Source organism: Variovorax sp. 22077 (assembly GCF_052044195.1).
Lineage (GTDB): Bacteria > Pseudomonadota > Gammaproteobacteria > Burkholderiales > Burkholderiaceae_C > Variovorax > Variovorax atrisoli.
The window spans coordinates 26,323-80,201 of sequence record NZ_JBQEQC010000018.1 but is presented as its reverse complement, the minus strand read 5'-3'; the positions used below and the strand labels follow the sequence as shown (position 1 = coordinate 80,201).

The following is a 53,879-nucleotide window of genomic DNA, read 5'->3' as shown; positions in this document are numbered from 1 at the left end:
TCCCGGCTCGGCGGGTCGGGGATTGGCGGACTCTTCGGCGGGCTGGGCCGGCCCGCCCGGCATCACCGGCGGAATCACGGCCGGTGCCTGTGCCGCCGGGAAGAACTCCGACCCCGCCAGCCGCACCATCTGCCATGTCACCACCGCCACGATCAGCAGCAGCATCGCTGCGTCGGCCGTGGCGGAAGGGCCCGACAGCTGTCCGCGCGGGGAGGCCAGTCGCACCACCAGCATCCCGATGCTGTAGCCGACGCCTGTCACTACGATGAACACGCGCAGCCGGCGCCGGCCTTCCACCAGATCGGCCCGCGACTGCGAAGCCGCGGCCATCGCCGCAAGCACCGCGAACACCAGCGGCACGGCGCGCTGGATACCCATGGTGATCGGCGCGACCACCGAGGCGCTGCCCGCGACCATCGCGCAGTTGAACGCCGCCAGTACCGCCACTGCCAGCCATGAAGCGATGTGAAGCGGCCGCAGCGCGAAGTCGTCGTCGAAGAGTGCTCGCACGAACACCCAGAACAGCACCGCGTTGCTGACCGAGATCGCGACGAAGGGCGATTGCCACGCCCGAGGCACCGTCGCTTCGAACTGCGGCGTGGAGCCGATCACCTGGATGCACAGGCCGAGGGCGAGCAGCAGACCCGCCCGAGCCGCCGGCAGGCGAGGACGGTCGCGGCCGAGGACCAGCACGAGCACGAGCAACAGGGCAAGCAGCATGCCGCGCAGCGCGGCGTCGAGCAGGGTGGTCGGGGCGGGTGTCATGGTCGGGCCCGATTCTCACCCCGGCTCCGCGGCCGCCGGTGGGCGAGCGATTGCACAAGACCCTGCACCGTGCCATGTCAAACACATGCAACTCATAATGTTGCATGAAACGCGACAGCAAGCTTTCCGCCGTCCTCCACGTGCTGCTGCACATGGCCGAGATGAAGGCGCCCGTCACCTCCGAGTCGCTCGCGGTGGCGATGCAGACCAATCCGGTGGTCGTGCGCCGGCTCATGGCCGGCCTTCGGCAGGCGGGGTTCGTGAGTTCGGCCAAGGGGCATGGCGGCGGCTGGGTGCTTTCTTGCACCTTGTCGGCGGTGACGCTGGGCGACATCCACAACGCGGTGGGCGCGCCCGCGCTGCTGGCCATGGGCAACCGCACCGAGAGCCCCGGCTGCATCGTCGAGCAGGCGGTGAACGCGGCGCTCGACGGCGTGTGCGACGAGGCCGAGGCGCTGCTGCTCAGGCGCTTCAACAGCATCACGCTGGCCGATCTCTCCAGGGACTTTCATCGCCGCATGACAGGCGGCGGCTTCACATCGAAGGACATCGAACATGCGCCATGACGCTCTGATCGTGGGCGGCAGCTTTGCCGGCCTTTCCGCTGCCATGCAGCTTGCCCGGGCGAGACGCAAGGTCTGCGTCGTCGACACCGGAGCGCCGCGCAACCGCTTCGCCGCCGCGTCGCACGGCTTCTTCGGACAGGACGGCGTGCCGCCGTTGAAGATGATCGGGGACGCGCGCGAGAAGCTGCTCGCGTACCCGACAGTCGAATTCGTCGAGGCCGCGGTCGTCGATGCGGGCGCTGACGAGGCAGGTGGTTTCACTGTGTCGCTGAGCAGCGGCGATCGCCGCTCGGCCGACAGGCTGCTGCTGTCCCACGGCGTGCAGGACGGCCTGCCGGAGATTCCGGGCCTGGGCGAACGCTGGGGTGCGAGCGTGCTGCACTGTCCTTATTGCCACGGCTACGAGTTCGGCGGGCGCCGGCTGGGCGTGCTTTATCACCACGGGGTGCAGCCGCAGGACCATGCGCTCCTGATCGCCGAATGGGGCCCGACCACGCTCTTCCTCAACGGCGGCGAAGGGCCGGATGCCGAGGCGCGCGCGAGGCTGCAGGCGCGCGGCGTCGTCATCGAGCCCGGCCGCGTCGCCGGCCTGGAAGGCGATGCGGCCGACCTCGCCGGGGTGCGCATCGACGACGGCAGGCTGGTGCCCGTCGAGGCGCTCTACGTGACGCCGCGCACACGTCCCGCCAGCCCTCTGGCCGAACGGCTGGGCTGCGCCTTCGACGACGGCCCGCTGGGCAAGGTTCTGCGCGTCGATGCGATGAAGATGACGACCGTGCCCGGCGTCTATGGCGCGGGCGATCTCGCGATGATGTTCTCCAACGCCACGCTGGCGTCCGCGGACGGGCTGATGGCCGGCGTGTCGATGCACCGCTCGATGGTGTTCGACGCCTGATGACCTCTTGCCCCGGCTCTCCGCGCCCTCGCCAGGAAGAAAAATGAACTTTTTTCAGGGATTCGGAAAAAACCGCCCGATTCCACCCTATAATCTGAGGCTCACGCGGGAATAGCTCAGTTGGTAGAGCGCAACCTTGCCAAGGTTGAGGTCGAGAGTTCGAGACTCTTTTCCCGCTCCAAATCGCAGAAAAAGGCCACCTCATCAGGTGGCCTTTTTCATTTGTGCTCCAACTCAGCGGTCCGAGTGCTTCAGCAGGTAGCTGTTCGAGATTGCCTTGAACGACAGCCCGCCGTCCAGCCGCTTGAACACGAGTCCTTCGCGAGAAGTCTCCCGATTCAGCGACGGCCCCTCGGCATACGCCAGCACCTCGGCGATCGATCCGCCGAAGCGGTCGAGCGCGGTCACTTCGAGCAAAGGCACGGTGCGCACGGAGGCTCCCAGCGCGCGCAGCGAGTCGACGACGGCGCCACGCTCCTCCATTCCGCAATAGCCGCCGCGATCGATGTCGAACACATCGAAGACGTGGAATTGCTGGCCGCGCAGCTTCTCCGGGTTGCCCTGGATGCCTTCGCCGATGATTTCCCCCTGGAGCGCCACGTTGCGGCCCAGTGCCGCGAGAGCTTCCAGCAGGCGATCTTCCCGGGCCACGCGCCAAAGGCTGTTGCCCGGGCTTTCACGCAGCTGCCAGTTGCGCCCGCAGACGCCGACGGCTCCCGCGTTGTGGAAGGCGGTCATGCTCGATCCGTCGAGTTTGACCGTGACCTCGAACGCGTGTCCGTCGTTCCCCGCCAGAACCTCCGGGAGGTTCTGGATGCGCTCCTGGTCGGTCTTGGCAATGAACGAAGGGAATGCACCCTCCACCTCGCCCGACAGGCAGGCCGGAACCACCGGCTCCCACTTGTCGATGCCGAGCAGCTGCGCCCAGTCACGCTGGCGCAGCGCCGGATCAGCCAGCGCGAGCGCGTCGATTTCCGAGAACTGCGACAGTGGCAGGATCAGCCCCTGCGAAATCTGGCCGCGCAGCTTCATCGTGCGAAGCCGCACGCCGCGCTGTTCGTTCCAGGTGATCGCGGCCTTCTCCAGGAAGGTAAAGCGCGGATCGTCGAGCGGCAGGAATGAATCGATCTCGAAGAAGACGCAGCGGTCGCCGACGGCGAACTCGCCCTTCTTGATCACGACGGTCCAGCCTTCGACGATGGCGCATTCGATGGCATCCGCTCCCGGGATGGGGCGGATCGCATCGACAGTGCGGACGGTGACCAGTTTGCGCATGGTTGTTTTCTCCCTGTGGTTGATGATGGTGACGCAAAAAGAAAGGAGGCCCGGAACCATTCGGTGTCCGGGCCTCCTTGAAAAGAGTGCTGAAGAGGTGCGCGCTACGCGCCGGCTTCGCCCGGTGAAGCCTCGTTGGGCGTTTGCGGCTGGCCCATCTCATGGGCCATGCCGTGTTCGAACGCGCGCACCGATGTCGGACTCGCGTTGTCGCAGACGTTCTTGGCAATGACCGGCGTGGTGTTCACGAAATGACTCGGTGTGAGAGTGGAGTGCTCGTCGCGTTGTCGAGAATCTTTGCGGCTCATCCGCAAAAGGAGTCGGACTGTAAATAGTGTTTACTAGAACGTCAACCCCTTGCCGCCAGCACCGTCCCCCGGCTCTCCCCGAACCCGATGCGCGCATGCCCCGGCTTCTCGCACCAGCCGCGCAGCAGCACCGCGTCGCCGTCTTCCAGGAAGCCGCGCTGCTCGCCGTTGGCCAGCGCCACCGGGCTTTGACCAGCGCGCGTCAGCTCGATGATCGCGCCGGCCTCGCCCTCGCCTGGGCCGGAGATCGTGCCGCTGCCGAACAGGTCGCCGGGGTTCAGGCTGCACCCGCCCATGGTGTGGTGCGTCACCATCTGCGCGACGGTCCAGTACTGGTGCCTGAAGCTGGTCGATGAAAGCCGTGACGGTCCGGTCTTTTCCTTGCGGGCCTTCTCGCTTTCGAGCCACACCTCCAGCCGGATGTCGATCGCGCCGCCGTCGCGGTTGGCCGCATGCTCCAGGTAGGCCAGCGGCTGGGGCTCGTCCGATGGGCGCGTCCATGCCTGCCGGTAGGGTGCGAGCGCTTCCATGGTCACGATCCACGGCGAGATGGTGGTAGCGAAGTTCTTTGCGAGGAAAGGCCCGAGCGGCGCCATCTCCCAGAACTGGATGTCGCGCGCCGACCAGTCGTTGAGCAGGCAGATGCCGAAGATGTGTTCCTCCGCACGTTCGAGCGGAATCGCATCGCCCTGCGCGTTGCCCTTGCCGATCCACACGCCGAGCTCCAGCTCGTAGTCGAGCCGCGCGCAGGCCTGGTAGGTGGGCGCCTTCGCGCCCGGGGCCATGGCCTGTCCCATCGGGCGGTGGAAGCGCTGGCCGCTCACGCCGATGGTCGACACGCGCCCGTGGTACGCGATCGGAATCCAGCGGAAGTTGGGCGTCACGTCGCCATCGGGGTTCATCAGGCGGCTGATGTTCAGCGCGTGGTCGATCGAGGTGTAGAAGTCGGTGTAGTCGCCGATGCGTGCGGGCACGGTGTACTCGACGTCGGCCTGCGGCACGAGGCATTCGCGCACGGCCTGCACCGCCGCGACGGGCGAGTCGTTCTTCAGCAGGTCGAAGAGCGCGTGGCGCAGCGCCTGCCATGCGCCGTGGCCGAGTGCGAAGAAGTCGTTGAGCGCCGGCAGCGCGGCTGCGTTCGCGGCGTCGAGCGCAAGGCCGTCGAGCTGCTGCTTCGTGGCCAGCGCGGCCAGGTCCAGCACCTGGTCGCCGATCGCGACACCGCCGCGGAATGCCTCGGCGCTCCCGGCGCGGCGGAACACCGCATGGGGCAGGTTCTGGATCGGGAAGTCGCTGTCCGGCGCATTGGCCGATTCGACCCAGCTGCGCGCGTGAGCGTCGTGCGTGTGGTTGAGTGCGATGCTCATGAAGCCGCCCTCACGCCGAGGCCATCAGCGCGTCGTCGAAGATCGCGACCGCGCGCGTCCAGCCGGCCGACGCGCCGCGGATCTTGTGCGGGAAGCAGCTGATGTAGAAGCCCGTGGGCGGCAGGGACTCCAGATTGTGCAGCTTCTCGATGTGGCAGTAGCCGATGTCCCGGCCGGCCTTGTGGCCTTCCCAGATCAGCGAGGCGTCATGCGTCTCGCCGTACTTCTTCGCGGTGTGCACGAAGGGTGCGTCCCAGCTCCATGCGTCGGTGCCCGTGAGGCGCACGCCGCGCTCCAGCAGGTACATCGTTGCCTCGTAGCCCATGCCCGCGCCGGCCGAGACGTAGTCGGGGTTGCCGTAGCGGGAGCCGGCGCGCGTGTTGACCACCACGATCTCCAGCGGGCTCAGCGTGTGGCCGATGCGCTTGAGCTCGGCCTCGACGTCCGCGGCGGTCACCACGTAGCCGTCGGCGAAGTGGCGGAAGTCGAGCTTCACCCCGGGCTGGAAGCACCACTCGAGCGGCACGTCGTGGATGGCGATGGCGGGTTTCTTCTCGCCCAGCGCCTTGTCCATGGTCGAGTGGAAGTGATAGGGCGCGTCGAGGTGGGTGCCGTTGTGCGTCGACAGCTGCACCAGTTCCACCGCCCAGCCCTCGCCGTCGGGCAGGTCTTCCTTCTTCAGGCCGGGAAAGAAGGGCTCGATCTGCTCGTAGGTCTGCTCGTGCGTGAAGTACTGGATCTTCGGCGCGAAGGCGGGCGGGTCGGAGAGCACGTCGTTTTCGAGAAAGATCGAGAGGTCGACGAATTTGCGTGGCATGGGGGCTCCTTTTGTGGGTGTGTGAATGCCGGGGCAGGACGCAGGGGGGGCGCGAAGGTTTCGCGAAGAGCGCAAAAAAATCCGAAAGAAAAATTCAAAGGGGATCCCGGTCTTCCTTTCGCGCCCTCCGCGTCCGGAAGTCCTGGGTTCCCGCTCCTAAGGCCGCTGCCACCGCAGCAACCGCCGTTCTGCAAAGGCCAGCAGCGCATTGCTGGCGAAGCCGATCAGCCCCAGCAGCACGATGCCGGCGAACAGGTCGCTCGCACGGAAGGCGCGCGCGGCCAGCAGGATGGCCTGGCCCAGGCCGCTTTGCGAGGCGATCATCTCGCCCACCACCGCGACGATCAGCGCGATGGTCAGCGCGAGCCGCATGCCCGCGAGGATGTCTGGCATCGCGTTGGGCAGGCCCATCTTCCAGATGTACGCCGCGCGCGACATCTGCAGGCAGCGCGCCACTTCCGAAAGGCGTGGCTCCACCGCCGCGAAGCCATGCACCGTGGCCAGCAGCACCGGCCACATCGCACCGAAGGCGACCACGAAAAGCACCATGCCCGGGTTCAGCCCGAAGATTGAGATGGCCAGCGGCAGCAGGGCGGAGGCGGGCAGGGGGCGGACGAACTCGAGCGTGGGCTGCACCCATGCGCGCACCGACGGCGACACGCCGATGGCCGCGCCGAGCAGCACGCCGAAGAGCGAGGCCAGCAGCCAGCCTTCGATCATCCGGCCCACCGTGGCCCGCGTGAAGCCGAGCAGCTCGCCGCCGCCATTGCCGCTACCCGAGAGATTCAGCCCTTCGAGCAGGCTCGCGAAGGTGGCCTGCGGGGTCGGCAGGAACACGCGGCTCACCCAGCCGGCGTTGCTCGCGATCCACCACAGCGCGACGAGTGCGAGCAGCACGCCCAGCGAGCCGACCCTGTAGAGGCCGATGCGGCTGTCGTTCATGACGGCACCCCCATGCGCCGCGACACCGCGCGCTGAAGCATCAGCATGCCCGCGTTGACCGCGAAGCCCACGATGCCGATCCAGCCCAGCCAGGCCAGCATCAGCGCCGGGTCGAAGCTCTGCTGCGCGATCATCATCGCGTAGCCCATGCCGTTGGGGTTGGCCGCGATCTCCACCGTCACCGCCACCACCAGCGCGACCGCCACGCCCAGGCGCAGCGCGACGAACAGGCGCGGCACGATGGCCGGCAGCACGATCTTGAAGGCACGCTCGCGCGCCGAAAGCCCCAGCACGCGGCTGACCTCGAGCAGGCGCGGCTCCACCTGCTGCACCGCCGCCTGCACCAGCACCAGCAGCGGCCAGAAGGTGGCGAACGCGACGATGGCCAGCTCCATGCGCACGCCGAATCCGAAGCCCAGCATTGCCAGCGGAATCAGCGCGACCGAAGGCACGGGCCGAAGCACTTCGATGGAAACCGAGCCGAGCTGCGCCGCGCGGCGCGAGAGCCCGAGCACCACGCCCAGCGCGATGCCGAGCACTGCGCCCAGCAGCAGGCCGAGCGCGGCGGTGCCGAGCGTGAAGCCGGTGGCCGTCCAGAGCGAGCCGTCCATGGCGGCGCCGGCGAAAGCCTTCGCCGCGGCGGTGGGCGGCGCGAGCGCGTCGCTGCCGAGGGCTGCCGCGCGCCGCGCATACCACTCGAAGGCGCCGACGAGCACCACGGGAAACACCCACGGCCGCAGCCAGCGCAAGAGGCGGTTCTCAGTCATGGCCCTGCTCGATGAAAGCGAAGAGCTCGCGGCGCAGGTGCAGGTATTCCGGATGCTCCTTGGTCGAGAGTTGGTCGCGCGGGCGCGGAATCTTCACGTCGATCATCCGCGCGAGGCTGGGCCGGCCCGGCCCCGGGTTGGCCTGCAGCGCGATCACGCGGTCGCCGAGGTAGATGGCTTCCTCCAGGTCGTGCGTGACGAAGAGCACGGTGAGCCCGTCCTCGCGCACCAGCCGCGCGAGCTCGTCCTGCAGGCTCTGGCGCGTGAGCGCGTCGAGCGCGCCGAAGGGCTCGTCCATCATCATCAGCTCGGGCCTCTGCGCGAGGCAGCGGGCGATCTGCGCGCGCTGCTGCATGCCGCCCGACAGCTGCACCGGGAACTTGTGCGCGTGCTTCGCGAGGCCGACCTTGCCGAGCACGTCGGCGATGCGCGGTGCGCGCTGCGCGGCAGGCACGCCGGCCGCTTCCAGCGCAAGGCTCACGTTGCCTTCCACCGTGCGCCAGGGCAGCAGGGCGCGGCCGTAGTCCTGGAACACGAAGGCCACTTCGCGCGAGGGCTCGGTCATCTTCACGCCGTTGCGCCGCACCTCGCCCGCGCTGGCCGTGACCAGTCCGCTGGCCGCGCGCAGCAGCGTGGTCTTGCCGCAGCCGCTGGGGCCGACGATGCAGACGAACTCGCCGCGCGCCACGTCGAAGGATGTCGGCGAAAGGATCTCGCGCCCGCCGAGGCGGATGGTCACGCCGTCGAAGCGCAGGAAGGGCACGGCCTGCGCCGCGGTGCCGGCCGGCGCGTGGAAGGCGCCCGGCTGCAACGCAGCGCGCGCGGTTAGCGGGGCGGGCGTTGCGATCACTTCGCCACCAGCTTCGCGACGTCGATGTTCGTCTTGAGCATCTCCTGCTCCTTCATCAGCCCGGTCCAGTAGGAAAGCTGCTTGTCGGTCACCACGGGGCCGGGCGGCGAGACCTGCACCTTGGCGAGCACGTCGGGCGGCAGCTTGATGTACTTGCCGATGGATGCGCGCACCTTGGCGTCGTTCTTCGGCTGCTGCATGAACGCGGCGGCTTCCACCAGCGCCTCGCGGAAGGCGCGCGCCGCCGCCGGGTTCTTCGCCACCCACTCGCGCTTGGCAGCGTGCACGATCGTCTGGTTGTTCTCGGGCAGGAAGGTCGAGTAATACGAGGCCACGTAGCCGGCGCCACTCTCCGTGATGCGGCTCATGAACGGATCGGCCGACACCACCGCGTCGACCGAGCCGCCGCGCAGCAGGTCGGCATGCTGCGGGAACGCGGCCTCGACGAAGTTGACCTTGCGGTAGTCCACGCCGCTGTCCTTCAGCCATGCGCGGAAGGTCACGTGCAGGAAGGCGCCCAGGCCTGGCACGCCGATTTTCTTGCCCACGCAGTCCTGCGCGCTCTTGATGCCCGAGCCCGCGCGCGCCACCAGGCCGAAGCCGGTGATGGTCTTCGAGGTGAGGCCGCCGCCGGCCACGAGCACCAGGTCGAGGCCGCCGTCCACCGCCTGCAGGAACACCGAGGGCGTGGGCCCGCCGATCTGAAGCGAATCGGACTGCAGCGCCGCCGGGATGGTCGAGTTCAGCGGAATGAACTTCAGCTCCACGTCGAGGCTGCGCTTCTTGAAGTAGCCCTCCTCGGCGGCCACGAACACCGATGCGAAGTCGGTCACGGCCGTGTAGCCGAACACGATCTTCGTGGTGGACTGCGCGCGCGAAGGCAGCGCCGCGGCAGCCGACGCCGCGGCGAGCGCCGACAGCAGGGTGCGTCGTTTCATCATGTCTTCTGTCTCCTGGGTATGGTTTTCTTCTGCGACGGCCTGGCGGTCTTCGGGCGCGGCAGCGCGGCGCGCAGTCCGCCGACGATGAAGTTCACCAGCATCGGGGCCACCGCCGGGTCGGCGCGCGTGTTCTCGCCGCGCGAGAGCCGTTCGATGCGGCTGTCGTTCAGGTGGTGCAGCAGCGAGCCCAGCGCGAACTGGTAGCCCCAGGCGGCCTGGCTGCGCGTGGCGTGCGGCATCGCGAGGTGCAGCGCGTCGATGTAGGCCTCGGCCAGCGGGTCGAAGTAGGCGCGCAGCACGCGGTCGGCTTCCTCGGTGGCGTGGTAGAGCTCGCGCGCCACCAGCAGCGCGTAGTACTCGCCCTCGGCGCTCGCGCGCAGCGCCAGCACGGGCGCGGTGAAGGCGTCGATGATGCGCGGCAGCGTGCGCGCGTCGTCGGGGTCGATGTCCACCGCGGCCAGGCCCGCCAGCCGGGCCTCGATGGAGTGTCCCCAGTGCTCGAAGATCGCGTGGAAGAGTTCGTGCTTCTGGCCGTAGTAGTAGCCCACCAGCGCCAGCGGCACGCCGGCCTCCTCGGCGATCTGGCGGATCGTCACCACGTGGTAGCCGTGCTGCGAAAAGAGCTTCTCGGCCGCCAGCAGGATCGCCTGCTTGCGGTCGGGCCGTGCAGTCTCGATGGCGACTACGGCGGCGGCCTGTGCCGGTGCGCGCGAGACCTGGCGCTTTGCGGTGGGTGTGCGGGTGCTCATCGGGGGCGTATTGAACGCTTGTACAAAAACATTGAACACGCGTACAAACCCTGAGGTCAACCCTCATTGAGCACGGCCGTTCGCGGCGCTACGCTCGTGCAATGCCCGCTCCCAACATCCCCCAGATCCGCCTCTACCAGGACTGGCTGCGCGAGACGCGCGGCCTCGCATTCGACAGCTACGACGCCCTCTGGCGCTGGTCCGTCACCGAGCTCGACGCCTTCTGGCAGAGCATCTGGGACTACGCCCGCATCGAATCGCCCACGCCGCACACCGCGGTGCTCGCCGAATCGCGCATGCCCGGTGCACGCTGGTTCCCCGGCGCACAGGTCAACTACGCACGCGAGGTGCTGCGCCACGTCGATGCGGCCCATGCGGCAGGCATGCCCGCCATCGTGAGCGACAACGAACTGGGACAGGTGCGCGAGATGTCCTGGCCCGAGATGCGCCGGCAGGTGGCTTCGGTGGCGCTCACGCTGAAGTCGCTGGGCGTGAAGCGCGGCGACCGCGTCGCGGCCTACATGCCCAACGTGCCCGAGACCATGGTGGCCTTTCTCGCATGCTCCAGCATCGGCGCGATCTGGAGCGTGTGTGCGCCCGACATGGGCACGGCCGCCGTGGCCGACCGCTTCAGGCAGATCGAGCCGAAGGTGCTGATCGCCGTCGACGGCGTGCACTACGGCGGCAAGCCGCTGGATCGCAGCGCGGTGCTTCGGGAGCTGCGCGGCCAGCTGCCCAGCGTGCAGAAGCTGCTGCTCGTGAAGTCGCCCTATGCAGCCGATGCTGTGCCGCACGATGTCGAATGGACGCAGGCCATCGCGCGCGACGACGCCGAGGTCGCCGCCTTCGAGCCCGAGTGGCTGCCGTTCGACCACCCGATCTGGATCGTCTATTCGAGCGGTACCACCGGCCTGCCCAAGCCCATCGTGCACGGGCAGGGCGGCATCATCCTCACGATGCACGCCTGCGGGCTGCACAACGACGTGGGGGCGAGCTACGGCGCCAACAACTTCGGCGAGCGCTACCACTGGTTCAGCTCCACTGGCTGGGTCATGTGGAACTCGCAGCTCTCGGGCATGGCCTTCGGCGCCACCATCTGCATCTACGACGGCAATCCGGCGGGCAGCAAGGAGAAGCCTGACTGGGGCGTGCTGTGGCGCTTCGTGGCGCGCCACAAGGTCACCTTCTTCGGTGCGGGCGCGGCCTACTTCACCAACTGCATGAAGGCCGGCCTCGTCGCGAAGGAGTGCGGCGATCTCTCGCGCGTGCGTGCCCTGGGCAGCACCGGCTCGCCGCTGCCCGAGGAAGTGCAGCGCTGGGGCTCGAGGCAGATCCTCGATGCGGGCTCGAAGGAGGTGTGGTGGTGCAACATCTCCGGCGGCACCGATTTCTGCGGCGCCTTCGTCGGCGGCAATCGCGACCTGCCCGAGGTGCCCGGACAAATGCAGTGCCGCGAGCTTGGCCATTCGGTCGAGGCCTGGAACGAGCAGGGGCAGCCTGTGATCGGCGAGGTCGGCGAGCTGGTCTGCACCAAGGCCATTCCGTCGATGCCGCTGTATTTCTGGGGTGACGAGGGCAACGCGCGCTACGTGTCGAGCTACTTCGACACCTACCCCGGGGTCTGGCGCCACGGCGACTGGATCAGGATCGGCGAGGACGGGGGCTGCATCATCTACGGCCGCAGCGACGCCACCATCAACCGCCAGGGCCTGCGCATGGGCACCAGCGAGATATACAGCGCCGTCGAGGGCCTGCCCGAGGTGCTCGACTCGATGGTGGTCGACCTCGAATACCTGGGCCGCGACAGCTACATGCCGCTGTTCGTGGTGCTGCGCCCCGGCGTGGCGCTCGACGATGCCATGCGCGCGAAGATCAACAGCGCCATCAAGACATCGCTGTCGCCGCGCTTCGTGCCCAACGATATCTTCCAGGTGGCCGAGATACCGCGCACGCTCTCGGGCAAGAAGCAGGAGCTGCCGATCAAGAAGCTGCTGCTGGGCCAGCCGATCGAAAAGGTTGTCAACCGTGAAGCAATGGCGAACCCCGGGAGTCTCGATTGGTACGTGGCCTTCGCCGCGCAGCGTGCCTCCGCATAATGCGTCGGATGAAAAGACGCACCAGCCTCCTCATGTTCTCCGCCATCGCGGGCGCCTCGCTGCTGAGCGCCTGCGCAGTGCCCTCGTCGCCGGCAGCCGGCGGCACCGCGCAGCTGCGCGTGACCGGCACGGTCACCTACCGCGAACGCATCGCGCTCGACCCTGCAGCCGACATCGTGGTGCAGCTGCTCGACGTATCGCTCATGGATGCGCCTTCGAAGGTGCTCGCCGAGCAGCGCATCAAGGCGAATGGCAAACAGGTGCCCTTCGCCTACGAGCTGAAGGTGGACGCCGCGCGCATCGATCCGCGCATGCGCTATGCGGTGTCGGCGCGCATCACGCGCGGCGAGCAGCTCCTCTTCATCAACGACACGCAGTACCCGGTGCTCACGCAGGGCGGCGCCACCAGCGCCGACCTCGTGCTGGTGCGCGTCGCCCAGGCGCCGCGCTAGGCGCCTCAGGACATCACCAGCTCGTAGAGCACCATGCGCGTCTGCCGGCCGCGCAGCTCGATCTGCTCCTCGATGCGCCGCGTATGCAGCCGGCCTTCGAGGCCGGCGTAGGTGGTCTCGGACATCAGCGCCAGCGTGCCCAGCTGCTTGTTGATGCCCTCGATGCGGCTCGCCACGTTGATCGCATCGCCGAACGCGGTGTATGAGAGCCGGTCGTTCGAGCCCAGCACCCCGGCGATCACCGTGCCCGTGTGGATGCCCATGCGGGTGCGGAACTCGGGCAGGCCGCGTTCGGCCCACCTGCGGTTGAGCTCGTCCATCTCCACGTGCAGTTCGAGCGCGGCCAGGCAGGCCTTGTATTCCGCGTCCTTCAGGTCCGAAGGGGCGCCCCACAGCACCATGATGCCGTCGCCGATGAACTTGTCGACCACGCCGCCGTGCCGCGCGAACACGCCGGTCGCGAGGTTGAAGTATTCGGTGAGCATGCCCACCAGCACGTCGGCGTCCAGCGATTCCGAGATCGAGGTGAAGCCCTCCACGTCGGTGAACATCACCGTCACGCGCCGCGGCGAGCCCGAAGGACCGAGCGCGTGGCCTTCGTCGATCAGCTGATTGATGATGTCCACCGGCACGAACTTGCTGAAGGCCTTGAGGCTGCGCGCCGAGTCGTCGAGTGCCTGGTCGAGGTGCTGGATCTCGAGCACGCGGCTCGGCTCGCGCGGCAGATTGTCGAGCTCCAGCAGGCCGATTCGCCGTGCGATGTGCGAGAGGTTCTCCACCGGCGCGGTCACCAGCTTGGAGAGCTTCAGCGACATGAACAGCGCGACCGCGAGAAAGGCCACCGCCAGCCCCAGGCTCCACAGCACCGCGCGATGCAGGTCGCCGAGCAGCATGTCCTCGGGCACCCAGCTCACGAGCTGCCAGCCGGTGCTCGGAATGCGCGATGTCTGCACGAGGTAGCGGCGGCCTTCGTAGGTGAAGGAGAACGCGGTGTCGCTGCCGCCGCCCGCGGTGCCTGCCGTCACCATATACGCATGCAGTGCGCCGAGCACGCCGCTGGGCGGCTCCAGCTTGTGCAGCACGCCGGGCAGGTCGCTGCGCGCGAGCACGTTGAAGTCGGCGCTCAGCAGTGCGCTGTCGCCGTAGCCGTCGCTGCTGAACTGGCGCACGAACTCCGAGAGCCGCCCGAGCGACACGTCGCCCGCGACCACCAGCGCCTGCGGGCTGTTGTCCGGATAACGGCGCTGGCTCGGCAGCGCGTAGGTCACGCCGAGCTCCTGCGCCGCGGCGAACACGTAGGGCTGCGTCCAGACCGGCCCGCCCGCCTTGCGTGCTTGCAGGAACCAGCCGCGCTGCGTCGGGTTGTAGTCGGTGCGCCGGGAGGCGATGTGCTGCGTGGCGTAGCGCTGCTGGGCGTCGGCCTCGGCGTCCAGCGGCAGCTTGTATTGCCAGGTCTCGGTGGTGAAGCCGTCGCCGAGCTCGATGTGGCGCATGGCCGGCACCGGGTAGCGCAGGGCCATCAGCATCCGGCCCTTCTCGTTGCTCACGTAGATGCTGTCGAGCTCGGGCGACTGCTGCAGCAGCGTCCAGAGCAGCTCCGCCGTTCGTTCCGATTGCTCGCCCGCCGGCTGCAGGCTGGGGGCGGTGCCCACCGCATTGATGACCGACTCCGCCTTGTGCAGGAAGGCCAGTACCTTGTCTTCGGTGCGGTCGTGGTTGGACTTGTGCGCCGACACGCCGATGCGCGAGACCAGCCTCTGCGAGCCCCAGTAGCCCAGCGACACCAGCAGCAGCGACTGCGCCAGCGCCACTGCGCTCACGATGGTGCCCACGTCGACCCTGAAGCGCCGCGAGCGCCCCGCGGGTGTGACGAGCGCGGCCGCGGGCGGCGACGCGCCCCTGGCGGATTCGATCGACGGCTTTCCCGTCGCTTCCGGATTCCCGGACGAGTTCTTGTTCATACAGCTCCCTGGCGACCACTCGACGCACCCGCAGCACCGAGGCTGCGGGCCGGCTTCCGCCAGGCCCATGGCCCCGATCGTGGTGCCGGAGTCCGTGGCTGCGCGGAAACGGCCGTGATTTTCGCTCCACTTCGGCCTGACGTGCGGGACTGCCCAGTCCCAGGATGACACGGCCCTGTATAGACCGGTGCAGGAGAACTGCCGGGAAAGCTGCAGGAGGAGGGCGCGTCAGCGCGCGTCGTGGAAGATGATGCCCAGCGTGTGCCGGCGTCCCGACCGCACGCGGCTCACGCCGTGGCGCATCGTCACGCGATAGCTGCCGCGCGTGCCGGCCACGGGCCTCTGGTTGACCGCGAAGATCACCGCCTCGCCCTGCGTGAGCGACACAACCTCCGCGCGCGACTGCATGCGCGGGCGCTGCTCGGTCAGCACGAATTCGCCGCCGGCGAAGTCGCGCCCCGGCTCGCTCAGCAGCACCGTGAGCTGCAGCGGGAACTGCAGGTCGCCGTACAGGTCCTGGTGCAGGCAGTTGTAGTCGCCTTCGCCGTAGCGCAGCAGCAGCGGGGTGGGGCGCTCCTGGCCTGCCGCATGGCAGCGCGCGAGGTAGGCATCGTGCTGTGCGGGATAGTCGGCAGGCTGGCCCATCGCCGCCGCCCAGGCGTTGGCCAGCGGCGCGAGGCGCTCGTAAAGCGCGCTGCGCCAGGCTGCCAGCTTCGGCGGCAGCGGATAGGCGAAGTACTGGTACTCGCCCTGGCCGAAGCCGTGGCGCTGCATCACCACGCGGCTGCGGAAATGGCGGGGCCGGTCGTACATGGCCACGAGTGCCGCGCATTCGGTCGGGGTGAAGAGCGCGGTGCCGGTGGCGGCGCAGCCGCGCGCGGCGATGTCGGCTTCGATGCGGGGCCAGTCGAGCTGTTCGACCAGGGAGGCGGGAGTTGCTGTCATGCCTGCAGTGTTGCCGCTTCCGCGCATCACGGCTCGCCGTTTCCGGACGCCGCTTTTCGCACCGGCTGGCATCGCGGGCTTTGCAGGGCAGGGCGCAGGCAGGCGCAGGTTTTGAGCGATCATCCCTCCATGGCAAGACAAAAAACCGCTGCGCGCGACAGCTCTCCGGAGCAACTGGTGCAGGGCCGACCGGTGGCCGTGCTCGGGCGCGGCATGGCGCTGGTCAAGGTCGGCAAGACACCGCGTCCGCAGGTGCGGCCCGAGGACAACACCACCGTGCTCATGAAGAAGGCGGCCCGTGCGCTGGGCAAGCCTGGCATCGACAGGTCGGTGGTCTTCCGCGGGCCCAACGCGGCCAAGGTGTATGCGTACTCGGCCTATCCGCCCGACCCGAGCAAGATCGTGCGCGAGGCGGCCGACGGCACCAAGGTGATCGGCCGCATGGTCGACGGCAGGTTCCGCGCGAGCAAGGCGTGAGCAGCCGGCCGCCGAAGCTCGAGAAGCTGCTGGAGCAGACCCAGGGCCCGCGTCCGGTGGCCTTCGTGCTGGCCGGCCACAACGGCTCCGGCAAATCGACGCTCTGGTATTCGCGCCTGGCGCCCTCGCTGCGCCTGCCGCTGGTCAACGCCGACCGGATGATGATGTCCATCCTGCCCGACGCCGAACCTTCCACCGGACATATCCCGCCGTGGGCCCAGCGCCTGCGCGACGACGACGAGCGCTGGCAGATCCTCTCGCAGAAGGGCGTGCGCGCCTTCAAGAGCCTGGTGATGGACCAGCGCATGCCCTTCGCCTTCGAGACCGTGTTCTCGCACTGGAAGCCGCTGCCCGGCGGCGGCCACGAGTCGAAGGCCGACGACATCCGCGCGATGCAGGAGGCGGGCTACTTCGTCGTGCTGCTCTTCGTGGGGCTGGTGTCGGTGGACATGTCGGTCTTCCGCGTGAGCACGCGCAAGCAGCAGGGCGGCCACGACGTGGACCGCAGGAAGCTCATCGAGCGTTTTCCCCGCACGCAGGCGGCGGTCGGCCACGCTGCGCAGATCGCCAACATGACGCTGATGTTCGACAACAGCCGATCACAGAAGGACGCCTTCTCGCTGGTGCGCGCGCAGGCGAAGAAGTCGGTGCTGTTCGACGCGCGCGATCCGCAGTTCGACGTCGATCCGGAACTGCGTGCCGTCTGCGACCCATGGCTGGAGAAGGTCGCGGGGCCGTTCAGGCCGCAGCGCGTCTCGCAGCCGAAGAAGGCGTCGCCCCCGGCTGCCGCGCCTGCTCCAGCAGCCAGTCGCTGAAGAACTTCAAGAGCGGCCGCTGGTCGGCACGCTCGGGCGTCACGAGGTAGTAGTTGCGCTCGCCCGAGAGCGGCCGCGCGCAGGCCACCACCAGCTCGCCGCGCGCGAGTTCGTCGGCCACCAGCATCGTCGGCATCAGCGCCACGCCGAGCCCGTGCGAGGCTGCCGCGGCCAGGATGGAGAAGAGCTCGTAGCGCGGGCCGCCGCGCGCGTTGGGCGCGTCCACGCGCTGCGCATCGAACCACTGGCGCCAGCCGTCGGGGCGCGTGCTCTGCTGCAGCAGCGGCATCTTGGCGATGGCGGCAGGCGTCACGGCCTTGCCGCGCGGCAGCAGCGCGGGGCTGCACACCGGCACCACGTCCTCGTGCATCAGCAGCAGTGCGCGCGTGCCGGCCCAGTTCTCGACCTGCGCGGGCGTGCCGGCATAGAGCGCGGCGTCGAACTCCGCGTCGGCGAAGAGAAATGGGCGGGTGCGCGTCTCGATGTGCACCACCACGTCGGGCTGCAGCGCCGCGAAGCCTTTCAGGCGCGGCATCAGCCAGCGGGTGGCGAAGGTGGGCACGGCCGCCAGCGAGAGCGAGCCGCCTTCGCCCTGGTGCGCCATGGCGTCGAGCGTGTCGCGCTCCATCGCTTCGAGCCGCTTGCTGATCTGCCGCGCATAGGCCGCGCCGCTGGCCGTGAGCGCCACGCCGTGCCGCGTGCGACGAAAGAGCGCCACGCCCAGGAAGCCTTCGAGCGTGCCGATCTGGCGCGACACCGCGCTCTGTGTGAGGGCGAGTTCCTGCGCGGCGCGCGTGTAGCTCTCGTGGCGCGCGGCGGCGTCGAAGCACACCAGGGTCTGCAGGGGAGGGATCTTGCGGCGCATGTATGCCTCGGCTGTATGTATGGACTCGACGGCTCGTCAATGGAGGAGCCGCCCGAACATCTTGCAAGACATTCTACGAACGCATATCTGGGTGCGGAATCCTCGTTTGCGTCATGGCCGGTGCGTGGCTAGCATCGCCTGATTCCCCTCTTTTCCTTTTCCTCCCCCTTTTCCGGAGACAGCCACATGGCCGCCAAAGCGCAATTCCACTGGGACGACCCCCTTCTTCTCGACCAGCAGCTGACCGATGAAGAACGCATGATCCGCGACGCGGCCAATGCCTACTGCCAGGAGCGCCTGGCTCCCCGCGTGCTCGAAGGCTTCCGCACCGGCGAGACCGACCCCGCCATCTTCCGCGAGATGGGCGCCCTCGGCCTGCTGGGCCCGACCATCCCCGAGCAGTACGGCGGCCCCGGCCTCAACTACGTGGCCTACGGCCTGATCGCCCGCGAAGTCGAGCGCGTCGACTCGGGCTACCGTTCGATGGCCAGCGTGCAGAGCTCGCTGGTGATGGTGCCGATCTTCGAGTTCGGCTCCGAGGCGCAGAAGCAGAAGTTCCTGCCCAAGCTCGCCACCGGCGAATGGATCGGCTGCTTCGGCCTGACCGAGCCCGACCACGGCTCCGACCCCGGCAGCATGGCCACGCGCGCCAAGAAGGTGCCCGGCGGCTACTCGCTCACCGGCTCCAAGATGTGGATCAGCAACTCGCCCATCGCCGACGTGTTCGTGGTGTGGGCCAAGGAAGTCAGCGAGAGCGGTGCCGTCGGCCCGATCCGCGGCTTCGTGCTCGAGAAGGGCATGAAGGGCCTGAGCGCCCCCGCCATCCACGGCAAGGTCGGCCTGCGCGCCAGCATCACCGGCGAGATCGTGATGGACGGCGTGTTCTGCCCCGAGGAGAACGCCTTCCCCGAAGTGCAGGGCCTGAAGGGTCCCTTCACCTGCCTGAACAGCGCCCGCTACGGCATCTCGTGGGGCGCGCTCGGCGCCGCCGAAGACTGCTGGCACCGCGCCCGCCAGTACACGCTCGACCGCAAGCAGTTCGGCCGCCCGCTGGCCGCCAACCAGCTCATCCAGAAGAAGCTGGCCGACATGCAGACCGAGATCACCCTGGGCCTGCAGGGCAGCCTGCGCCTGGGCCGCATGAAGGACGAAGGCATCGCCGCGGTCGAGATCACCTCGATCATGAAGCGCAACAACTGCGGCAAGTCGCTCGACATCGCCCGCATGGCGCGCGACATGATGGGCGGCAACGGCATCAGCGACGAGTTCGGCGTGGCCCGTCACCTGGTGAACCTCGAAGTGGTCAATACCTACGAAGGCACGCACGACATCCACGCGCTCATCCTGGGCCGTGCCATCACCGGCATCGCAGCTTTCGCCAACTGAGCCGCATGACCAAGCCCGCAGCACTCGACGGCATCAAGGTCCTCGATCTGTCCCGCGTGCTCGCGGGCCCGTGGTGCACGCAGATCCTTGCGGACCTGGGCGCCGACGTCGTCAAGATCGAGCGCCCCGGCGTCGGCGACGACACGCGCACCTGGGGCCCGCCCTTCGTCAAGGACGCGAACGGTAACGACACCGACCAGGCCAGCTACTTCACCGCCTGCAACCGGAACAAGCGCTCCGTCACGGTCGACATGGCCACGCCCGACGGGCAGGCGCTTCTGAAGCAGATGGCGGCGCAGGCCGACATCGTGGTGGAGAACTTCAAGACCGGCGGCCTCAGGCAGTACGGCCTCGACCATGAAAGCCTGCGCGCGGCCAACCCTCGCCTCATCTACTGCAGCGTGACCGGCTTCGGCCACGACGGCCCGTACGCCGAGCGCGCCGGCTACGACCTGATGATCCAGGCCATGACCGGCATGATGAGCATCACCGGCCGCCCTGACGACGTGCCCGGCGGCGGCCCGCTGCGCGTGGGCGTGGCGCTGACCGACCTGTTCACCGGCGTCTACGCCAGCACCGCCATCCTGGCCGCGCTGCAGGTGCGCGAGCGCACCGGCGAGGGCCAGCACATCGACATGGCGCTGCTCGACGTGGGCATGGCCATCCTCGCCAACCAGGCGAGCGCCTTCCTCAACACCGGCAAGGCGCCCGGGCGCCAGGGCAACACGCACCCCAGCCTGGCGCCCTACCAGGACTTCCCGACGCAGGACGGCGCGATGCTGCTGGCCATCGGCAACAACGGCCAGTTCGCGCGCTTCTGCGAGGCCGGCGGCCACCCCGAGTGGGCGACCGACGCGCGCTTCGCCACCAACACGCTGCGCGTGAAGCACCGCGGCGTGCTGATCCCGATGATGGAAGAGCTCACGCGCACCCGCACCACCGCCGCGTGGGTCACGCTGCTCGAGGACAAGGCCGTGCCCTGCGGCCCGATCAACGACATCGCGCAGGCCTTCGACGACGCGCAGGTCAAGGCGCGGGGCCTCGCGGTCACGCTGCCGCGCGATGCGGGCGACGGCATCGCCAGCATCACCGGCGTGGCGAGCCCGCTGCGCCTTTCGGCAACGCCGCCTGTGCTGCGTCATGCACCGCCGGCGCTGGGCCAGCACACGCAGGAGGTGCTGGCGGAGATGGGCATCGACACGGCCCGCTTCGAGGCCTTGCGGTCGGCCGGCGTGGTCTGACGAAGAAAAAGAAAAGAAGGAAGAGGCCATGGTCAGCCCGATGCCCATGCCCGCTTTCTCGGTGCTGCGCATCGACCACGTCGTGCTGCGCGTGAAGGATGCCGAGCGTTCCATCGCCTTCTATCGCGGCGTGCTGGGCTGCGCCGTCGAGAAGCGCCGCGACGACCTGGGGCTCGTGCACCTGCGCGCGGGCACCAGCCTGATCGACCTCGTCACGCACGACGGCCCGCTGGGCCGGCAGGGCGGGGCGCTCGCCGGTGCGGAAGGCCGCAACGTCGATCACGTCTGCCTGCGCATCGAGCCCTTCGACGAAGCCGTCATCCGCACGCTGATGGCCGAGCATGGCGTCGCGGTGAACGGCGAGGTGCAGAACAACTTCGGCGCGGAGGGCAACGGGCCCTCGATCTACGTCGCCGACCCCGACGGCAACACCGTCGAGCTCAAGGGCCCGGCGGCCTGAGCCTTCCTTCTTCCTGATTCCCTCCGTCCGGAGATTTGTACGCCACTGTGTCTGCATGGCGCTGCGGACACACGGGCATGCAAATCGGCAGGTGGTTCGACACATCGCGGATACAGCCCGCCGATGTAATTCCTGCATCGCTTCCGACGCACATCGCACGAAGCGACGGGGCCTTCGACAACCGGGCCTCATTCCGAATCACCTTCCATCCAAGGAACCACCATGACCGACAAGCAAGTCCTCTACACCGGCAAGACCCACACCACCGGCGGCCGCCTCGGCGCATCGCGCAGCAGCGACGGCCACCTGGACATCCAGCTCTCGTCCCCCGGCGGCAACGGCACCGGCACCAACCCCGAGCAGCTGTTCGCAGCGGGCTGGTCGGCGTGCTTCATCGGCGCGATGGGCAAGGCCGCGGGCACGCTGAAGGTCAAGCTGCCGGCCGACCTGTCGGTGGATGCCGAGGTCGACCTCGTGCTCGAAGAGGGCCAGTACTTCCTGCAGGCGCGCCTGAACGTGAGCCTGCCCGGCCTGGACCGCGAGACCGCGCGCGCCGTGGTCGACACCGCGCACCAGACCTGCCCCTACTCGAAGCTCACGCGCGGCAACATCGACGTGGAGCTCAACCTGGTCTGAGCAGGCCGCCGGCCGTATCGACGACGCGGGCTCGCGGCTGCTCGACAGCCCCGGGCCCGTTCAGCCCGCGCGCCCGATGGTCGCCACGCCGAAGACCACGACGCCCAGCGCAAGGTTCACCGTCACCAGCTTGCGCACCGTGTTCAGCCGCGCGGCAGCCACCGGCCAGGCGCTTTCATCTACCGCGCGGCGCATCGCCCTGAACACGGAAGCGCGGATGTAGGTGTAGATGGCGGCCATCACGATCGCGATGCTCATCATCGCTTCGATGCGCCAGTGCAGGCCGCGGAAGCCGCCGCCGGCAAGGATCATCGCCACGCCGGTCGCGAAGAGCAGCGTGACGGAAGCATCCACGCCGACGAAGAAGCGCCTGAGCGTCGCGGCCATCATGCGCAGGCGCTGCGGCGGCTGTTCGAGCGTGGCGACGGCCGAGGGGCGCACGGCGAAGTGCATGGTCGCCATGCCGCCGACCCAGAAGGCGGCGCACAGCAGGTGGACGAAGAGGGCGGTGACGTAGAGCATGTTGGGCCCGATCAGAACACCGAAGGGCCCCGGCGCGCAAACGAAGCCCTTTATCGTCATTCGGAAGGCTTGGTCTCCGCGAAGCGCCGCATGTCCGCCACCACCTGCCGCAGCAGCTCCGACGCGGCGGGCGAGAGCATGCGTCCGTGGCGCGACACGATGTGCGAGCGGCCCTGCGAGAGCAGCGGGTTCTTCATCGGCAGTTCCACCAGATCGGGGTTGCTCGCGTTCGGCGTGAGCGAGATGCGCGTGCCCAGCGCATAGCCCAGGCCCGCCGAGACGAAATGCCCCAGCGCGCTGAACGAGGTGGTGGTCAGCAGCGAGGGCAGGCGCACGCCCTCGCTGATCTCGGCGGCCTCGATGTGCTGGCGCACGCCGAAGTTGCGGTGCAGCGTGGCGCCCGGGTGGGGCTGCAGGTCGGCGAGCGTCAGCGGCCGGTCGAGCTGCGCCAGCGGGTGCGAGCGCAGCACCATGGCCTGGATCGGCTGCGGGTGCGACTGGTGCGAGGTCAGCCGATCGTCCTTGGGCGGCTGGAACAGCAGGCCGACGTGGGCGCGCTCCTCCACCACCCGCTGCACGATCTCGTCGGTGCTGGCCACGTCGAGGTCGATGGTGATCTTCGGGTGCGAGGTCATGAAGTCGCGCAGGCTGTGGCGCATGAGCCAGTCCACGTAGCCCTCGCCGGCCACGATGTCGATGTGGCCGCGCTCGATCTTGCGGATGCTGTCGAGCTGCGCCATCAGGTGCTGCTTCTGGCTGTTCTGGCGGCGCACGTAGCCGGCCAGCATCTGGCCCGCGTCCGTGGGCACCACGCCGCGACCGTGGCGCTCCAGCAGCGGCAGGCCGCACTCCTGTTCGAGGATGCCGATGGCGCGGCTCACGGCCGAGGGGTCCATGTCGAGCACCTCGGCGGCGCCGCGCACGGAGCCGCTCTCCAGCACCTGCATGAAGTAGCGCACGCGGCGCGTGTCGAGCCTGTCATCCATGGCCTTCGTCTCCTGAGTGTTGCATTCAATGCAACGAATATCCCGATTCACGGCCATTGATGCAAGAGGCAGGCGATCCGAAACTCCCCGGCAGCCCGCAGCCGCCGCTGCGCCACACGATGCCCCAACCGATGACATCCGCTGCTTCCACCCCCACTTCGCTCGCTCCCGGCGCTTCGTCGTCGGCTTCCGGAAAACTCCGGCTCGCGCTCGTCACCCTGGCCGTCGTGGCGGCGGCCGAGCTCATCGGCCCGGTGCAGTTCAGCGTCGGCCCGGGCAAGGTGGCGCTGCTGCCGATGCTGTGGGCGCTGCTGATCGCGGCCGCGTGGGGCATCGCGCATCGCCGCGTGCCGGGCGTGGTGCGGGTGGCGACGGCCGAACAGTCCTTCGCGGGCGGCCTGCTGAACGCGGGCCTGCTGCTGTTCGTGGTGAAGCTGGGCCTCACGGTCGGCGCCGCGCTGCCGCAGGTGAAGCAGGCCGGCTGGGCGCTGCTGTTCCAGGAGTTCGGCCATGCGCTCGGCACCCTGGCGCTGGGCCTGCCGCTGGCGCTGCTGCTGGGCATCAAGCGCGAGGCGGTGGGCGCCACCTTCTCGGTGGGCCGCGAGGGCAACCTCGTGATCATCGGCGAGAAGTACGGCATGGCTTCGCCCGAGGGCCGCGGCGTGCTGGCCGAGTACATCACCGGCACCGTGCTGGGCGCGCTCTTCATCGCGGTGCTGGCGGGCTTCGTCGCCAGCCTGCACATCTTCGACCCGCGCTCGCTGGCCATGGGCGCCGGCGTGGGCTCCGGCAGCCTGATGGCGGCGGCGCTGGGTGCCATCGCGGCGCAGCAGCCGGCCGAGATGCTGCCGCAGCTCACCGCCATCGCCGCCGCGTCGAACCTGCTGACGACGGTGGTGGGCTTCTATTTCACGCTGTTCCTGTCGCTGCCGCTGTGCTCGTGGCTCTACGGCAAGCTGGAGCCGGTTCTGGGCCGCTTCTCGAAGCGCGGCGCGCAGGACGCCGGCACGGGCGCCGTGTCGCAGGTCAGCGTCGGCCACGGCGGGGCGCTACCGCTGCGCGACACGCTCATCGCCTGGGCGGTGGTCAGCGGCGGCGTGCTCATCGGCAACTCGCTGACCTACAAGGTGCCGGTGCTGGTGTCGCTCGAAGGCCTGGCGGCTGTCGCGTTGATCGCGCTGATCGTCGAGGGCATCAAGCGCCTGGTGCCGCGCCTGCCGATGGTGCTGGTGCTGTCGGTGGTGGCCACGGTGGCCGGCATCCCGGGGCTGTTCCCGTTCTCCGACGCGCTGATCGCGATCACCGCCAAGCTCAACTTCCTGGCCTTCACCACGCCGGTGCTCGCGCTGGCCGGCTTCTCGGTCGCGAAGGACATGCCGGTGTTCCGCCAGCTGGGCTGGCGCATCGTGGTGGTGTCTCTTACCGCTACCGCAGGCACTTTCCTCGGCGCCACCGTGATTGCCGAATTCTTCCATTGACCCCGTCCCACGAGAGATCAACACCATGTACCGCGACCCCGAAATCGCCGAAGACACCCGTGCCCGCATGCTGGCCTGGCGCCGCGACATCCACGCCAATCCCGAGACCGCCTTCGAGGAGCACCGCACCGCCAACGTCGTCGCCAACGCGCTGATGCTGATGGGCCTGCCCGTGCACCGCGGCCTGGCCGGCACCGGCGTGGTCGGTACGCTGAAGAACGGCGAGGGCCCGAGCATCGCGCTGCGCGCCGACCTCGACGCGCTCAACATGCAGGAGCTCGGCACGCAGCCGCATGCCTCGAAATGCGCCGGCAAGATGCACGCCTGCGGCCACGACGGCCACACCGCGATGCTGCTGGGCGCGGCCGAGCATCTCTCGCGCCACAAGCCCTTCAAGGGCACGGTGCACTTCGTGTTCCAGCCCGCCGAGGAGAACGAAGGCGGCGGCCGCGTGATGGTGGACGAGGGCCTGTTCGAGCAGTTCCCGGCCGATGCCGTCTACGGCATGCACAACTTCCCCGGCCTGCCGCGCGGCCAGTTCGCGATCCGCAAGGGCACGATGACGGCGTTTCTCGACACCTTCGAGATCGTCGTCACCGGCAAGGGCAGCCACGGCGCCATGCCCGAGACCGGCATCGACTCGGTGGTGGTCTCGGCGCAGCTCGTCAACGCATTGCAGACCATCGTGAGCCGCCGCACTGGCGCCACCGATTCGGCCGTGGTGAGCGTCACGCAGATCCATGGCGGCGACACCTGGAACGTGATCCCCGAGACCGTGGTGCTGCGCGGCACCGTGCGCACCCTCGATCCGGAGATCCAGGACAAGACCCAGGCCGCCATGCAGCAGATCTGCGACGGCGTGGCCGTCACGCACGGTGCGAAGGTGGCGCTCGACTACCGCCGCGGCTACCCCGGCGTGGTCAACACGCCCGCCGAGACCGACGCCGCCATCGCCGCAGCCGCCAGCCTGGTGGAGCTTGCCCAGGTGCACACCGACATCCCGCCCGCCATGGGCTCGGAAGACTTCGCCTTCATGCTGCAGAAGCGCCCCGGCGCCTACATCGGCATCGGCGCGGGCGAGGGCCCGAACGACCCGAACGTGCACAACCCGTACTACGACTTCAACGACAACATCCTGCCGCTGGGCGCCGCCTACTGGGTGGCACTGGTCAAGCAGCAGCTTCCCGCATCGGCAGATGAGGGCATGATGCGCTGATGCTTTCCGCCTTCGACATCTTCAAGATCGGCATCGGCCCCTCCAGCTCGCACACCGTGGGGCCGATGCGCGCGGCGCTGATGTTCGCGCAGTCGCTCGAGCGGCGCGGCCTGCTCGCGCAGGTGGCGCGGCTGCAGGTCGACCTGTTCGGCTCGCTCGGCGCCACCGGCCACGGGCACGCGACCGACCAGGGGGTGATCCTCGGCCTCTTCGGCGACGCGCCCGACACCGTGCGGCCCGAGACCGTGCAGCCCCGGCTGGAGGCGCTGCGCCGCACCGGTCGTCTCGAGCTGCTGGGCTCCACGCCCATCGACTTCGACCGCGTGAGAGACATCGCCTTCAAGGGCGAGGAGTCGCTGCCCGAACATCCCAACGCGATGCGCTTCACCGCCTTCGCGGCCGATGGCGCCGCGCGGGCCGAGGGCACGTACTTCTCGGTCGGCGGCGGCTTCGTCGTCGAGGGCGGGCAGGCCGTGGCGCAGACGGTGGCTGCGGCGGCCGCCGTGCCGCATCCCTTCGCCACCGGGGACGAGCTGATGGCGCAGTGCCGCGAGAACGGCCTCTCCGTGGCCGCGCTCGTCATGCGCAACGAATGCACGTGGCGTCCCGGAGCCGAAGTGCGCGCGGGGCTGCTGCGCGTCTGGCAGGTGATGCAGCAGTGCGTGCAGCGCGGCTTCGGCATCGACAACCCGCTGGCCGCGCAATCGCTGCCCGGCCCGCTGCGCATGCGCCGCCGCGCGCCGGAGCTGCACCGCGAACTGCTCGCGCAGGCCGGAGCCGCCGATCCGCTCGCGGCGATGGACTGGGTCAACGCCTTCGCGATGGCGGTGAACGAGGAGAACGCCGCCGGCGGCCGCGTGGTCACCGCGCCCACCAACGGCGCGGCCGGCGTGGTGCCCGCGGTGATGCACTACTACCAGCGCTTCGTGCCGCAGGCGAGCGACGAGGGCATCGTCGACTTCCTGCTCACCGCCGCGGCCATCGGCATGCTCTACAAGACCAATGCCTCCATCTCGGGCGCCGAGGTCGGCTGCCAGGGCGAGGTGGGCGTGGCCTGCTCGATGGCGGCCGGTGCGCTGGCAGCGGTGCTCGGTGCGACGCCGGCGCAGGTCGAGAACGCGGCCGAGATCGGCATGGAGCACAACCTCGGACTCACCTGCGACCCGGTCGGCGGCATGGTGCAGATTCCCTGCGTGGAGCGCAATGCGATGGGCGCGGTGAAGGCCATCAACGCGGCGCGCATGGCGCTGCGCGGCGACGGCAGCCACTACGTGTCGCTCGACGCGGTGATCCGCACCATGAAGCAGACCGGCGAGGACATGAAGGCGACCTACAAGGAGACCTCGCTCGGCGGCCTCGCGGTGAACGTGGTGGAGTGCTGAGCGCCCTGTAATTCAGGGCACGAACATGTCCCACGGCCCCTTGCCCTGCGGCAGCCGGGGCCGCGCGGTGAGGGAAGCCAGCGGCTCGCCGGCCTCGTAGCGTGCGGCCAGCGCGTCGGGGTCGAACACCACGCCCATGAAGTTCTCGGCATAGGCGCCGCCCGCGAAGAAGGCGTCGACCTCCGCGGCCGTCTCGAACACGTCGTGCTGCAGCTCCAGCCGGTGGCCGTCTGGGTCGCGGTAGTACATCGAGATCGTCGGCCCGTGGTTGATGCACCAGTAGGGCCGGATGCCGCGCGCCGCCAGCCGCCGGTGGTTGGCCAGCAGCTCGCCGAGCGAACCGTAGGTGAAGGCGATGTGCTCCAGCCCCGTGCTCGCGTCGGCCTCGTGCTTCAGCCCGGGCGGCGCGACCAGGCCGATGCGGTGGTGCTCGTCGTCGTAGCTCAGGAAGCACAGCATTTCGTTCTCGAAGGCCACGCGCGCCTGCAGCACTTCGATGTACCAGCCGCGCGAGCGGGCGAAATCGCCCACGCGCAGCACGACGTGCGCGAGCTTGACCGGGCGCAGCGCGGTGTGCGCGAAGTCGGGCAGGGGGCGGCGTGCGGGCAGGGCGGGTTCGTCGTTCATGGCTGTCTCCTTTTCTTCTTCGAAGGGCGGTGCGCTCAGGTGGCGCCGGGCTCGGCCACCACGCGGTTCTCGATGTGGCCGATGCCCTCGATCTCCACCCGCACCACGTCGCCCGGCACCAGGTAGCGCGGCGGGTCCATCAGGCCGCCGACGCCGGCGGGGCTGCCGGTGCTCAGCACGTCGCCGGGCTCCAGCGTGAAGGCGGTGCTCAGTTCCACCAGCATCGCCTCGATGCGGTGGATCATCTGCGCCGTGTTGCCGTCCTGCCGCAGCTCGCCGTTGACCCAGGTGCGCAGCCGCAGCGCATGCGGATCGGCGATCTCGTCGCGCGTCACCAGCCAGGGCCCGAAGGGGCCGTGCGTGTCGAAGGACTTGCCCAGCGTGTGCGTCGGCGCGCGCATCTGCCAGTCGCGCACGCTCATGTCGTTGACCACCACGTAGCCGGCCACCATCGCCATCGCGTCCTCCGCGCGGACGTGGCGGCAGCGCCGGCCGATCACCAGGCCCAGCTCGCCCTCGTAGTCGAACTGGTCGGACACCCTGGGCTTGTGCACCGCATCGAAGGGGCCGGCCACGCACGACACCTGCTTGTTGAACCACACCTGCCCCGGCGGCCGCACCAGGCCGAGCTTCGCGGCTTCCTCGAGGTGCGAGGCGTAGTTGCCACCGAGCCCGAGGAACTTGCGCGGCGCGGGAATCGGCGCCGCCAGCCGCACGTCCGACAAGGCCAGGCGCGGCGCATCGGCCAGCACCGCCTGCAGCCAGGCCATGCCCTCGTCGCCACGCGCGATCAGTTCGAGCAGCCCCGCCGGCGCGCCGGGCTGCCCGCTCAGGTCCGCGACTGCATCGTCGCTTCGGACCACGCCGAAGCGAAGCCTGTCGCGATGGTGGAAGCTGGCAAGTTTCATGGCGTGCGTGCGGGTGTGAAGTTGGCGGTTGACCGGCTGAGAGCGATCGATGATGCTGATGGAACGAACACCGAGCAATCGGCCTGAAAAGAACGGATCGTTCCGCCAGAAGAACGAGAAAGACCCGACGAGACAACATGGAAGACTTCAACGACCTCGCCCTCTTCGCCCACGTGGTGGAGCAGCAGGGCTTCAGCGCCGCGAGCCGGCACCTCGGCATCCCGAAGTCGCGCCTGAGCCGGCGCGTCTCGCAGCTGGAGGAGCGCATCGGCGTGCGCCTGCTGCAGCGCAGTTCGCGGCGGCTGCTGCTCACCAGCGTGGGCCGGCAGTTCTACGAGCGCTGCCAGGCGACCGTGGCGGCGGGCGAAGAGGCCTTCGACGTGGCGCGCCAGGCCACCGCGCAGCCGCAGGGCCTGTTGCGCGTGAGCTGCCCGTTCACGCTCGCGCAGTTCTGGCTCACGCCGCTGATCCCGTCGTTCATGCGCGCCTATCCGGGTGTGCGGCTGCAGCTGGAGGTGAGCAACCGCCGCGTCGATCCGCTGCAGGAGAACATCGACGTGGTGCTGCGCGTGCGCCGCCCGCCCTTCGAGGATTCGAGCCTGGTCGCGCGCCCGCTGGGCAGCACCGTCGACGTGCTGCTTGCGAGCCCCGCGCTGGTGGAGCGGCTGGGCATGCCGCGCTCGCTCGGCGACCTGGCCGCATGGCCGGTGCTGTCGCTGCCCGCGGACAACGAGCGCTACCGCTGGGCTCTGGAGCGCGGCAGCGAGTCGCACGATTTCGCCTTCACGCCGCACGTCGTGACCGACGACATGTTCGCGCTGAGGCACCTGGCCGAGCAGGGCATGGGGCTCGCGCTGCTGCCCGAGATCATGTGCCGCGACGCCCTTGCCGACGGCCGCCTGGTGCGCCTGTGCGGCGAATGGGCCTGCGCGGCCAGCGAGATCCAGGCCGCCTTCGCATCGCGCCGCGGCATGCTGCCGGCGGTGCGCGCCTTCATCGACCACCTGCTGCAAAACCCGCCGGGTGCCGCGGATGCGAAGGCCGGCGTATCCTGACCGCCGTTCCTGCATCCACCCCCGCGCAACAACAGAAAGAAAGCCGACCCACGCCATGACCCGCACCATCGACCAGAAACGCGCCGACTTCCGTGCCCTCCATGAACAAGGCTGCTTCGTCATTCCGAACCCCTGGGACACGGGCAGCGCGCGCTTTCTCGAAGGCCTGGGCTTCAAGGCGCTGGCCACCACCAGTTCGGGCTTCGCCTGGTCGCAGGGACGCGCCGACGGCGCGATGTCGCGCGAGCACATCCTCGCGCACCTGCGCGAGCTCGTCGAAGCCACCGACCTGCCGGTGAACGCCGACTTCGAGAACGGCTTCGCCGCCGATGCGAAGGGTGTGGCCGAGAGCGTGAGCCTCGCCATCGAGATGGGCGTGGCGGGCCTGTCCATCGAGGATTCGACGGGCAACGCCGCCGATCCGCTCTTTCCGCTCGACGTGGCGGTGGAGCGCCTGCGTGCCGCGCGCAAGGCCATCGACGCATCGGGCGCCGACGTGCTGCTGGTCGGCCGCGCCGAGAACTTCTTCGCCGGCCGCCCCGACCTAGACGATGCCATTGCGCGGCTCAAGGCCTACGCGAACGCGGGGGCCGACTGCCTCTACGCGCCGGGCATCAAGACGCGCGAGCAGATCGCCGCCGTGGTGGCCGCCGCCGGAGGCAAGCCGGTCAACCTGCTGGTGGGCGCGCCGAGCGAACTCACGATGAAGGACATCGCCGGGCTCGGCGTGCGCCGCGTCAGCGTGGGCGGCGGGCTGGCGCGGGCGGCCTGGGGCGGCTTCATCCGCGCCGCGCGCACGCTGGCCGAGGGCCGCTTCGACGGTTTCGCCGACGCCGCGGCGGGCGCAGAGCTCAATGCCTTCTTCAAGCCCTTTGCCGATTGAGATCTTTCGCGCCGATGCCCTGGACGCGCTGCTCGCCGAGGTGCGTGCCTGCCGCGCGTGCGCGCTGCACCTGCCGCTGGGCCCGCGGCCCGTGGTGCAGGCCGGCGCGGGCGCCAGGCTGCTGATCGTCGGGCAGGCGCCCAGCCTCACGGTGCACCAGACGGGCGTGCCGTGGAACGACCGCAGCGGCGACCAGCTGCGCCGCTGGCTCGGCATCGGGCGCGAGGTGTTCTACGACGCCTCGCGCGTTGCAATCGTGCCGATGGGCTACTGCTATCCCGGCCGCGGCAGGAGCGGCGACCTGCCGCCGCGCAGGGAATGCGCGCAGCTGTGGCACGAGAAGCTGTTCGCGCAGATGAAGCAGGTCGAGCTGACGCTGCTCATCGGCCAGTACGCGCAGCGCCACTTCCTCGGCAGGAAGGCGCACGCGGGCGTGACCGAGACCGTGCAGGCCTTCGCCGACTACGCGCCGCGCTTCGTCCCGCTGCCGCATCCGTCGCCGCGCAACACGGGCTGGCTCAAGCACCACCCGTGGTTCGAGAGCGACGTGCTGCCCGTGCTGCGCGAGCGGGTGCGGCACGCGCTCGGGACCTGAGCGAAGCCGGAGCTCAGGGCGCCGAGGCCACCGAGGCGCCTGCCGCAGCCGCGAAGGGCCGCGCCGCATACACTACGCGCCCGCCCACCACCGTCATCAGCGACGTGGTCTTGCCGATGCGTTCCAGCGGCACGCTGAAGAAGTCCTGGTCGAGCACGGCGAAGTCGGCGAGCTTGCCCACTTCGAGCGTGCCGCGCCTGCCTTCGTCGAAGCTGAACCACGCACTGCCCTGCGTGTACAGGCGCAGCGCCTGCTCGCGCGTGGGCGTCTCGTCGGCGCCGCGCATGGCCTTGCCGCTCACCGTCCTGCCGTCGAGCATCCACTGCAGCGCGACGAAGGGGTTGTACGAGGCCACGCGGTGCGCGTCGGTGCCGGCGCCGATGTTCACGCCGGCGCGCAGCGCGGTGCCGATGGGCGGCATGCGCCGCGCCGCCTCGCCGCGCACGGCCAGCGCGCGGTCGCCCTGGAAGTACATCGCGTCCTGCATGGTCCAGCCGATGCCCAGCGCCTTCATGCGTGCGAGCGTCTCGGGCGAGGCGTCGTCGAGGTGGGCGATGGACCAGCGCAGGTCCCTGATCGGCACCTCGGCGTTCAGCTTCTCGTACAGCCCCAGCAGATGGTCGACCGAGCCGTTCTCCTGCCAGTGGATGGTGACGGCCATCTTCTTCATGGCGGCCCACTTCACGAGCTCGTAGAACTTCGCCTTCGCGGCCTCGTCGGGGAAGTTGTTGTTGTACATCGCGAGCGTCACGCGTTCGCCCAGGCCGTTGAACTTGAGCATGTCGTCGCCGAAGCCCATCGGCAGCATCTGCGTGAGGTCGCGGAACTCCTGCAGCTCCGCGCCGGGCTTCTGCGCGAACACGCTGTAGGCCACGCGCAGCGTCAGCGCCTTCTCGCGCCACAGCTGGAAGAGCGCGGCGTACTGCGAAGGCGCGATGCTGAAGCCGCCCGGGTCCACCAGGCCGGTGATGCCCAGGCGGTTGAGCTCGGTGAAGAAGGCGCGCGTGCCGGCGATGTTGTCGCCGTAGGTGGGCTTGGGCAGCTTGTCGAAGAGCGCGGAGATGCCGACGATGTCGCCGCTCATCCACCCCGGCGCGCCGTCTGGCGTGGGCTTCATGCCGGCGGGCAGCGTGCCGGGCGCGACGCCGAGAGCCTCCAGCGCCTTGGGCGTCATCACCACCGCTTCGTAGAAGAGCTGTACGTACACCGGGTTGTTCGGCGCCGCTTCCTGCAGCTCGGCCAGCGTGGGGCGGCGGCGCTCGGCGAACTGCTGCTCGGTCCAGCCGCCGGCCACGATCAGCCATCCGCCGGGGCGCGCATTGGCGGCCGCGGTGCGGATGCGCGCCATCGCTTCGGCGATGGTGCCGGCGCCGATCCAGTTCACCTCGGTGGAGTAGCTCAGCGCCGCGCGCACCGCGTGCATGTGCGAGTCGATCAGGCCCGGAACGACCGTGCGGCCGCCCGCATCGACGGTGCGCGTCGCGGGGCTCGTGAAGGCGCCCATCTGCGCGGCGCTGCCGACGGCCACGATGCGGCCGTCGCGCACCGCGATCGCCTGCGCCATGGTGCCGGCGGCATCGAGCGTGGCGATCTTCGCGTTCGTGACGACGAGGTCGGCCGGTTGCGCCTGTGCGGCGACGGTCAGCAGCAGGCTGGCGGCGATGGCCGCTGCCGAGAGGAGTTTGCGTGGTGCCATGTCAGTCGACCTTGATGCTGGCGGCCTTCACGACCTGTTGTGCCTTCGCCGTCTCATCGACGATGAACTTGTTGAACTGCGCCGAAGGCATCGTGAACGGTTCGGCGCCCAGCTTCTCCAGGCGCTCCTTCAGCTCGGGCGAAGTCATGATCTTCGCGACCTCGGCCTGCAGGCGGTCGACCACCGGCTGCGGCGTCTTCGCCGGCGCGAACAGGCCGACCCAGAACAGGTACTCCGAGCCCGGTACGCCGGCTTCCACCGTGGTGGGCGCACTGGGCAGCGCCGACGAGCGCTTGCCGGTGCCCACGGCCAGCGCCTGCAGCCTGCCGGTCTGGATCAGCGGCAGCGCCGACACCATGGGCGCGAAGAACCAGTCGACGCGCCCGGCCATCACCTCGGTCATGGCCTCGGGCGTGCCGCGGAAGGGCACGTGCTGCGCGTCGACGCCGGCCGCGAGGCGGAACACCTCGGCGTTCATGTGCGTGGCCGAGCCGTTGCCGGCGGAGCCGTAGTTGAAGCCGCCGGGCTTGGCCTTCGCCTTGGCGACGAGGTCCTTCACGTCGGCGAAGTGCGAAGGCGCGGTCACCAGCACGTTCGGCAGGCTGGCCATCGGCGTGATGCCGGTGAAGTCCTTGATGGTGTCGTACGACAGGCCCTTGTAGATCCACGGGTTCACGAGGTGGCCGGCGGAGTGCACCAGCAGCGTGTAGCCGTCGGCCGGCGCCTTGGCCACGATGGCCGCGCCCAGCGTGCCGCCAGCACCGGGCTTGTTGTCCACGATCACGCTGGTGCCCAGCGCGGGCCCTAGCTTCTCGGCCACCAGGCGCGCGACGATGTCGGTGCCGCTGCCGGCGGTGAAGGGCACGACCAGCCTCACCGCCTGCGTGCCGGGCCACGGCCCCTGCGCGTGGGCGCCGGTGAGCGCGCAGGCCGCGAGGGCCGCCGCCGCGGCAAGCGTCTGCCGCCGGCTCCAGTTGAAAGTCTTCTTCATGCGTCTTGTCTCCGTTGATCTATTTGGTTGAGCGATGAATGACCGGGAAAGAGAGGGAAGGGGCTGTTATGCCGGCGGCGCGTTCGGCATCACGAGCGCCACCAGCACGGGGCGGTTGCCGCGGTTCTCCAGCTGGCGTTTCTCGCCGGGCGCGAAGCGGCAGCTGTCGTAGGGGCCCAGCACTTCTTCCTGGCGGGTGCCGTCGATCTCGCCGACCATGTGCAGCTGTCCTTCGAGCACGAGGTAGAGCTTTTCCATCGGCGAACCGTCCAGGCCGGTGCGGCCGCCGGGCAGGATCTGGCTCATGCCCATCCACATCTGCGTGGACGGGCCGGCCTCCTTGCCCTGCAGGCGCAGGCAGCGCATGTCGAAATGGTTGGGCGCCTCGTAGTGCGGCGCCTCGGCGAAGCGGGTGACGTGCATGGATGTGCTCCGGAAAGTGTTCGGGGCCTTCAGGGCCGCAGCACGACGCGGTCGGTGCTGCCCGAGAGCACCAGCCGGTAGGCCTCGTGCGCCTCGTCGAGCGTGAAGTGGCGCGCCACCGGGAAGGGCTTGAGCGTGCCGCGCTCGAAGCCCTCGCGCATCGCGTCGAGCTGGGCGGTGCTGGCGATGCAGTCCATCGCCAGCGAGTCGATGCCCACGTAGGTGTGCATGCCGCGGTAGAACGCGAAGATGTCGAAGGGCACCGCGCGGTCGTGCGTGGCGATGAAGATCTGCGTCGCGCCCTTGGCCATCGCCTTGTTGGCCGCCTCGAAGTAGGCGCTGCCCACGGTGTTGTAGACGATGTTCGCGCCGCGTCCGTCGGTGAGTTCGCGCACCCGCGCGCCCACGTCGGCATGGTGGCGCGCGTCGATCGTGTCCACCGGGCCGCTCGCGAAGCCCTGGAACGGCCCGGCGCGGCGCTGCACCGCGATCACGCGCGCGCCGGCCTGCGAGGCGAGCTGCACCGCAGCCTGCCCGACCTTGCCGTTGGCGCCCAGCACCAGCACCGTCTGGCCGGCCTGCGGCATTCCGCTGCGGCGGAAGCCTTCGTAGGCGGTGACGAAGGGCACGCCCACCGCGCCGGCCTCGTCCATCGAGATGCCGCGCGGCTTGGCGCGCAGCGCCTGCTCGGGCAGCACCAGGTAGCGCGCATGAGAGCCGTCGCGCGTGATGCCGACGTCGCCGCCGGAGCCATAGACCTCGCGGCCGATCCACTCCGAAGGGCCGCTCACCACGGTGCCCGCGAAGTCGCGGCCCGGGGTGCGCGGCCACACGGCCTGCGGCATGAGGCCCAGCGTGGCCTTCACGTCGCTGGGGTTCACCGCCGCGGCGGCGATGCGCACCACGGCATGGCCGGGCGGCGGCACCGGCTCGGCCTGCGGTGCCGCTTCGAGCCGCAATGCGTCGAGGTCGGCGGCTTTCCCGTTCACGCGCAGTGCGCGCGGGCTCTGGGCGGTGTGCATGGCTGCTGCGCTCATCGTTCAGCTCCTCGCATCGGGCAGGCCCAGCATCGCGCGAGCCTCGCGCGGGTTGGCGACTTCACCGCCCAGGCTCACGAGGATGTCGCGCGCCTTCGCCACCAGCTGCGCGTTGCTCTCGGCGAGCACGCCCTTCTCCAGGTAGATGTTGTCTTCCATCCCCACGCGCACGTGGCCGCCCAGCAGCCAGGCCTGCGCGACCATCGGGAACTCCATGCGGCCGATGCCGAAGGCGCTCCAGAAGGCGCCGCGCGGCAGCATGTTGCGTGCGTAGAGCAGCGTCTCGGGCGTGGGCGCGAAGCCATACTTCACGCCGAGCACGAAGGTCCACATGGCGGGCCCCTCGAGCGTGCCGTCGGCGATGAGGTCGAGCGCGAGGTTGATGTCGCCCGAGTCGAAGATCTCCAGCTCGGGCTTCACGCCCGCCTCGCGCATCACCTTGGCCATGCGCCGCACGTTGCGCGGCGTGTTGATGACCACGTCGGGCCCGGAGTTCATGGTGTTCAGGTCGAGCGAGCACACGTCGGGCCTGATGAGCGCGATGTGCTCCACGCGCTTCTCGGGCGGCAGCAGCGTGGTGCCGGGCGCGGCGATCTTCGGGTCGTCCTCGCTGGGAATGAAGCGCCCGCCGGGGCCGGTCGTGAGATTGACGATCAGCTCGCGGTTGCCGCGGCGGATGCGGTCCACCACCTCGCGGTACAGCTCGACTTCCATTGAGGGCTTGCCGGTCTCCGGGTTGCGCACGTGGATGTGCACCTGGCTCGCGCCGGCCTCGGCGGCGGCCAGGCATTCGTCGGCGATCTGCACCGGCGTGATCGGCAGGTGCGGCGTCTGCTCCGGCTTCACGAGGTTGCCCGTGACGGCGCAGGTGATGAGGGTCTTGGCGTTGCTCACAGGTGACGCCCTCCGTCGACCACGATGCGCGTGCCGGTCACGAAGCGCATGGTGGTTGCCAGCGCCTCGACCGTGGCGGCCACGTCTTCCGGCTGGCCGATGCGGCCCAGCGGCGTGGTGCTGGCCATCTTGCTGGCGAACTCCGCGCCGCGCCCGGGCACGAAGCCCGACTCCACCGCGCCCGGCGACACCGACACCACGCGCACCGCGGGCGCCAGCGCCTTGGCCAGCGCGTCGCCCACCACGTCGAGCCCGGCCTTGGCCGCCACGTAGGCGAGGTTGCTGCCCACGCCGGTGAAGCCCGCGATCGACGAGATGTTGGCCACGAGGCCGTCGCCGCTCGCCTTCAGCAGCGGCGCGAAGGCGCGGATGGTGGCGAACACGCCGCGGAAGTTGGAGCGCACGATGTCGTCGATCAGCTCATCCGTGAGCGCGTCGAGGTCGCCGGCCGGCACCGGCTTGGTGTGGCCCGCGCTGTTGACCAGGATGTCGCAGCGCCCGAGTGTGGCCTTCACCTCGGCGGCGGCGGCCACGAGGCTGGGCGTATCGACGATGTCGGCGCGGATCGCCGCATGGCGCTGGCCGGCGGCCGAGGGCAGGGCGGCCGCGCGGGCCGCGGCATCGTCGCCCTTGCGGTGCAGCAGCACGCAGGTGGCGCCCAGCGCGGCAAGGCGCCTGGCGGTGGCATAGCCGATGGCGCCGAGGCCGCCGGTGATGACGGCAACCTTGCCGTCGAGTCTGGAGACTGGGTCGAAGCTCATGGATTTGGGAAGAGTGGGTTGATGGGGACGATGCCGTTTCGCGGAACACCGCGGAACCGGCTTTGCCGGGCCGCCGGTGTTGCCCCCTCGAAGGGGGTTGGCGCAGCGACACGAAGTGCGCGAAGCCTGGGGGTGGTCAAGGTATCGGTGGACGGGGGAACTTCATCTCGCCGGGTTCGAGCTCGAAGTCGTGGTGCAGCGAGGCGCTCTTTCCGTCGGGTGCGAGCGCGAAGCGGCCGATCAGCCGGCGCGTCACGCCGAAGGTCGGGTCGCTCTCGAGGTTCTCGTCGTCGTCGGCGAACACCTGCGTGATTAGCACCTTGTGGCCCGGCTTGCTCACCATGAAGTGCAGGTGCGCGGGCCGGTTGGGGTGGCGCTTCTGCGCGCGCAGCAGCACGCCGCAGGGGCCGTCGGTCGGCACCGGGTAGCCGGCCGGGCGCACGCTGCGGAAGTGGAAGCGGCCCTCGGCATCGGTGGCAAAGCGCCCGCGCAGGTTCATGTTCTCCTGCGACGGGTCCTGGTTCTCGTAAAGGCCGACGGGCGAGGCTTGCCACACATCGACCGTGGCGCCTTCCACCGGCCGGCCCTCGTGGTCGCGCACCGTGCCCGTCACCTCCAGCGGGGTGCCCGGCGTGCCCGAGCGGGCGATGTTCTCGCCCTGGGCGCAGGCCGGCGCGTTCGCGCGCCAGAAGGGGCCGAGCAGCGCGGCCGGCGACTCGCCCTGCGGGTCCTGGTTGTTCTGCAGCGCGACCACGGTCGACACGCCCAGGATGTCCGCCGCCAGCACCACCTCGTTCTTGGTCTCGCCGGTGGCCTGGCCGATGGCGACGATGAATTCGAGCGCCTGCTCGAACTCCTCTTCCGTCAGCTTCACTTCCTGCACCAGCGCGTGCAGGTGGCGGGTGACCGCTTCCATCACGGTGCGCAGCCTGGGGTCGGGCGTGTGTCTCATGGCGTCGAGCACATGGCCCAGCACCGAGCGGGGGGAGGTGGCGATGTTCATGGCAAGTCTTTGCAATCGTTTGCACGATATTAGTCCAAATCGCCGAAAAGTAAAATGGAGGTGATCCGGGGTCTTCAAATGGCAGAAAGCCGACCTGAGCCGATGCCCCCTGCGACAATCGTTTGCACCAATGGCCGTCAACCCATCCGCCCCGTCTTCGCCCGTCACCATCCGCGACGTCGCCCGCGCCGCCGGCGTGCACGTGTCCACCGTCTCGCGCGCGCTGAGCCCGGAGAAGCGCTCGCTGATCAGCGAGGAGGTGCTGCGCGTGGTCGAGGAGGCGGCGCAGCGCCTGGGCTATCGGCCCAACCGCGCGGCCTCGGCGCTGCGCACGGGGCGCACCCACACCATCGGCGTGCTGGTGCCCGACATCACCAACGCGGTGTTCCCGCCGATCCTGCAGGGCATCGAGGCCAGCGCCGCCGCGCGCGGCTACTTCGTGTTCGTCACCAACGTGGTCGACCACTCACTCGCGCGGCCGGTGCTGGAGCGCATGCTGGCGCAGCGCGTCGACGGCGTGGTCATGGCCACCGCCACGCGCGACGATCCGCTGGTCGACTTCGTCACCAGGGCCGGCATGACGGCCGTGCTGGTCAACCGCGCCGACGAGACCGGCCGCCTGCCGGCGGTCGTCAGCGACGACCGGCTCGCGATGAAGCTCGCGGTCGACCACCTCGTGGGCCTGGGCCACAAGCGCATCGCGCACCTCGCGGGCCCGCAGACCATTCCCACCGGCGTGGGCCGGCGCCTGGGCGTGGAGCAGGCGCTGCGCGACCACCGCATGAAGCCTTTCCGCGTGGTGGAGTGCGCGAGCTACAGCCGCGAGGCCGGCGCCGAGGCGATGAAGCAGATGCTCGCGGCCGGCGCCGCTCCCCAGGCCGTGGTGTGCTGCAACGACCTCGTCGCGCTGGGCGCCTACGACGCGCTGCGCGAGGCAGGCCTGCGCGTGCCGCAGGACATCTCGGTCACCGGCCACAACGACATGCCGCTGGTCGACATGGTCGCCCCGCCGCTCACCACCATCCGCCTGCCGCACCGCGAGCTGGGCTGGCGCGCGGCCGAGATGCTGTTCGAGGAGATCGATGGCCATTCGATGTCGGCATCGACCGTGGTGCTGCGCCCCGAGCTGGTGGTGCGCCAGTCGACCGCCGCGCCGGCAGGCACGCGCTGAGCCCTCGCCGCCGCTACCACCACCAGCGGGCGATGTCGTCGCTCAGGCCCATGTACAGCAGCAGCAGCGTGACCAGCACGACGATGCACTTGGTGCGCAGCGACATCTTCGGCTTCGGCGCGAAGACTGCGGCGCCGCCGAGAAAGTGCACGCCGCAATGCGGGCATTGCCGCACCTTGCCGTAGATGAGCTCCCCGCACCGTGCGCAGGGCACCTCGTCGGGACCGGGCTCCGGCGGCGGCGGGTCGGCGTCGCGCCGCCCGTCCCGCAGGCGCTGCTGCTGCAGCCGCGCGCGGCGTTCGCGGTGCGCGGCGAGGTCGATGGGGTCGTTGGGCTTGTCGGACATGCTCGGATGAGAACGACGTATCCGGCTAGCGTGCCACAGCCGCGCGCTGCGTGGGTTTCCTGCGGGCGGCGGGACGGCGCGGCGGCTTTGCTTCCAGCACCAGCTCGGCCGGCAGCTGGTCGTTCCACGACTCGGTGAAGTAGGCGCGGTCGCTGGGCACCAGCTGCGGCAGCGCCTCGCGAAGCAGCGCCAGCGATTGCTCGGCGGCCTTCAGCTCGCCCGCATGCGCCGCGTACCAGGCGTGCTCGAACAGCAGGCTGCAGTGCTGCAGGCCCGGGTAGCGTCGTCGCCCGGCCTGGTGGTCGGCCAGCCGCGCCTGCGCCACCTGCACCCAGCGCGCGGGCCAGTGGGTGGAATCGAAGGCATCGGCCAGCGGGCCGGCGAGCCTCGAGATGGCGGCCGGGTCCAGCGGCTTCTGCGCGCGGAACTGCGCGAGCGTGGGCTGCCGCTCCGGCCGGCAGTGGCCGCGCGCGATGCGCATCAGGTAGATCGCGTTCCATGCCGAGCGGCCCTGGCCGTCGGTGTGGCCGCAGAGCCATTCGCTGAAGGCGATCCACTGCACCGCGCGGCGGGTGGTGTCGGTGTTGCCGTCGTGCGCCAGCGCGGGCAGGTCGGCGAGGCCCACGCGGTCGAAGAGCCACGCGGCCATGCCCATGTTGGCCGCCACGTGCTGCGCCGCGTCGAAGGAGTGCGACTCGAACGCCGCCGCCAGCGCCTCGCCGAAGCGCTGCAGCGACTCCTCCGCCAGCGCGGCGGCGGCGGGCTTGTCGTCGGCCGCGAGCGCCAGCGCACGCGAGCGGCAGGCCAGCGCCCACAGGTTGCACCACTCGAATCGCACGTCGGGGTGGTGGCGCAGAACCAGGGCGCGCACCGCGTCCTCGGCCATGCCGCTCAACAGCGACTGCGCCAGCGGCAGGTCGCGCGCGGTGTAGGCGCACCATGCGGAGACGATGCACTCCATCGCACCCAGGTAGTCGTTGCCCGCCACGTGGTGCGCGAGCCGCTGCTTCTTGAGCGCCTGCAGCCGGCGCCGCGCCTGCTCGTTGTCGCCGAGGCGGCGCCACAGCATCGCCTCGTTGAGCGTGACCAGCGCGCGCTGGAAGTCGGTGGCGGCGAGCGTGCCGGCCAGGCGGATCGATTCGAGCGCGCTGCCGCCCGCGTTCTCGCCGGCCTTCTCGCCCGCCACGGGTGCCATCAGCCGCCCCTGCCGCGCCGCCTGCTGCGAGGCGACGAGCTGCTTCCAGAAGGCGGCGTCCTGCAGATGCACCGCGTCGGGCGGCGGCGAACCGGCGGCCTGCCGATGGCTGCGGGAGCGCAGTCCGAGGAACGAGGCGATCTCGGCAGCGGTGGCCGCGCGGCCTTCCACCAGCACGCGCACGCGCTTCGCCTCGGCGGCAGGCAGCCAGAAGGGGCCCTGGCTGCGCCGCTCGGCGTTCAGGAAGCGGGGCTCGCGCTGCGTGTCCTCGCCCCAGCCGGCATCGATGCCCCAGGCCTTGAAGTCGCGGAATGCACGGCTCACCACCATGCGCAGCGTGCTGGCGTCGGACACCTCGCCGCGCAGGTCGGCCAGCCGAACCACGCCGGCTCCGGCCTCGTGGGCATGCTGCATGCGCACCAGCAGCCACAGCGACTGGAAGGCCGCGCGGCGGCCGTTCACCGACTGCGGCGAGGTGAGTTCGATGAAGACCTGGTTGGCGTGTGGAGCTGACTTGGGCACGCCCCCGATTTGAACCTCAAAACAGGGGCGCCACGGAAGAAGATGCCGCGCGGCGCGTGGCCTCAGTACCTGTGCTCGTCCAGCAGCCGCGGCACCTCGCTGCGCCCGATGCCCAGGTCGCGAAGCTCGTGCTCGCTCATGCCGGCGAGCTGCCGCGAGTGGAGGCGCGCGCGGCGGCGATTCACCACGCGGCGGCGCCAGCCGCGCAGGGCATGGATCAGGCGTTGGTGAAAGGACGTTGGCTTCGGCGCGGTCACGGTGGGCTCCTTGGTTGGTGGGCCCATCTTCCCGCCGGGCATGCTATTGTGGAAGTTGAGAATCCTGAGACTCTCAATCAGTCTTCCTGATAGCAGCTATTTCCCGATGCGACAGCTCAACCTCGACCAACTGCGCACCCTCATCGCGATCGTCGACCTCGGTACCTTCTCGGCCGCCGCCAAGGCGCTGCACCTCGCACAGCCCACGGTGAGCCTGCACATCAGCGAGCTCGAAGCGCGCCTGGGCGCACCGCTGGTGCTGCGGGGCAACCGGCGCATCACGCCGACGGCGGCGGGCGCCGCGCTGGTGGAGCGCGGGCGCAAGCTGCTGCGCGACACCGACGACGCGGTGGAGGCGGTCAAGCGGCAGGCCGAGGGGCGGGTGGGCCGCGTGCGGCTGGGCACCTCCACCGGCGTGCTGGTCGACCTGCTGCCGCAGGTGCTGGAGGCGCTGGGCGCGGAGCACTCGGGCATCGACGTGGAGGTGAGCATCCGCGGCTCCTTCGAGGCCATGGAGCGGCTGGCCGCGGGCACGCTCGACATCGGCCTGGTCGCGATTCCGCAGCCGCCGCTGCGCGGCATCGTCGTCACGCCCTGGTGCGAGCAGCCGATGATGGCCTTCGTGCCGCGCCGCTGGAAGGCGCCGAAGCGCGTCACGCCCGCATGGCTCGCTGCGCAGCCGCTGATCTTCAACGAGGCGACCACGCACATGTACCGCCTCACGATGGAGTGGTTCGCCGCCGCCGGCTTCGCGCCGCGTGCGCGCATCGAGCTCAACTACGACGCCGCCATGCGCAGCCTGGTGTCCGCCGGCTACGGCGCGGCGCTGCTGCCGCTGCAGCAGTCGACCGACCTCGTGCCCGGCAACGACCGCATGCAGATCCTGCCCGTGAGCCCCAAGCTCACGCGCCGCGTGGGCATCGCGCACCGCCAGCATGCGCTGCTCGACGGCGCGACGCTGAGCGTGCTCGAGGTGCTGAAGAGCTTCAGCCAGGCCTGAGCATTCCGAGCCGCGCACCCATGTGCGCGAGGCGCAGGGGGAGCTTTCGCACATCGTCGGCGATGCCGTGGTCGCGCCAGCCGAAGATGCGGTGCACATAGGCATCGGCCGCACCATCCACCGCCATGCAGGCGACGCGCAAGCCGGTTGAGCGTGCCTCGGCCACGGCCTGGCGGGCATCTTCGATCAGATACGCGGGGTCGTGCACGTCGATGTCGGAGGGCGCGCCGTCGGTCACGACCAGGATCGCTCGCCGGTCGTTGGGCTCGCCATACAGGTGCGAGGCGGCATGGCGCAGCGCTGCGCCCATGCGCGTGGAGTAGCGGCCTTGCACGGCCGCGAGCGTGGCCTGCAATGCGGCGTCGGGCGGCTGGCCGAAGTCGAGCAGGCGGTAGTAGTAGACCTCCGCGCGCGTGTTCGACGAGAAGCCGTGGATCGCGAGGCGGTCGATGCCGTGCGCCGCCTTCGATGCCGCGAGCAGCAGGGCAGCCTGCTTCTCGATGTCCAGCAGCGAGAGGCCGTGCAGACCCGGATCGTTCGCCGACGCCGACAGGTCGAGCAGCACCAGCAGGCTCGATGGGCGCCGACCCTTGCCCGCTCGCATGAACAGACGCGGGTCGGGCTGCAGGCGCGCGCGGCGATCGATCATGACTTCGACGGCGGCGTCCAGGTCGACGTCGTCGCCTTCCCACTGGCGGCGCAGCCGGTGCGTGCGGTCGAGATGGCGGGCGCGGAGCGGGGCTAGCGGCGGGATGCGTTCTCCGCCGGCCATGGCCTGCTCCCGCGGCGCGCGAAGGCCTTGCCAGGCGGGCAGCTTCTCGATCACCGTGCACCAGTCGGTGCGCAGGCGCTCCAGCCTGCGGTCCCATTCGGCATAGGTGAAGCGGCCCAGTTCCGTCATCTCGTCGATGCCCTCGGGTGGCCGGTCGTCGCTGCCTGCGTTGCGCGCATCCGTTGGCGGTGGCGGCCGTGCGCCCGATTGCTGGAGCGCGATGGCCTCGTCCGGCGGCGTATCGGCGTCGCCGAAATCCCAGAGGTAGCTGTTGTCGTCGCGGTAGGGCGCGGGCACGGCGTAGTCCCGGGGCTCGAAGCGCACGCGCATCTGGCCGAGATCGTTGGCGAGGATGGAAGCGATGGCGCGGAAGGCGTCGTAGTCTTCCAGGCCCGCGCGCGCCGCGGCTTCGTCGAACAGGCGGCGAGCCTTGTTGACCCAGTGGTTGTCGTCCTGCCATGCAGGCAGCGCCAGCATGCGGTCCATGCGTGCGATGAGCGCAGCGAAGCCGAGGTCCTTCGGATCGGGCGCGGGCGCGGGCGCCTGCGATCCGGCGAACCAGCCGCGCAGGCCGGGGAACTCGCGGCACAGCAGTTGCTCGACGCGCGCGTCCTCGATCGCGGAGGCAACCGCGATGACCATGGGCTTGAGCCCGCGCGCCGGTCGCGCGGGCGTTGAGTAGCGCAAGTGCGCGACCGCATGCGCGGCCATGGCCCGGCGCAGGCTTTCCGCAGCCGCGCCTCCGGGCAGCAGCAGGCGCTTGCCGACGAGCACGGCGCGTGCGCCGGCCATGGCCTGCACTTCCACGTCGATGCCGGCGAGACCGCGGGCCAGCAGCGACAGGGCGGCATTCATCCGAACTGCGCTTCGACAAAGCCCCGCAGCGCGCTGGCCATGTCGGGGTCGTCCGTCAGTGCGCGCGTCATCGTCATCTCGCAGCTCTCGCGCGGCGTCACGCCGTCGCGGATCAGCACCCCCGCGTAGATCAGCATGCGCGTCGACACGCCTTCGTCGAGCCCCCGCTGCTTCAGCTCGCGCGAACAGCGCGCGATGGTCACCAGCCTTGCCGCGAGGTCGAGCCCCACCTGCGCCTCGTGCGACACGATCTCGGCTTCGAGCGCGCGGTCGGGGTAGTCGAACTCCAGCGCGGCGAAGCGCTGGCGCGTCGAAGGCTTCATGTCCTTGGCGCTGCTCTGGTAGCCGGGGTTGTACGACACCACGAGCTGAAAGTCCGGATGCGCACGCACCAGCTCGCCCTTCTTGTCCAGCGGAAGGACGCGCCGCGCGTCCGTCAGCGGGTGGATCACCACCGTCGTGTCCTGCCGCGCCTCCACCACTTCGTCGAGGTAGCAGATGCCGCCGTGCCGCACCGCCAGCGTCAACGGGCCGTCGTGCCAGGCCGTGCCGTCGGCGTCGAGCAGGTAGCGGCCGACGAGGTCGGAGGCCGTCATGTCCTCGTTGCAGGCCAGCGTGACCAGCGGCCGGCCCAGCGACCACGCCATGTGCTCCACGAAGCGCGTCTTGCCGCAGCCGGTGGGGCCTTTCAGGATCAGCGGCATGCGGTGGCTGTACGCCTGCCGGTACAGCGCCACCTCGTTGCCCGCGGGCCGGTAGAAAGGCTCGGTCTCGATGCGGTAGGCGGCCAGCGGATCGGCAACCACCGCGTTCATCGGTGTTGCGCCGGCTCGTTCGGAATGCCCTCGATCGGACATTCGGGCGTGCCGACCGTGCTGCGCGTGAACGACTCCACCATCTCGCGCGTGCCCTCGGGGTCGTTGATCCACTTCGTGTAGAAGTTGTACGGGCAGGCCGCCACGCCCTTGTCGCCGTCGCCCGAGTTGATGGTGCCGGTGTAGCCGCGATGCACCAGCTTGAAAAGGTGGTTCTGCGACTGGCCGTTCTTGCGCGCGTCGCGGATCAGGCCCATGGAGAGTTCGGCATAGTTGATGCCCATCTCCTCCTCGCCGCATTCGCCCAGCGTGCGGCCGTCGAAGCCGATGAGCGCCGAGTGGCCGAAGTACGAGTAGACGCCGTCGAAGCCCGCCGCGTTGGCCACCGCCACGTAGGTGTTGTTCATGAATGCCATGGCCTTCGACACCATGATCTGCTGCTCCTTGGCGGGGTACATGTAGCCCTGGCAGCGGATGATGAGCTCGGCGCCGCGCATCGCGCAGTCGCGCCAGATCTCGGGGTAGTTGCCGTCGTCGCAGATGATCAGGCTGATCTTCATGCCCTTGGGGCCTTCGCTCACGTAGGTGCAGTCGCCCGGATACCAGCCCTCGATGGGCACCCACGGCATGATCTTGCGGTACTTCTGGACGATCTCGCCCTTGTTGTTCATGAGGATCAGCGTGTTGTAGGGCGCCTTGTTCGGGTGCTCCTCGTGGCGCTCGCCGGTCAGCGAGAACACGCCCCACACGTTGGCGCGGCGGCAGGCGTCGGCGAAGATGGCCGTCTCCTCGCCGGGCACGGTGGCGGCCGTGTCGTACATCTCCTTGGCGTCGTACATGATCCCGTGCGTGGAGTATTCGGGGAACACCACCAGGTCCATGCCCGGCAGGCCCTTCTTCATGCCGACCAGCATCTCGCCGATCTTGCGCGCGTTGTCCAGCACCTCGGCCTTGGTGTGCAGGCGGGGCATCTTGTAGTTGACGACCGCGACGCCCACGCAATCGTTGCTGCTCGAAATATCACCGTGTCTCATGACGCTGCTCCTGAAGGATGGTTGATGAAGAAAGAAAACAAGAAGGCCCGGATCGGCGTTCAACCGATCCGGGCCTTCCGGTGGAGCAATGGGTTCGTGTCGTCGGAGCCGATTGTTCTCAACTCATCGCGAGCTGCACATACGTCATTTCGCTGATTGCGGCGGCAATGCGCTCAGCGCGGGCGCGCGTAGCCGGACTCGATCCACGCGCCGGCGCTGGTGGCGGTGAGCCTGAAGGCGGGCGACACGCTCACGCTGGCGAGTTCGCTGTCGTCGGCGTCGTCGTAGGCCGTGAGCGTGGCCGTGGGGTTGTCCTCGTCGGGAACGATGGCAAGCGCCACGCGCACGCGCCGGTCGTCGCGCGCGGTGACGGTCACGCTCTTGTTGAGTGTGGCGTGCAGCTGCTGCTCGTGGCGGCGGATCACTTCGGCGGCGGTCTTCACCAGCGTGGAGAAGGCGGGGCCGTCGAGCGGCTTGGGGTTCTTCTTGTCGCGGCCCATGGTCCAGGGGCCGACGAGGGCGGGCTCGGGGTCGCCGTGGCGGGTCATCTCGACGGCCCAGCCGTCGTCTTCCTCGTTCTTGATGATGCGGGCGGTCCAGCGGTCGTCGCGCCAGAGGCGGTCTTCCTGCAGGGGGAGGGTGTCGGAGTCTGTGGTCGGTTCGGTCATTCGGTTGCTGTCGTTCTGACGCGAGGCATTTTCGCCTCGGCAGCGGGGCCTCCGATGTGGCGCGCGAGGCCTTCGGCCAGCGCATCGAAGGCGACGCGGCAGCGCGGGCTGCCGCGCAGGTCCTCGTGCATCGTGACCCAGGTGTCGAGCTGCAGCGAGAAGGCGCGCGGCATCAGCCGGACCAGCCCGGGTTCTCGGCTGGCCAGCGCCACCTGGCAGATGCCGATGCCGGCACCGGCGCGTATCAGCGCCAGTTGCGTGAGGTCGCTGTCGGTGCGCACAGAGAAGGTGTCGCGCGTGAAGCCCTTGAGCGACTTGCCCGCGTTGCGCACGAAGGCCGTGGGCTGGTCGTACCCGATCAGCGAGTGGGCGGCCAGCTCTTCGAGTTTGCGCGGCGTGCCATGGCGCGCGAGATAGTCGCGATGCGCGTGGAAGCCCAGCTCGATGTTGCCGATGCGGCGCGCCACCAGCTGCTCCTGCCTGGGGCGCACCATGCGCACGGCGATGTCGGCCTCGCGCCGCAGCAGGTCCTGCACGCGGTTGGTCGACACCAGCTCGACCTTCAGCGCAGGGTGCGTCTCGCGCAGCCTCGCGACGATGGTCGGCAGCACTTCCGCGCAGACGACCTCGCTGGCCGACACGCGCACCACGCCGCGCACGCCTTCGCCCTGGCTGCTGGCGGCGCGCTCCAGCGAGGCGGCCGTGCTTTCCATGGCCTCCGCATGCGTGCGCAGCGCCAGCGCCACCTCCGTGGGCAGCAGCCCCGTCTGCGAACGCGTGAAGAGCACGGTGCCCAGCGCCTCCTCGAGCGCCGCCACGTGGCGCCCGACCGTGGGCTGGGTGATGCCGAGGGCGCGTGCCGCGCCCGAGAGCGAGCCCTCGCGCAGCACGCTCAGGAAAGTGCGGTAGAGCTCCCAGCCGATGTTCGAAGTCATACATAAATGTATGGCCGGTAGCTCATGTTCGGCAATTCCAGTGGAGCCGGCGCGGTTCCAGAATTCTTCCATCGGCAACAACTTCTGGAGCATTCCATGGCAAACGACACGGTCCTGGTTCTCGGCGCAACGGGCGGCATCGGCGGCGAAGTGGCCCGGCAGCTGCGCGATGCAGGCTGGCAGGTGCGCGCGCTGAAGCGCGACGCGCAGGAAGGAAAGCGCGAAGGCATCACCTGGCTGGCCGGCGACGCGATGGACGAACAGGCGGTGCGCCGCGCCGCCCGTGGCTGCTCGGTCATCGTGCACGCGGTCAACCCGCCGGGCTACCGCAACTGGTCGCAGCTGGTGCTGCCGATGCTCGACAACACCATCGCCGCCGCCAAGGCCGAAGGCGCGACCATCGTGCTGCCGGGCACGGTCTACAACTTCGGTCCCGACGCCTTCCCGCTGCTGGCCGAGGACTCGCCGCAGCGCCCGCTCACCCGCAAGGGCGCGATCCGCGTCGAGATGGAGCGGCGCCTGGAAGAGGCCAGCCGCCAGGGCGCGCGCGTGCTGATCGTGCGTGCCGGCGACTTCTTCGGCCCGAAGGCGGGCAACAACTGGTTCTCGCAGGGGCTGGTGAAGGTGGGGCAGCCCGTGCGGGCCGTGAGCTATCCCGGCAGCGCCGGCGTCGGCCACCAGTGGTCGTACCTGCCCGACGTGGCGCGCACCATGGTCGAGCTGCTCGCGCGACGCGACCGGCTGGAGCCCTTCGCCCGCTTCCACATGGCCGGCCACTGGGACGCGGACGGCACGCGCATGAGCGATGCCATCCGCAAGGTGGTGGCGCGCCGTACCGGTGCCAGGGTCGGCGTGTTGGCCTTCCCGTGGTGGCTGCTGACGCTGGCTTCGCCCTTCGTCGTCACGTTCCGGGAAATGCGCGAGATGCGCTACCTGTGGCGCACGCCGGTGGCGATGGACAACGCGAAGCTGGTGGCCTTCCTCGGCCGCGAGCCGCACACGCCGCTGGAGGAAGCCGTGGAAACGGCGCTCGACGGCATGGGCTGCCTGGCTGCAGCACCGGTGGCCGCGGCCGCCTGATCGCCTGATCGCCTGATCGCCTGGGGCAACGGCTCAGAAGACCGAGAGCCCCGTGCGCGCCACGAAGAGTTCGAGCGCCTTCATTCCCAGCAGCGAATTGCCGGTGGCGTCGAGCGCGGGCGACCACACGCACAGCGTGAGCCTGTCGGGCACCACCGCGACGATGCCGCCGCCCACGCCGCTCTTGCAGGGCAGGCCGATGGAGAAGGCCACGTCGCCCGCCGCGTCGTAGGTGCCGCAGGTGAGCATCAGCGCATTGATGCGGCGCGTCTGCCGCTCGCCCGTGACCTCGGGCTCTCCGTCGAGGGGATGCGCACCGTCGCGGCACAGGAAGGCGGCGGCGCGCGCGAGCTGGCGGCAGCTCATGCGCAGCGCGCACTGGTGGAAGTAGGTGTCCAGCACGGTCTCGACGTCGTTGTCGATCTTGCCGAAGCTCTTCATGAAGTTGGCCAGCGCGATGTTGCGAAAGCCGGTATCGGCCTCCGACTGCGCCACCTCGTCGTCGAAGGCGACGGGTTCGCCGCACAGGCTCGACATGAGTGCGAGGATGTCGGCCTTGGCGCTGCCGCCCGCGGCCCTGGCCTGGCTCACCAGCCGGTCGGCGACCGCGATGGCGCCCGCATTGATGAAGGGGTTGCGCGGCTTGCCCTGTTCGTTCTCCAGTTGCACCAGCGAGTTGAACGGGTTGCCCGAGGGCTCGCGGCCGATGCGCTCCCACAGCGCGTCGCCCATGCGCTGCATGGCGAGCGTGAGCGTGAAGAGCTTCGACACGCTCTGGATGGAGAAGGGCGTCTCGAAGTCGCCCGCGCCGGCTTCCTCGCCCTCGCAGGTGCGCAGCGCGATGCCGAACTGCCGCGCATCGACGCGCGCGAGCGCCGGAATGTAGCTGGCGACCTTGCCGCCCTGGCCGAGCTGTGGGCGCAGGGTGGCGACGATCTCGTCGAGGACGGGCTGGAACCAGGTGGCGGTGTTGCTGCTGCTTATGCGCTGCGTTGTACCGCAGGCCGCCGGTTGACCAGCACGATGCCCAGCGCCACGCCGACCAGCGCCACGATCAGCTGCGCCGTGAGCGGCTCCTTCAGCAGCGCCACGCCGAACACCAGCGCGAACAGCGGCGTGAGAAAGGTGAAGGACGACATCTGCGTGGCCGGGTAGTGCCGCAGCAGCCACATCCACGCGAGATAACTCGCGAAGGCGCCCACCACCGTCTGCAGCCCGATGGAGGTCCAGGCCCAGGCGGAATACGAGAAGCCCCAGTGCTCGCCCAGCACCAGCGAGAGCACCGGGCACGCCGCCGCCGTGACGGCGACCTGATAGAACAGCGTCTTCTCCGCGCTGGCCGTGGCCAGGCGCGTGGTGCGCAGCGTGAGCGTGGTCAGGCCCCAGAGCATGCCGGCCGCCAGCGCCATGCCGTCGCCGATGAGCTGCGACGAACTCATGTGGGCGAAGCCCTCGCTGAAGGCCAGCACCACGCCCGAGAAGGCGATGAAGAGCCCCAGCCACTGGAAGCCGCGCAGCCGCTCGGCCGGCACCCAGCGCGGCAGCAGCAGCGAGACCCAGAAGGGCGCCGTGTAGAGGAACACCGTGAGCCGCGAGGCGCTGGTGTGCTGCAGCCCCAGGTAGATGCCGGCGAATTCGCCAGAGAACAGCAGCCCGGCCAGAAGCCCCGGCCACAGCGTGCCGTCGCGCTCGAAGAGCGGCACGCGCCGCCACACGCACCACAGCCACAGGAGCGCCGTCGCGCCGACCATGCGGATGGAGGCCTGCCACATCGGCGGCACCTCGGTCACGGTGGTCTTGATGAGGATCTGCTGCAGGCCCCAGAAGGCGCAGCAGGCGATGAGAAGGCCGACGGCGAGGCCGTCGAGATGGGTCTTGCGCTGGATCATTCGGGGCGGTCGCTCGAAACGGGGTGGCGGCGGTTGGCCGCCGAATTCATCCGATGATCGTATCGTGTCCGGGCAACCCGCGTGGGCTCACTGGGCAAATGCATCCAGCGCCGGCAGCGGCGCCTGCCGCTCGAAGCGCTGGCCGATGGCCTGCAGCGCGGCTTCCAGGAACTGCAGGAACATGCCCATGGCCACCGAGGTCGTCTGGCCCGAGCGCTGGTAGAGGCAGCTGAACGAGCGCGCGCCCGCGTCGGCCAGGCCGGTCCACACCAGCGTGCCGCGCTCCACGTCCTCGGCCACGTTCTCGGGAATGAGGAAGCCGATGCCGGTGCCTCCCGCCACGAGGCGCCGCACCATCGCGACCGAGCTGGTCTCCACCAGCGGGCGCACCTTGCGGTGCTCGCGGTGGTCGATCTGGTCGACCATGGCGCGCAGCTCGGTGTCGGGCGTCATGAGGATCAGCGGGTGGTCCAGGCAGTCGCGCAGCCGCGGCAGCTTCCCCAGCGCCGCCAGCGGGTGGCCCGGCGGCGTGACCAGCCCCAGGTGCTGCGGAAAGCTGCGGATCTCCTCCACGCCCGGCGGCGGCTTGCGGCGCAGGCAGAAGCCGATGTCCGATTCGCCGTTGGCCACCCACTTCAGGATGTTCTCGCCGCTGCCCGAGCGCACGCCGTAGGTCACGCCGGGGTAGTTCTTCATGGCCGTCTCGATGACCTCGGGCACCAGCTGCTCGGCCGAGGAATGCGGCACCGCCAGGTTGATGTGGCCGCGCCGCAGCGAGCGCAGGTCTTCCACCTGCGCCAGCGCGTTGTCGAAGTCGCGCTGCCCGCGCCGCACGGCGGCCACCATGATCTCGCCGGCCGTGGTCAGCTGCATGCCGCGCGGCAGCCGGTCGAAAAGGGGCGTGCCCACCTGCTCCTCGAGGTTGAGCACCTGCTGATGGACCGCGGCGGCCGTGAGGTGCAGCGCCTCTGCCGCCTTTCGCACCGAGCCGCGGCGGGCCACTTCGTCGAAACAGCGGAAGGTCTGGGAGATGGCGCGCATGGTCGCGGAGTGTATGGATTTTCTATACGCGCTGTACGAAACAAACAGATTTTCCTGACGGGCGATGTGGCCTAGATTCGCACCGTCATCCAATATTCCGAGGTTCGTTCCCGTGACCACCACCACCGTCGACCAGATCACCCAGCGCCGCCGCGGCACCGGCCTGATCGCCCACGACCCGGCGCTGAGCGCCGGCGGCTACACCCTGATCGCGCCGCAGACCGACGACGGCAACGTCTACCTGGTCGACATCGAAGGCCGTGTCGTCCACCAGTGGAAGATGCCGGTGCGCCCGGGCCGCGCGGCCGTGATCCTTCCCAACGGCAACCTCGGCTACAACGGCAACCACGCCGATTCGCCCGAGATCTACCCGGCCTGGTCGCTGTGGCACGGCGGCGATTTCTACGAGGCCACGCCCGAGGGCGAGATCGTCTGGCGCTTCCAGGACCCGACCCATCACCACGACGCCCGCTGGCTGGCCAACGGCCACCTGCTGTACGCCGGCTGCGCGCCCGTGCCGGCCGGCTTCGCCGAGCGGGTGCCCGGCGGCACCGCCCACGGTCCGGACGAAACCATGTACGGCGACGTGATCCGCGAAGTCGACCGCGACGGCAGGCTCGTGTGGGAATGGAAGGCCTGGGAGCATCTGGCGCCGGAAGACTTCCCCATCCACCCCGGCTTCGGCCGCACCCACTGGCCGCTGGTGAACGGGCTCGACGTGACGGCCGAGGGGCTGGTGCTCATGAGCCTGCGCACGACCTCGGGCATCGTCGGCATCGACCGCGCCACCGGCGGCGTGAAGCTGCACATCCCGCCGTCGGTGCTGTCGCACCAGCATGCGCCCGTCGCGCTGGACAACGGCAACATTCTTGCTTTCGACAACGGCAACTTCCGCACCGGCAAGCATGTGGCGTTCTCGCGCGTTCTCGAAATCGACCCGGCCTCCAACGAGGTCGTGTGGCAGTACGCGGACGAGCTGGTCAACGCCTTCTACACCGCCTACATGGGCAGCGCGCAGCGCCTGCCCAACGGCAACACGCACGTCACCGAGTCGGCCACGGGGCGCCTGTTCGAGGTCACGCCGGCCGGCGAGGTGGTGTGGGAGTACGTGATCCCCTGGTTCGCCGAATACCCCGACGAGGCCGCGCGCAAGTACGTGCCCGGCCGCCAGAACAGCGTGTTCCAGACCTTCCGCTACACCGCGGCGCAACTTCCCTGGCTCAAGGTTTCCGCATGACGACGTCTTCTTCCTTCTCGCTTCGCCGCCTCCTGCTCGCGCTGGCTGCGGCGCTGCCCTTCGCGGCGCAGGCCGCCGACGCGCCCAAGCCGGTGCGCATCCTCAGCAACTGGTTCGCCCAGCCCGACCAGGCCGGCTACTGGCAGGCCCAGCAGGACAAGCTCGGCCGCGAAGCCGGCATCGAGATCAGCGTGCTGCAGGGCGGCCCGAAGATCCAGACCATCCCGCAGGTGGCCTCGGGCCAGGCCGAGTTCGGCATCGGCAACGCCGACGACGTGCTGCTGGCCCGCCTGCGCGGCGCGCCGGTGCGCGCGGTGTTCGCGCACCTCGACTACGTGCCCTACACGCTGGTCTACCACGCCGACCCGGCCGTGAAGTCCATCGCCGACCTGCAGGGCCGCACCTTCGCGGTGAACATCGGCAATGCCTACTGGGAGTGGACGAAGAAGCAGTACAAGCTCGCGGGCACGCGCGAGATCCCGGTGAGCGGCGACCTCGGCCTGTTCCGCAACGATCCGAAGATGGTGCAGCAGGGCTATTCGCTCTTCCTGCCCGCGCGCATGGCCGCGGCCGGCGTGCAGGTGCAGCAGATCACGCTGGCTTCGCTGGGCTACCGGCCCTACGACGTGCTCTTCACCACCGACGACATGATCCGCAAGAACCCCGCGCTGGTGAAGGCCACCATCGCCGCGGTGCAGAAGGGCTGGGCCAACTACGTGCGCAACCCGCAGGGGCTCAAGCCGCTCATCACCGGCATGAACAAGCAGATGACGCCCGAGGTCTACGACGCGGCCAACAAGGAAATGATCGAGACGCTGATCTCGCACGACCTCGGCCGCATCGGCTGCATGACGGACGCACGCTGGAGCGAACTCGCGGGCCAGCTGCGCAGCGTCGGCTTCCTGCCCGCTGGCTTCGACGCGAAGCAGGGCTACGACCGCACGCTGGTGCCGGGCTGCAACCCATGAGCGGCGCGGCCGTCGGGCTGGAGGGCGTGGGGGGGGGTGGTGCGGAGAGCAAGGAGGGTGG

General features: G+C 69.6%; 56 protein-coding genes and 1 tRNA gene (1 of these 57 running past the window's edge). 22 read left to right on the top strand and 35 right to left on the bottom strand.

Annotated features, from left to right (window positions below):
- Positions 1 to 765, bottom strand: partial view of a helix-turn-helix domain-containing protein gene (locus tag ACTJLF_RS23775; protein WP_440884024.1) — the 5' portion only. The gene continues 381 nt to the left of window position 1, outside the view; 765 of the gene's 1,146 nt are visible here — the first part of the coding sequence; its start codon is at positions 763 to 765; its stop codon lies off the left edge, out of view.
- 104 nt (positions 766 to 869) lie between these two features.
- On the opposite strand from ACTJLF_RS23775, the gene ACTJLF_RS23770 reads away from it, so the two are divergent.
- The 3 genes from ACTJLF_RS23770 (at position 870) to ACTJLF_RS23760 (ending at position 2,407) form a co-directional block, all read left to right on the top strand.
- A complete protein-coding gene (locus tag ACTJLF_RS23770) occupies positions 870 to 1,331 on the top strand; it encodes an RrF2 family transcriptional regulator (protein WP_126183517.1) in 462 nt (153 codons plus the stop codon).
- Positions 1,321 to 2,226, top strand: coding sequence for an NAD(P)/FAD-dependent oxidoreductase (locus ACTJLF_RS23765; protein ID WP_440884023.1), 906 nt, complete (start codon positions 1,321 to 1,323; stop codon positions 2,224 to 2,226). Before ACTJLF_RS23770 ends, ACTJLF_RS23765 begins: the two co-directional genes overlap by 11 nt.
- Positions 2,227 to 2,331: 105 nt before the next feature.
- Positions 2,332 to 2,407 (top strand) — tRNA-Gly (locus tag ACTJLF_RS23760).
- 53 nt (positions 2,408 to 2,460) lie between these two features.
- On the opposite strand, the gene ACTJLF_RS23755 is transcribed toward ACTJLF_RS23760, so the two are convergent.
- The 9 genes from ACTJLF_RS23755 to ACTJLF_RS23715 all read right to left on the bottom strand — a co-directional run bounded on the left by ACTJLF_RS23755 (position 2,461) and on the right by ACTJLF_RS23715 (position 10,242).
- Positions 2,461 to 3,501 carry an RNA ligase (ATP) gene (locus ACTJLF_RS23755; protein ID WP_132801717.1) on the bottom strand — a complete coding sequence of 347 codons (1,041 nt, stop codon included), beginning with the start codon at positions 3,499 to 3,501 and terminating at the stop codon, positions 2,461 to 2,463.
- Positions 3,502 to 3,605: 104 nt separating this feature from the next.
- Positions 3,606 to 3,749 (bottom strand): hypothetical protein, encoded by a 144-nt coding sequence (locus ACTJLF_RS23750; RefSeq protein ID WP_165940920.1) that lies wholly within the window; start codon positions 3,747 to 3,749, stop codon positions 3,606 to 3,608.
- A 101-nt stretch (positions 3,750 to 3,850) separates the two neighbouring features.
- On the bottom strand, positions 3,851 to 5,176 hold the full coding sequence (gene fahA, locus ACTJLF_RS23745; RefSeq protein ID WP_440884022.1) for a fumarylacetoacetase: 1,326 nt from the start codon (positions 5,174 to 5,176) through the stop codon (positions 3,851 to 3,853).
- Positions 5,177 to 5,186: 10 nt separating this feature from the next.
- Positions 5,187 to 5,993, bottom strand: a complete 807-nt coding sequence (locus ACTJLF_RS23740) for a cyclase family protein (protein WP_019653539.1) — start codon at positions 5,991 to 5,993, stop codon at positions 5,187 to 5,189.
- Between the two features lie 156 nt (positions 5,994 to 6,149).
- Positions 6,150 to 6,935, bottom strand: coding sequence for an ABC transporter permease (locus ACTJLF_RS23735; RefSeq protein ID WP_354414968.1), 786 nt, complete (start codon positions 6,933 to 6,935; stop codon positions 6,150 to 6,152).
- A complete protein-coding gene (locus ACTJLF_RS23730; protein WP_354423529.1) occupies positions 6,932 to 7,702 on the bottom strand; it encodes an ABC transporter permease in 771 nt (256 codons plus the stop codon). The genes ACTJLF_RS23735 and ACTJLF_RS23730 overlap by 4 nt, the downstream gene beginning before the upstream one ends.
- A complete protein-coding gene (locus ACTJLF_RS23725) occupies positions 7,695 to 8,552 on the bottom strand; it encodes an ABC transporter ATP-binding protein (protein WP_311733707.1) in 858 nt (285 codons plus the stop codon). Before ACTJLF_RS23725 ends, ACTJLF_RS23730 begins: the two co-directional genes overlap by 8 nt.
- The gene (locus tag ACTJLF_RS23720) at positions 8,549 to 9,493 is read right to left on the bottom strand and encodes an ABC transporter substrate-binding protein (protein WP_019653535.1); all 945 of its coding nucleotides are present in this window, start codon (positions 9,491 to 9,493) and stop codon (positions 8,549 to 8,551) included. The genes ACTJLF_RS23725 and ACTJLF_RS23720 overlap by 4 nt, the downstream gene beginning before the upstream one ends.
- Positions 9,490 to 10,242: a TetR family transcriptional regulator gene (locus tag ACTJLF_RS23715; protein ID WP_440884021.1), complete on the bottom strand. Its 753-nt coding sequence runs from the start codon at positions 10,240 to 10,242 to the stop codon at positions 9,490 to 9,492. The genes ACTJLF_RS23720 and ACTJLF_RS23715 overlap by 4 nt, the downstream gene beginning before the upstream one ends.
- 101 nt (positions 10,243 to 10,343) lie before the next feature.
- Between ACTJLF_RS23715 and ACTJLF_RS23710 the strand changes: the two genes are divergently transcribed.
- Together ACTJLF_RS23710 and ACTJLF_RS23705 are read left to right on the top strand one after the other, a co-directional pair.
- The gene (locus ACTJLF_RS23710; protein ID WP_440884020.1) at positions 10,344 to 12,338 is read left to right on the top strand and encodes an acetoacetate--CoA ligase; all 1,995 of its coding nucleotides are present in this window, start codon (positions 10,344 to 10,346) and stop codon (positions 12,336 to 12,338) included.
- Between the two features lie 8 nt (positions 12,339 to 12,346).
- Positions 12,347 to 12,790 carry a YbaY family lipoprotein gene (locus tag ACTJLF_RS23705; RefSeq protein WP_240649973.1) on the top strand — a complete coding sequence of 148 codons (444 nt, stop codon included), beginning with the start codon at positions 12,347 to 12,349 and terminating at the stop codon, positions 12,788 to 12,790.
- Positions 12,791 to 12,795: 5 nt separating this feature from the next.
- On the opposite strand, the gene ACTJLF_RS23700 is transcribed toward ACTJLF_RS23705, so the two are convergent.
- Positions 12,796 to 14,751 carry an adenylate/guanylate cyclase domain-containing protein gene (locus ACTJLF_RS23700; RefSeq protein WP_440884019.1) on the bottom strand — a complete coding sequence of 652 codons (1,956 nt, stop codon included), beginning with the start codon at positions 14,749 to 14,751 and terminating at the stop codon, positions 12,796 to 12,798.
- A gap of 228 nt (positions 14,752 to 14,979) precedes the next feature.
- The gene (locus ACTJLF_RS23695; RefSeq protein ID WP_026346277.1) at positions 14,980 to 15,696 is read right to left on the bottom strand and encodes a 2OG-Fe(II) oxygenase; all 717 of its coding nucleotides are present in this window, start codon (positions 15,694 to 15,696) and stop codon (positions 14,980 to 14,982) included.
- A 129-nt stretch (positions 15,697 to 15,825) separates the two neighbouring features.
- Here ACTJLF_RS23695 and ACTJLF_RS23690 point away from each other — a divergent pair, with 129 nt between their 5' ends.
- Positions 15,826 to 16,173 (top strand): hypothetical protein, encoded by a 348-nt coding sequence (locus ACTJLF_RS23690; RefSeq protein WP_019653529.1) that lies wholly within the window; start codon positions 15,826 to 15,828, stop codon positions 16,171 to 16,173.
- A complete protein-coding gene (locus ACTJLF_RS23685) occupies positions 16,170 to 16,988 on the top strand; it encodes a zeta toxin family protein (protein ID WP_132801737.1) in 819 nt (272 codons plus the stop codon). The genes ACTJLF_RS23690 and ACTJLF_RS23685 overlap by 4 nt, the downstream gene beginning before the upstream one ends.
- Here the strand turns inward: ACTJLF_RS23685 and ACTJLF_RS23680 are convergent.
- The gene (locus ACTJLF_RS23680) at positions 16,912 to 17,853 is read right to left on the bottom strand and encodes a LysR substrate-binding domain-containing protein (protein WP_145759414.1); all 942 of its coding nucleotides are present in this window, start codon (positions 17,851 to 17,853) and stop codon (positions 16,912 to 16,914) included. The two genes, ACTJLF_RS23685 and ACTJLF_RS23680, sit on opposite strands and share 77 nt — an antisense overlap.
- A 186-nt stretch (positions 17,854 to 18,039) precedes the next feature.
- On the opposite strand from ACTJLF_RS23680, the gene ACTJLF_RS23675 reads away from it, so the two are divergent.
- The 4 genes from ACTJLF_RS23675 to ACTJLF_RS23660 all read left to right on the top strand — a co-directional run bounded on the left by ACTJLF_RS23675 (position 18,040) and on the right by ACTJLF_RS23660 (position 21,576).
- The gene (locus ACTJLF_RS23675; RefSeq protein WP_019653526.1) at positions 18,040 to 19,239 is read left to right on the top strand and encodes an acyl-CoA dehydrogenase; all 1,200 of its coding nucleotides are present in this window, start codon (positions 18,040 to 18,042) and stop codon (positions 19,237 to 19,239) included.
- Positions 19,240 to 19,244: 5 nt separating this feature from the next.
- Positions 19,245 to 20,480, top strand: coding sequence for a CaiB/BaiF CoA transferase family protein (locus ACTJLF_RS23670; protein WP_132756042.1), 1,236 nt, complete (start codon positions 19,245 to 19,247; stop codon positions 20,478 to 20,480).
- A 28-nt stretch (positions 20,481 to 20,508) separates the two neighbouring features.
- Complete coding sequence (locus tag ACTJLF_RS23665; RefSeq protein ID WP_020722997.1) at positions 20,509 to 20,940, top strand: VOC family protein; 432 nt, start codon at positions 20,509 to 20,511, stop codon at positions 20,938 to 20,940.
- A gap of 222 nt (positions 20,941 to 21,162) precedes the next feature.
- Entirely contained in the window at positions 21,163 to 21,576 is a 414-nt protein-coding gene (locus tag ACTJLF_RS23660; protein ID WP_440884018.1) for an organic hydroperoxide resistance protein, read from the top strand.
- 60 nt (positions 21,577 to 21,636) lie between these two features.
- On the opposite strand, the gene ACTJLF_RS23655 is transcribed toward ACTJLF_RS23660, so the two are convergent.
- Together ACTJLF_RS23655 and ACTJLF_RS23650 are read right to left on the bottom strand one after the other, a co-directional pair.
- Positions 21,637 to 22,158: a CopD family protein gene (locus ACTJLF_RS23655; protein WP_440884017.1), complete on the bottom strand. Its 522-nt coding sequence runs from the start codon at positions 22,156 to 22,158 to the stop codon at positions 21,637 to 21,639.
- The gene (locus ACTJLF_RS23650; protein ID WP_019653520.1) at positions 22,155 to 23,084 is read right to left on the bottom strand and encodes a LysR family transcriptional regulator; all 930 of its coding nucleotides are present in this window, start codon (positions 23,082 to 23,084) and stop codon (positions 22,155 to 22,157) included. Before ACTJLF_RS23650 ends, ACTJLF_RS23655 begins: the two co-directional genes overlap by 4 nt.
- Before the next feature lie 131 nt (positions 23,085 to 23,215).
- Between ACTJLF_RS23650 and ACTJLF_RS23645 the strand changes: the two genes are divergently transcribed.
- From ACTJLF_RS23645 to ACTJLF_RS23635, 3 genes are read left to right on the top strand one after another with little or no spacing between them, the layout of a single operon-like run.
- Positions 23,216 to 24,562, top strand: a complete 1,347-nt coding sequence (locus ACTJLF_RS23645) for a DUF3100 domain-containing protein (protein ID WP_126183503.1) — start codon at positions 23,216 to 23,218, stop codon at positions 24,560 to 24,562.
- A gap of 25 nt (positions 24,563 to 24,587) precedes the next feature.
- A complete protein-coding gene (locus ACTJLF_RS23640) occupies positions 24,588 to 25,778 on the top strand; it encodes a M20 aminoacylase family protein (protein ID WP_354324535.1) in 1,191 nt (396 codons plus the stop codon).
- On the top strand, positions 25,775 to 27,160 hold the full coding sequence (locus tag ACTJLF_RS23635; protein WP_440884048.1) for an L-serine ammonia-lyase: 1,386 nt from the start codon (positions 25,775 to 25,777) through the stop codon (positions 27,158 to 27,160). The genes ACTJLF_RS23640 and ACTJLF_RS23635 overlap by 4 nt, the downstream gene beginning before the upstream one ends.
- A 12-nt stretch (positions 27,161 to 27,172) precedes the next feature.
- Here ACTJLF_RS23635 and ACTJLF_RS23630 read toward each other — a convergent pair whose 3' ends face one another.
- Together ACTJLF_RS23630 and ACTJLF_RS23625 are read right to left on the bottom strand one after the other, a co-directional pair.
- Positions 27,173 to 27,787, bottom strand: coding sequence for a VOC family protein (locus ACTJLF_RS23630; RefSeq protein ID WP_440884016.1), 615 nt, complete (start codon positions 27,785 to 27,787; stop codon positions 27,173 to 27,175).
- Between the two features lie 35 nt (positions 27,788 to 27,822).
- Complete coding sequence (locus ACTJLF_RS23625) at positions 27,823 to 28,695, bottom strand: fumarylacetoacetate hydrolase family protein (RefSeq protein WP_132756032.1); 873 nt, start codon at positions 28,693 to 28,695, stop codon at positions 27,823 to 27,825.
- Between the two features lie 137 nt (positions 28,696 to 28,832).
- Here ACTJLF_RS23625 and ACTJLF_RS23620 point away from each other — a divergent pair, with 137 nt between their 5' ends.
- From ACTJLF_RS23620 to ACTJLF_RS23610, 3 genes are read left to right on the top strand one after another with little or no spacing between them, the layout of a single operon-like run.
- Positions 28,833 to 29,750 (top strand): LysR substrate-binding domain-containing protein, encoded by a 918-nt coding sequence (locus tag ACTJLF_RS23620; RefSeq protein ID WP_184605951.1) that lies wholly within the window; start codon positions 28,833 to 28,835, stop codon positions 29,748 to 29,750.
- A 55-nt stretch (positions 29,751 to 29,805) separates the two neighbouring features.
- Positions 29,806 to 30,633, top strand: coding sequence for an isocitrate lyase/PEP mutase family protein (locus ACTJLF_RS23615; protein WP_132801746.1), 828 nt, complete (start codon positions 29,806 to 29,808; stop codon positions 30,631 to 30,633).
- Complete coding sequence (locus ACTJLF_RS23610; protein ID WP_051127556.1) at positions 30,605 to 31,228, top strand: uracil-DNA glycosylase family protein; 624 nt, start codon at positions 30,605 to 30,607, stop codon at positions 31,226 to 31,228. Before ACTJLF_RS23615 ends, ACTJLF_RS23610 begins: the two co-directional genes overlap by 29 nt.
- A 13-nt stretch (positions 31,229 to 31,241) precedes the next feature.
- On the opposite strand, the gene ACTJLF_RS23605 is transcribed toward ACTJLF_RS23610, so the two are convergent.
- From ACTJLF_RS23605 to ACTJLF_RS23575, 7 genes are all read right to left on the bottom strand, one after another.
- Entirely contained in the window at positions 31,242 to 32,924 is a 1,683-nt protein-coding gene (locus ACTJLF_RS23605) for an amidohydrolase (RefSeq protein ID WP_440884015.1), read from the bottom strand.
- 1 nt (position 32,925) lies between these two features.
- A complete protein-coding gene (locus tag ACTJLF_RS23600) occupies positions 32,926 to 33,915 on the bottom strand; it encodes a tripartite tricarboxylate transporter substrate binding protein (RefSeq protein ID WP_019653510.1) in 990 nt (329 codons plus the stop codon).
- A gap of 66 nt (positions 33,916 to 33,981) precedes the next feature.
- Positions 33,982 to 34,338, bottom strand: coding sequence for a cupin domain-containing protein (locus ACTJLF_RS23595; protein ID WP_019653509.1), 357 nt, complete (start codon positions 34,336 to 34,338; stop codon positions 33,982 to 33,984).
- A 29-nt stretch (positions 34,339 to 34,367) separates the two neighbouring features.
- Positions 34,368 to 35,375 (bottom strand): quinone oxidoreductase family protein, encoded by a 1,008-nt coding sequence (locus ACTJLF_RS23590; RefSeq protein ID WP_440884014.1) that lies wholly within the window; start codon positions 35,373 to 35,375, stop codon positions 34,368 to 34,370.
- A 3-nt stretch (positions 35,376 to 35,378) separates the two neighbouring features.
- Entirely contained in the window at positions 35,379 to 36,269 is an 891-nt protein-coding gene (locus tag ACTJLF_RS23585; RefSeq protein WP_019653507.1) for a 3-keto-5-aminohexanoate cleavage protein, read from the bottom strand.
- Complete coding sequence (locus ACTJLF_RS23580; protein WP_126183496.1) at positions 36,266 to 37,030, bottom strand: SDR family NAD(P)-dependent oxidoreductase; 765 nt, start codon at positions 37,028 to 37,030, stop codon at positions 36,266 to 36,268. Before ACTJLF_RS23580 ends, ACTJLF_RS23585 begins: the two co-directional genes overlap by 4 nt.
- Before the next feature lie 136 nt (positions 37,031 to 37,166).
- Positions 37,167 to 38,033: a dioxygenase family protein gene (locus ACTJLF_RS23575; protein ID WP_132756024.1), complete on the bottom strand. Its 867-nt coding sequence runs from the start codon at positions 38,031 to 38,033 to the stop codon at positions 37,167 to 37,169.
- A 130-nt stretch (positions 38,034 to 38,163) separates the two neighbouring features.
- Between ACTJLF_RS23575 and ACTJLF_RS23570 the strand changes: the two genes are divergently transcribed.
- Positions 38,164 to 39,204: a LacI family DNA-binding transcriptional regulator gene (locus ACTJLF_RS23570; protein WP_354423502.1), complete on the top strand. Its 1,041-nt coding sequence runs from the start codon at positions 38,164 to 38,166 to the stop codon at positions 39,202 to 39,204.
- A 13-nt stretch (positions 39,205 to 39,217) separates the two neighbouring features.
- Here the strand turns inward: ACTJLF_RS23570 and ACTJLF_RS23565 are convergent, their stop codons facing one another.
- From ACTJLF_RS23565 to ACTJLF_RS23555, 3 genes are all read right to left on the bottom strand, one after another.
- A complete protein-coding gene (locus tag ACTJLF_RS23565) occupies positions 39,218 to 39,550 on the bottom strand; it encodes a hypothetical protein (RefSeq protein ID WP_126183494.1) in 333 nt (110 codons plus the stop codon).
- Positions 39,551 to 39,575: 25 nt separating this feature from the next.
- The gene (locus ACTJLF_RS23560) at positions 39,576 to 41,267 is read right to left on the bottom strand and encodes a hypothetical protein (RefSeq protein WP_019653502.1); all 1,692 of its coding nucleotides are present in this window, start codon (positions 41,265 to 41,267) and stop codon (positions 39,576 to 39,578) included.
- 62 nt (positions 41,268 to 41,329) lie between these two features.
- Positions 41,330 to 41,524 carry a DUF1127 domain-containing protein gene (locus ACTJLF_RS23555; protein WP_440884013.1) on the bottom strand — a complete coding sequence of 65 codons (195 nt, stop codon included), beginning with the start codon at positions 41,522 to 41,524 and terminating at the stop codon, positions 41,330 to 41,332.
- Positions 41,525 to 41,630: 106 nt separating this feature from the next.
- Between ACTJLF_RS23555 and ACTJLF_RS23550 the strand changes: the two genes are divergently transcribed.
- A complete protein-coding gene (locus tag ACTJLF_RS23550; protein WP_019653500.1) occupies positions 41,631 to 42,524 on the top strand; it encodes a LysR family transcriptional regulator in 894 nt (297 codons plus the stop codon).
- Here ACTJLF_RS23550 and ACTJLF_RS23545 read toward each other — a convergent pair.
- The 5 genes from ACTJLF_RS23545 to ACTJLF_RS23525 all read right to left on the bottom strand — a co-directional run bounded on the left by ACTJLF_RS23545 (position 42,511) and on the right by ACTJLF_RS23525 (position 47,603).
- Positions 42,511 to 44,151, bottom strand: a complete 1,641-nt coding sequence (locus tag ACTJLF_RS23545; protein ID WP_440884012.1) for a nitric oxide reductase activation protein NorD — start codon at positions 44,149 to 44,151, stop codon at positions 42,511 to 42,513. The genes ACTJLF_RS23550 and ACTJLF_RS23545 overlap by 14 nt on opposite strands.
- A complete protein-coding gene (locus ACTJLF_RS23540) occupies positions 44,148 to 44,966 on the bottom strand; it encodes a CbbQ/NirQ/NorQ/GpvN family protein (protein WP_440884011.1) in 819 nt (272 codons plus the stop codon). The genes ACTJLF_RS23545 and ACTJLF_RS23540 overlap by 4 nt, the downstream gene beginning before the upstream one ends.
- Positions 44,963 to 46,000: an aliphatic amidase gene (locus tag ACTJLF_RS23535; RefSeq protein WP_132801761.1), complete on the bottom strand. Its 1,038-nt coding sequence runs from the start codon at positions 45,998 to 46,000 to the stop codon at positions 44,963 to 44,965. The genes ACTJLF_RS23540 and ACTJLF_RS23535 overlap by 4 nt, the downstream gene beginning before the upstream one ends.
- 173 nt (positions 46,001 to 46,173) lie before the next feature.
- Positions 46,174 to 46,668, bottom strand: coding sequence for a hypothetical protein (locus ACTJLF_RS23530; protein WP_126183481.1), 495 nt, complete (start codon positions 46,666 to 46,668; stop codon positions 46,174 to 46,176).
- Positions 46,665 to 47,603 (bottom strand): LysR family transcriptional regulator, encoded by a 939-nt coding sequence (locus ACTJLF_RS23525; protein WP_132801764.1) that lies wholly within the window; start codon positions 47,601 to 47,603, stop codon positions 46,665 to 46,667. The genes ACTJLF_RS23530 and ACTJLF_RS23525 overlap by 4 nt, the downstream gene beginning before the upstream one ends.
- A gap of 96 nt (positions 47,604 to 47,699) precedes the next feature.
- On the opposite strand from ACTJLF_RS23525, the gene ACTJLF_RS23520 reads away from it, so the two are divergent.
- Positions 47,700 to 48,683, top strand: a complete 984-nt coding sequence (locus ACTJLF_RS23520; RefSeq protein WP_132801767.1) for an SDR family oxidoreductase — start codon at positions 47,700 to 47,702, stop codon at positions 48,681 to 48,683.
- 33 nt (positions 48,684 to 48,716) lie between these two features.
- On the opposite strand, the gene ACTJLF_RS23515 is transcribed toward ACTJLF_RS23520, so the two are convergent.
- From ACTJLF_RS23515 to ACTJLF_RS23505, 3 genes are all read right to left on the bottom strand, one after another.
- Positions 48,717 to 49,667 carry a glutaminase gene (locus ACTJLF_RS23515; protein WP_132801769.1) on the bottom strand — a complete coding sequence of 317 codons (951 nt, stop codon included), beginning with the start codon at positions 49,665 to 49,667 and terminating at the stop codon, positions 48,717 to 48,719.
- On the bottom strand, positions 49,664 to 50,572 hold the full coding sequence (locus ACTJLF_RS23510; RefSeq protein ID WP_132756000.1) for a DMT family transporter: 909 nt from the start codon (positions 50,570 to 50,572) through the stop codon (positions 49,664 to 49,666). Before ACTJLF_RS23510 ends, ACTJLF_RS23515 begins: the two co-directional genes overlap by 4 nt.
- A gap of 87 nt (positions 50,573 to 50,659) precedes the next feature.
- Positions 50,660 to 51,613, bottom strand: coding sequence for a LysR family transcriptional regulator (locus ACTJLF_RS23505; RefSeq protein ID WP_126183476.1), 954 nt, complete (start codon positions 51,611 to 51,613; stop codon positions 50,660 to 50,662).
- A 112-nt stretch (positions 51,614 to 51,725) separates the two neighbouring features.
- On the opposite strand from ACTJLF_RS23505, the gene ACTJLF_RS23500 reads away from it, so the two are divergent.
- Together ACTJLF_RS23500 and ACTJLF_RS23495 are read left to right on the top strand one after the other, a co-directional pair.
- Positions 51,726 to 52,850 (top strand): aryl-sulfate sulfotransferase, encoded by a 1,125-nt coding sequence (locus ACTJLF_RS23500; protein WP_019653490.1) that lies wholly within the window; start codon positions 51,726 to 51,728, stop codon positions 52,848 to 52,850.
- Positions 52,847 to 53,818 carry an ABC transporter substrate-binding protein gene (locus ACTJLF_RS23495; protein ID WP_019653489.1) on the top strand — a complete coding sequence of 324 codons (972 nt, stop codon included), beginning with the start codon at positions 52,847 to 52,849 and terminating at the stop codon, positions 53,816 to 53,818. The genes ACTJLF_RS23500 and ACTJLF_RS23495 overlap by 4 nt, the downstream gene beginning before the upstream one ends.
- Positions 53,819 to 53,879 lie beyond the last annotated feature (61 nt).

Coding starts and splice junctions, on each gene's coding strand:
- ACTJLF_RS23770 (WP_126183517.1), top strand. CDS start 870: ATGAAACGCGACAGCAAGCTTTCCGCCGTCCTCCACGTGCTGCTGCAC.
- ACTJLF_RS23765 (WP_440884023.1), top strand. CDS start 1,321: ATGCGCCATGACGCTCTGATCGTGGGCGGCAGCTTTGCCGGCCTTTCC.
- ACTJLF_RS23755 (WP_132801717.1), bottom strand. CDS start 3,501: ATGCGCAAACTGGTCACCGTCCGCACTGTCGATGCGATCCGCCCCATC.
- fahA (WP_440884022.1), bottom strand. CDS start 5,176: ATGAGCATCGCACTCAACCACACGCACGACGCTCACGCGCGCAGCTGG.
- ACTJLF_RS23740 (WP_019653539.1), bottom strand. CDS start 5,993: ATGCCACGCAAATTCGTCGACCTCTCGATCTTTCTCGAAAACGACGTG.
- ACTJLF_RS23735 (WP_354414968.1), bottom strand. CDS start 6,935: ATGAACGACAGCCGCATCGGCCTCTACAGGGTCGGCTCGCTGGGCGTG.
- ACTJLF_RS23730 (WP_354423529.1), bottom strand. CDS start 7,702: ATGACTGAGAACCGCCTCTTGCGCTGGCTGCGGCCGTGGGTGTTTCCC.
- ACTJLF_RS23720 (WP_019653535.1), bottom strand. CDS start 9,493: ATGATGAAACGACGCACCCTGCTGTCGGCGCTCGCCGCGGCGTCGGCT.
- ACTJLF_RS23715 (WP_440884021.1), bottom strand. CDS start 10,242: ATGAGCACCCGCACACCCACCGCAAAGCGCCAGGTCTCGCGCGCACCG.
- ACTJLF_RS23710 (WP_440884020.1), top strand. CDS start 10,344: ATGCCCGCTCCCAACATCCCCCAGATCCGCCTCTACCAGGACTGGCTG.
- ACTJLF_RS23705 (WP_240649973.1), top strand. CDS start 12,347: ATGAAAAGACGCACCAGCCTCCTCATGTTCTCCGCCATCGCGGGCGCC.
- ACTJLF_RS23700 (WP_440884019.1), bottom strand. CDS start 14,751: ATGAACAAGAACTCGTCCGGGAATCCGGAAGCGACGGGAAAGCCGTCG.
- ACTJLF_RS23695 (WP_026346277.1), bottom strand. CDS start 15,696: ATGACAGCAACTCCCGCCTCCCTGGTCGAACAGCTCGACTGGCCCCGC.
- ACTJLF_RS23690 (WP_019653529.1), top strand. CDS start 15,826: ATGGCAAGACAAAAAACCGCTGCGCGCGACAGCTCTCCGGAGCAACTG.
- ACTJLF_RS23680 (WP_145759414.1), bottom strand. CDS start 17,853: ATGCGCCGCAAGATCCCTCCCCTGCAGACCCTGGTGTGCTTCGACGCC.
- ACTJLF_RS23675 (WP_019653526.1), top strand. CDS start 18,040: ATGGCCGCCAAAGCGCAATTCCACTGGGACGACCCCCTTCTTCTCGAC.
- ACTJLF_RS23670 (WP_132756042.1), top strand. CDS start 19,245: ATGACCAAGCCCGCAGCACTCGACGGCATCAAGGTCCTCGATCTGTCC.
- ACTJLF_RS23665 (WP_020722997.1), top strand. CDS start 20,509: ATGGTCAGCCCGATGCCCATGCCCGCTTTCTCGGTGCTGCGCATCGAC.
- ACTJLF_RS23660 (WP_440884018.1), top strand. CDS start 21,163: ATGACCGACAAGCAAGTCCTCTACACCGGCAAGACCCACACCACCGGC.
- ACTJLF_RS23655 (WP_440884017.1), bottom strand. CDS start 22,158: ATGACGATAAAGGGCTTCGTTTGCGCGCCGGGGCCCTTCGGTGTTCTG.
- ACTJLF_RS23650 (WP_019653520.1), bottom strand. CDS start 23,084: ATGGATGACAGGCTCGACACGCGCCGCGTGCGCTACTTCATGCAGGTG.
- ACTJLF_RS23645 (WP_126183503.1), top strand. CDS start 23,216: ATGACATCCGCTGCTTCCACCCCCACTTCGCTCGCTCCCGGCGCTTCG.
- ACTJLF_RS23640 (WP_354324535.1), top strand. CDS start 24,588: ATGTACCGCGACCCCGAAATCGCCGAAGACACCCGTGCCCGCATGCTG.
- ACTJLF_RS23630 (WP_440884016.1), bottom strand. CDS start 27,787: ATGAACGACGAACCCGCCCTGCCCGCACGCCGCCCCCTGCCCGACTTC.
- ACTJLF_RS23625 (WP_132756032.1), bottom strand. CDS start 28,695: ATGAAACTTGCCAGCTTCCACCATCGCGACAGGCTTCGCTTCGGCGTG.
- ACTJLF_RS23620 (WP_184605951.1), top strand. CDS start 28,833: ATGGAAGACTTCAACGACCTCGCCCTCTTCGCCCACGTGGTGGAGCAG.
- ACTJLF_RS23615 (WP_132801746.1), top strand. CDS start 29,806: ATGACCCGCACCATCGACCAGAAACGCGCCGACTTCCGTGCCCTCCAT.
- ACTJLF_RS23610 (WP_051127556.1), top strand. CDS start 30,605: ATGCCTTCTTCAAGCCCTTTGCCGATTGAGATCTTTCGCGCCGATGCC.
- ACTJLF_RS23605 (WP_440884015.1), bottom strand. CDS start 32,924: ATGGCACCACGCAAACTCCTCTCGGCAGCGGCCATCGCCGCCAGCCTG.
- ACTJLF_RS23600 (WP_019653510.1), bottom strand. CDS start 33,915: ATGAAGAAGACTTTCAACTGGAGCCGGCGGCAGACGCTTGCCGCGGCG.
- ACTJLF_RS23595 (WP_019653509.1), bottom strand. CDS start 34,338: ATGCACGTCACCCGCTTCGCCGAGGCGCCGCACTACGAGGCGCCCAAC.
- ACTJLF_RS23590 (WP_440884014.1), bottom strand. CDS start 35,375: ATGAGCGCAGCAGCCATGCACACCGCCCAGAGCCCGCGCGCACTGCGC.
- ACTJLF_RS23580 (WP_126183496.1), bottom strand. CDS start 37,030: ATGAGCTTCGACCCAGTCTCCAGACTCGACGGCAAGGTTGCCGTCATC.
- ACTJLF_RS23575 (WP_132756024.1), bottom strand. CDS start 38,033: ATGAACATCGCCACCTCCCCCCGCTCGGTGCTGGGCCATGTGCTCGAC.
- ACTJLF_RS23570 (WP_354423502.1), top strand. CDS start 38,164: ATGGCCGTCAACCCATCCGCCCCGTCTTCGCCCGTCACCATCCGCGAC.
- ACTJLF_RS23565 (WP_126183494.1), bottom strand. CDS start 39,550: ATGTCCGACAAGCCCAACGACCCCATCGACCTCGCCGCGCACCGCGAA.
- ACTJLF_RS23550 (WP_019653500.1), top strand. CDS start 41,631: ATGCGACAGCTCAACCTCGACCAACTGCGCACCCTCATCGCGATCGTC.
- ACTJLF_RS23545 (WP_440884012.1), bottom strand. CDS start 44,151: ATGAATGCCGCCCTGTCGCTGCTGGCCCGCGGTCTCGCCGGCATCGAC.
- ACTJLF_RS23540 (WP_440884011.1), bottom strand. CDS start 44,966: ATGAACGCGGTGGTTGCCGATCCGCTGGCCGCCTACCGCATCGAGACC.
- ACTJLF_RS23535 (WP_132801761.1), bottom strand. CDS start 46,000: ATGAGACACGGTGATATTTCGAGCAGCAACGATTGCGTGGGCGTCGCG.
- ACTJLF_RS23530 (WP_126183481.1), bottom strand. CDS start 46,668: ATGACCGAACCGACCACAGACTCCGACACCCTCCCCCTGCAGGAAGAC.
- ACTJLF_RS23525 (WP_132801764.1), bottom strand. CDS start 47,603: ATGACTTCGAACATCGGCTGGGAGCTCTACCGCACTTTCCTGAGCGTG.
- ACTJLF_RS23520 (WP_132801767.1), top strand. CDS start 47,700: ATGGCAAACGACACGGTCCTGGTTCTCGGCGCAACGGGCGGCATCGGC.
- ACTJLF_RS23510 (WP_132756000.1), bottom strand. CDS start 50,572: ATGATCCAGCGCAAGACCCATCTCGACGGCCTCGCCGTCGGCCTTCTC.
- ACTJLF_RS23505 (WP_126183476.1), bottom strand. CDS start 51,613: ATGCGCGCCATCTCCCAGACCTTCCGCTGTTTCGACGAAGTGGCCCGC.
- ACTJLF_RS23495 (WP_019653489.1), top strand. CDS start 52,847: ATGACGACGTCTTCTTCCTTCTCGCTTCGCCGCCTCCTGCTCGCGCTG.